The 57,007-nt window shown below is 74.3% G+C and carries 44 protein-coding genes, 1 tRNA gene and 1 riboswitch; of the genes, 27 read left to right on the top strand and 18 right to left on the bottom strand.

Annotated elements, in window-relative coordinates; genetic code table 11:
- Window positions 1–444: 444 nt before the first annotated feature.
- Window positions 445–732, bottom strand: coding sequence for a hypothetical protein (locus GTY84_RS24590; protein WP_161228575.1), 288 nt, complete (start codon window positions 730–732; stop codon window positions 445–447).
- Window positions 733–751: 19 nt separating this feature from the next.
- Window positions 752–2,431 carry a sodium:solute symporter family protein gene (locus tag GTY84_RS24585; RefSeq protein WP_161228574.1) on the bottom strand — a complete coding sequence of 560 codons (1,680 nt, stop codon included), beginning with the start codon at window positions 2,429–2,431 and terminating at the stop codon, window positions 752–754.
- A 197-nt stretch (window positions 2,432–2,628) separates the two neighbouring features.
- Here GTY84_RS24585 and galT point away from each other — a divergent pair, with 197 nt between their 5' ends.
- The 3 genes from galT to galK are packed head-to-tail and all read left to right on the top strand — an operon-like array spanning window position 2,629 to window position 5,890.
- Entirely contained in the window at window positions 2,629–3,687 is a 1,059-nt protein-coding gene (gene galT / locus GTY84_RS24580) for a galactose-1-phosphate uridylyltransferase (protein ID WP_161228573.1), read from the top strand.
- The gene (gene galE, locus GTY84_RS24575; protein ID WP_161228572.1) at window positions 3,684–4,742 is read left to right on the top strand and encodes a UDP-glucose 4-epimerase GalE; all 1,059 of its coding nucleotides are present in this window, start codon (window positions 3,684–3,686) and stop codon (window positions 4,740–4,742) included. Before galT ends, galE begins: the two co-directional genes overlap by 4 nt.
- Window positions 4,739–5,890, top strand: coding sequence for a galactokinase (galK, locus tag GTY84_RS24570; protein ID WP_161228571.1), 1,152 nt, complete (start codon window positions 4,739–4,741; stop codon window positions 5,888–5,890). Before galE ends, galK begins: the two co-directional genes overlap by 4 nt.
- Window positions 5,891–6,202: 312 nt before the next feature.
- Here the strand turns inward: galK and GTY84_RS24565 are convergent, their stop codons facing one another.
- On the bottom strand, window positions 6,203–6,658 hold the full coding sequence (locus GTY84_RS24565) for a GNAT family N-acetyltransferase (RefSeq protein WP_161228578.1): 456 nt from the start codon (window positions 6,656–6,658) through the stop codon (window positions 6,203–6,205).
- A 298-nt stretch (window positions 6,659–6,956) separates the two neighbouring features.
- On the opposite strand from GTY84_RS24565, the gene GTY84_RS24560 reads away from it, so the two are divergent.
- The gene (locus GTY84_RS24560) at window positions 6,957–7,730 is read left to right on the top strand and encodes a response regulator transcription factor (RefSeq protein ID WP_161228570.1); all 774 of its coding nucleotides are present in this window, start codon (window positions 6,957–6,959) and stop codon (window positions 7,728–7,730) included.
- A 371-nt stretch (window positions 7,731–8,101) separates the two neighbouring features.
- On the opposite strand, the gene tamR is transcribed toward GTY84_RS24560, so the two are convergent.
- The 3 genes from tamR to GTY84_RS24545 form a co-directional block, all read right to left on the bottom strand.
- Window positions 8,102–8,599 (bottom strand): MarR family transcriptional regulator TamR, encoded by a 498-nt coding sequence (gene tamR / locus GTY84_RS24555; protein WP_161228569.1) that lies wholly within the window; start codon window positions 8,597–8,599, stop codon window positions 8,102–8,104.
- A 335-nt stretch (window positions 8,600–8,934) separates the two neighbouring features.
- Window positions 8,935–9,609 (bottom strand): TetR/AcrR family transcriptional regulator, encoded by a 675-nt coding sequence (locus tag GTY84_RS24550; RefSeq protein ID WP_161228568.1) that lies wholly within the window; start codon window positions 9,607–9,609, stop codon window positions 8,935–8,937.
- A complete protein-coding gene (locus GTY84_RS24545; RefSeq protein WP_161228567.1) occupies window positions 9,606–10,613 on the bottom strand; it encodes a fatty acid desaturase in 1,008 nt (335 codons plus the stop codon). The genes GTY84_RS24550 and GTY84_RS24545 overlap by 4 nt, the downstream gene beginning before the upstream one ends.
- A gap of 290 nt (window positions 10,614–10,903) precedes the next feature.
- Here GTY84_RS24545 and ppc point away from each other — a divergent pair, with 290 nt between their 5' ends.
- Window positions 10,904–13,639, top strand: a complete 2,736-nt coding sequence (gene ppc / locus GTY84_RS24540) for a phosphoenolpyruvate carboxylase (RefSeq protein ID WP_161228566.1) — start codon at window positions 10,904–10,906, stop codon at window positions 13,637–13,639.
- 79 nt (window positions 13,640–13,718) lie between these two features.
- Here the strand turns inward: ppc and GTY84_RS24535 are convergent, their stop codons facing one another.
- The 6 genes from GTY84_RS24535 to GTY84_RS24510 form a co-directional block, all read right to left on the bottom strand.
- Window positions 13,719–14,282 (bottom strand): hypothetical protein, encoded by a 564-nt coding sequence (locus GTY84_RS24535; protein ID WP_202551693.1) that lies wholly within the window; start codon window positions 14,280–14,282, stop codon window positions 13,719–13,721.
- A 90-nt stretch (window positions 14,283–14,372) separates the two neighbouring features.
- On the bottom strand, window positions 14,373–14,975 hold the full coding sequence (gene pth, locus GTY84_RS24530) for an aminoacyl-tRNA hydrolase (RefSeq protein ID WP_161228565.1): 603 nt from the start codon (window positions 14,973–14,975) through the stop codon (window positions 14,373–14,375).
- A gap of 75 nt (window positions 14,976–15,050) precedes the next feature.
- On the bottom strand, window positions 15,051–15,632 hold the full coding sequence (locus GTY84_RS24525) for a 50S ribosomal protein L25/general stress protein Ctc (protein ID WP_161228564.1): 582 nt from the start codon (window positions 15,630–15,632) through the stop codon (window positions 15,051–15,053).
- Between the two features lie 196 nt (window positions 15,633–15,828).
- A complete protein-coding gene (locus tag GTY84_RS24520) occupies window positions 15,829–16,803 on the bottom strand; it encodes a ribose-phosphate diphosphokinase (RefSeq protein WP_161228563.1) in 975 nt (324 codons plus the stop codon).
- 80 nt (window positions 16,804–16,883) lie between these two features.
- Window positions 16,884–18,332 (bottom strand): bifunctional UDP-N-acetylglucosamine diphosphorylase/glucosamine-1-phosphate N-acetyltransferase GlmU, encoded by a 1,449-nt coding sequence (gene glmU, locus GTY84_RS24515; RefSeq protein WP_161228562.1) that lies wholly within the window; start codon window positions 18,330–18,332, stop codon window positions 16,884–16,886.
- A 133-nt stretch (window positions 18,333–18,465) separates the two neighbouring features.
- Window positions 18,466–18,541 (bottom strand) — tRNA-Gln (locus GTY84_RS24510).
- A gap of 195 nt (window positions 18,542–18,736) precedes the next feature.
- On the opposite strand from GTY84_RS24510, the gene GTY84_RS24505 reads away from it, so the two are divergent.
- Entirely contained in the window at window positions 18,737–20,056 is a 1,320-nt protein-coding gene (locus tag GTY84_RS24505) for a histidine kinase (RefSeq protein ID WP_161228561.1), read from the top strand.
- Window positions 20,057–20,453: 397 nt separating this feature from the next.
- Here the strand turns inward: GTY84_RS24505 and GTY84_RS24500 are convergent, their stop codons facing one another.
- Window positions 20,454–20,948 (bottom strand): SUKH-3 domain-containing protein, encoded by a 495-nt coding sequence (locus GTY84_RS24500; RefSeq protein WP_161228560.1) that lies wholly within the window; start codon window positions 20,946–20,948, stop codon window positions 20,454–20,456.
- 58 nt (window positions 20,949–21,006) lie between these two features.
- Window positions 21,007–21,537 (bottom strand): YwqJ-related putative deaminase, encoded by a 531-nt coding sequence (locus GTY84_RS24495; protein ID WP_161228559.1) that lies wholly within the window; start codon window positions 21,535–21,537, stop codon window positions 21,007–21,009.
- 271 nt (window positions 21,538–21,808) lie between these two features.
- Between GTY84_RS24495 and GTY84_RS24490 the strand changes: the two genes are divergently transcribed.
- From GTY84_RS24490 to mfd, 6 genes are all read left to right on the top strand, one after another.
- Entirely contained in the window at window positions 21,809–22,801 is a 993-nt protein-coding gene (locus GTY84_RS24490) for an SMI1/KNR4 family protein (RefSeq protein ID WP_161228558.1), read from the top strand.
- A gap of 7 nt (window positions 22,802–22,808) precedes the next feature.
- Window positions 22,809–25,433, top strand: coding sequence for an SUKH-4 family immunity protein (locus tag GTY84_RS24485; RefSeq protein ID WP_161228557.1), 2,625 nt, complete (start codon window positions 22,809–22,811; stop codon window positions 25,431–25,433).
- Between the two features lie 550 nt (window positions 25,434–25,983).
- On the top strand, window positions 25,984–26,886 hold the full coding sequence (locus GTY84_RS24480) for a cellulose-binding protein (protein WP_161228556.1): 903 nt from the start codon (window positions 25,984–25,986) through the stop codon (window positions 26,884–26,886).
- Window positions 26,887–27,454: 568 nt separating this feature from the next.
- Window positions 27,455–28,243: an ABC transporter ATP-binding protein gene (locus tag GTY84_RS24475; RefSeq protein WP_161228555.1), complete on the top strand. Its 789-nt coding sequence runs from the start codon at window positions 27,455–27,457 to the stop codon at window positions 28,241–28,243.
- A complete protein-coding gene (locus GTY84_RS24470; protein ID WP_161228554.1) occupies window positions 28,240–30,804 on the top strand; it encodes an FtsX-like permease family protein in 2,565 nt (854 codons plus the stop codon). Before GTY84_RS24475 ends, GTY84_RS24470 begins: the two co-directional genes overlap by 4 nt.
- Before the next feature lie 635 nt (window positions 30,805–31,439).
- Window positions 31,440–34,973, top strand: coding sequence for a transcription-repair coupling factor (gene mfd, locus GTY84_RS24465; RefSeq protein ID WP_161228553.1), 3,534 nt, complete (start codon window positions 31,440–31,442; stop codon window positions 34,971–34,973).
- A gap of 408 nt (window positions 34,974–35,381) precedes the next feature.
- On the opposite strand, the gene GTY84_RS24460 is transcribed toward mfd, so the two are convergent.
- Window positions 35,382–35,579 carry an antitoxin gene (locus tag GTY84_RS24460; protein ID WP_161228552.1) on the bottom strand — a complete coding sequence of 66 codons (198 nt, stop codon included), beginning with the start codon at window positions 35,577–35,579 and terminating at the stop codon, window positions 35,382–35,384.
- Between the two features lie 172 nt (window positions 35,580–35,751).
- On the opposite strand from GTY84_RS24460, the gene GTY84_RS24455 reads away from it, so the two are divergent.
- Entirely contained in the window at window positions 35,752–36,507 is a 756-nt protein-coding gene (locus GTY84_RS24455; RefSeq protein WP_161228551.1) for an HNH endonuclease family protein, read from the top strand.
- A 24-nt stretch (window positions 36,508–36,531) separates the two neighbouring features.
- On the opposite strand, the gene GTY84_RS24450 is transcribed toward GTY84_RS24455, so the two are convergent.
- On the bottom strand, window positions 36,532–37,236 hold the full coding sequence (locus GTY84_RS24450; protein ID WP_161228550.1) for a hypothetical protein: 705 nt from the start codon (window positions 37,234–37,236) through the stop codon (window positions 36,532–36,534).
- A gap of 210 nt (window positions 37,237–37,446) precedes the next feature.
- Here GTY84_RS24450 and GTY84_RS24445 point away from each other — a divergent pair, with 210 nt between their 5' ends.
- The 12 genes from GTY84_RS24445 (at window position 37,447) to GTY84_RS24390 (ending at window position 52,237) form a co-directional block, all read left to right on the top strand.
- Entirely contained in the window at window positions 37,447–39,567 is a 2,121-nt protein-coding gene (locus GTY84_RS24445) for an N-6 DNA methylase (RefSeq protein WP_161228549.1), read from the top strand.
- Between the two features lie 123 nt (window positions 39,568–39,690).
- A complete protein-coding gene (locus GTY84_RS24440) occupies window positions 39,691–40,443 on the top strand; it encodes a hypothetical protein (RefSeq protein ID WP_161228548.1) in 753 nt (250 codons plus the stop codon).
- Window positions 40,440–41,969 carry a serine/threonine-protein kinase gene (locus GTY84_RS24435; protein ID WP_161228547.1) on the top strand — a complete coding sequence of 510 codons (1,530 nt, stop codon included), beginning with the start codon at window positions 40,440–40,442 and terminating at the stop codon, window positions 41,967–41,969. Before GTY84_RS24440 ends, GTY84_RS24435 begins: the two co-directional genes overlap by 4 nt.
- Window positions 41,970–42,306: 337 nt before the next feature.
- Window positions 42,307–42,954, top strand: a complete 648-nt coding sequence (locus GTY84_RS24430; protein WP_161228546.1) for a SurA N-terminal domain-containing protein — start codon at window positions 42,307–42,309, stop codon at window positions 42,952–42,954.
- 256 nt (window positions 42,955–43,210) lie between these two features.
- A complete protein-coding gene (locus GTY84_RS24425) occupies window positions 43,211–44,185 on the top strand; it encodes a nucleoside triphosphate pyrophosphohydrolase (RefSeq protein ID WP_161228545.1) in 975 nt (324 codons plus the stop codon).
- 650 nt (window positions 44,186–44,835) lie between these two features.
- Window positions 44,836–46,104 carry a cytochrome P450 gene (locus GTY84_RS24420; RefSeq protein ID WP_202551691.1) on the top strand — a complete coding sequence of 423 codons (1,269 nt, stop codon included), beginning with the start codon at window positions 44,836–44,838 and terminating at the stop codon, window positions 46,102–46,104.
- A gap of 146 nt (window positions 46,105–46,250) precedes the next feature.
- Window positions 46,251–47,384, top strand: a complete 1,134-nt coding sequence (locus GTY84_RS24415; RefSeq protein WP_161228544.1) for a transglycosylase family protein — start codon at window positions 46,251–46,253, stop codon at window positions 47,382–47,384.
- 177 nt (window positions 47,385–47,561) lie between these two features.
- Window positions 47,562–47,729, top strand: a riboswitch (cyclic di-AMP (ydaO/yuaA leader).
- A 3-nt stretch (window positions 47,730–47,732) separates the two neighbouring features.
- A complete protein-coding gene (locus tag GTY84_RS24410) occupies window positions 47,733–48,521 on the top strand; it encodes a transglycosylase family protein (protein ID WP_161228543.1) in 789 nt (262 codons plus the stop codon).
- A 301-nt stretch (window positions 48,522–48,822) separates the two neighbouring features.
- Window positions 48,823–50,112: a phosphopyruvate hydratase gene (eno, locus tag GTY84_RS24405; RefSeq protein ID WP_161228542.1), complete on the top strand. Its 1,290-nt coding sequence runs from the start codon at window positions 48,823–48,825 to the stop codon at window positions 50,110–50,112.
- Window positions 50,113–50,236: 124 nt separating this feature from the next.
- On the top strand, window positions 50,237–50,716 hold the full coding sequence (locus tag GTY84_RS24400; RefSeq protein WP_161228541.1) for a septum formation initiator family protein: 480 nt from the start codon (window positions 50,237–50,239) through the stop codon (window positions 50,714–50,716).
- Between the two features lie 49 nt (window positions 50,717–50,765).
- Window positions 50,766–51,299: a DUF501 domain-containing protein gene (locus tag GTY84_RS24395; protein ID WP_161228540.1), complete on the top strand. Its 534-nt coding sequence runs from the start codon at window positions 50,766–50,768 to the stop codon at window positions 51,297–51,299.
- Window positions 51,296–52,237 (top strand): Ppx/GppA phosphatase family protein, encoded by a 942-nt coding sequence (locus GTY84_RS24390; RefSeq protein WP_161228539.1) that lies wholly within the window; start codon window positions 51,296–51,298, stop codon window positions 52,235–52,237. Before GTY84_RS24395 ends, GTY84_RS24390 begins: the two co-directional genes overlap by 4 nt.
- A 17-nt stretch (window positions 52,238–52,254) precedes the next feature.
- On the opposite strand, the gene GTY84_RS24385 is transcribed toward GTY84_RS24390, so the two are convergent.
- On the bottom strand, window positions 52,255–52,524 hold the full coding sequence (locus GTY84_RS24385; RefSeq protein WP_161228538.1) for a type II toxin-antitoxin system RelE/ParE family toxin: 270 nt from the start codon (window positions 52,522–52,524) through the stop codon (window positions 52,255–52,257).
- On the bottom strand, window positions 52,521–52,793 hold the full coding sequence (locus GTY84_RS24380) for a type II toxin-antitoxin system prevent-host-death family antitoxin (protein WP_161228537.1): 273 nt from the start codon (window positions 52,791–52,793) through the stop codon (window positions 52,521–52,523). Before GTY84_RS24380 ends, GTY84_RS24385 begins: the two co-directional genes overlap by 4 nt.
- Before the next feature lie 592 nt (window positions 52,794–53,385).
- Here GTY84_RS24380 and GTY84_RS24375 point away from each other — a divergent pair.
- Together GTY84_RS24375 and GTY84_RS24370 are read left to right on the top strand one after the other, a co-directional pair.
- Complete coding sequence (locus GTY84_RS24375; protein WP_161228536.1) at window positions 53,386–54,798, top strand: NAD(P)/FAD-dependent oxidoreductase; 1,413 nt, start codon at window positions 53,386–53,388, stop codon at window positions 54,796–54,798.
- A gap of 791 nt (window positions 54,799–55,589) precedes the next feature.
- The gene (locus GTY84_RS24370; RefSeq protein ID WP_161228535.1) at window positions 55,590–56,891 is read left to right on the top strand and encodes a cyclopropane-fatty-acyl-phospholipid synthase family protein; all 1,302 of its coding nucleotides are present in this window, start codon (window positions 55,590–55,592) and stop codon (window positions 56,889–56,891) included.
- The last annotated feature ends 116 nt before the right edge of the window (window positions 56,892–57,007 follow it).

Raw genomic sequence — 57,007 nt, 5'->3', positions numbered from 1 at the left:
TGGTTGTGCCTGCGGCGCATCTTTTGGTGGGTGGGGGTGTTTGTTGCGCCTTTGGTGTTTTGGGGTTGGGGCCGGGGCGGGGGTGGTCGTCCTCGGAACGGCGCGGAATGGGGNGATTAGGGGGCGCACTCTGTTGACGCGCCAACCTCTGCGGGCGGCCACCCCCGCCCCGTCCCCTTGCCGCCGTACGCGGGTGCGGGCACCTCGCCCGGCCTTCTCGGTCGGCTTCTCGCCGTGCGCGGGTGTGGGGTCCCACGCCCATCCTTCTCCGTCCCTTGCCGCCGTGGGCGGGTGCCGGCACCTCGCCCGGCCTTCTCGGTCGGCTTCTCGCCGTGGGTGGGTGTGGGGCCCCGCGCCCGTCCTTCTCCGTCGCTTGCCGCCGTGGGCGGGTGCGGGGTTGTTCCTCCTTCTCCTCCGGGTTCCGTCGTGTGCGGGGCTCGGGTGTTACTGGGCGGGGTCCGTCGGGGGTGGGGGNGGGGNGGGGCTCAGTTTCAGCCAGGTCAGGAAGAAGAGGCCGAGCAGGAGCATCGCCAGGCCCGTCCACAGGTTGATGTTGACGCCCTGCGCCTTGGCGATGTCCTCGTCGGACGCCAGGATGCCCGCGGTCGTCACGATGACGCCGTAGACCACGAAGAGCCCGCCGATGATGCGGCGGATGTCGAAGAGGCGCGCGGCCGTCGTGGATCTGCTCTCCAGTTCGGAGACCTCGCGCTGGATGTCGTGCTCGGACATGTCTCTCCTTCCGTGCCGGTCAGAGCGAGAACGGGAGGTAGCAGGCCGCGGCCAGGAGCACCGCGCCCCAGCCCAGCAGCGCCGGGCGGCGGTACCAGGCGTCGTCGCCCTCGGCCGGCGGTTCGGGCGTGCCGGGGGAGCGGGTGCCGTGGACCAGGCCCTGGAGTTCGGCGGCGGGCCGGGGCGCCGTGAAGAGGGAGACGGCGACCATGACGACCCCGCCCGCCACGAACCCGGCGATGGCGGAGACGAAGTTGGCGCCCTGGTCGGTGGGGATCGCGACGACGCCCTGCCGGTAGAGGACGAAGTAGTTGACCATCGCCGCCGTGGTGCCCGCGAGCAGGCCCCAGAAGCCGGACTTCACGGAGGCGCGCGGCCAGAACATGCCGATGACGAAGACCACGAACATCGGCACGTTGAAGAAGGAGAACAGGGCCTGGAGGTAGGCCATGATGTTCGAGAAGGACGACGCGAGGAACGCCGTGCCGATGGAGGCGAGGACGCCCGCCGCGGTGATCAGGCGGCCGAAGCGGACGTAGTAGGCGTCCTCGCGGCCCCGGACCGCGTACTTCGCCCAGATGTCCGTGGTGAGCACGGTGTTGAAGGACGAGATGTTCGCCGCCATGCCCGCCATGAACGCCGCGAGCAGTCCGGTCACGGCGATCCCCAGGACGCCGTTGGGCAGCAGCTCCCGCATCAGGTAGGGGATGGCGTCGTTGTACTGGAGGTCCGAGCCGGGGGTGCCGATCGCGGGGACCAGGGCGGCGGCGACCAGTCCCGGGATCATCACCAGGAAGACGATGAAGATCTTCGGGAACGCGGCGATCAGCGGGGTGCGCCGGGCGGCGGAGAGGTTCTTCGCGGACAGCGCCCGCTGCACCTCGGCGAAGTTCGTCGTCCAGTAGCCGAAGGACAGGACGAAGCCGAGGCCGAGCACGATGGTCAGCCAGTTGGCGCCGAGCGGGTTGGGGCTGCCGATGCCGGTGCCGCCCCAGGCTGTCATGAAGTCGGGGCCGTGGCCGCGGGTGAGGCTGTCGGAGAGGCCGTCCCAGCCGCCGGCCCTCCTGAGGCCGAGGAAGGCGATCGGGACCAGGGCCGCCAGGATCACGAAGAACTGGAGGACCTCGTTGTAGATGGCGGAGGAGAGCCCGCCCAGGGTGATGTAGGCGAGGACGAAGAAGCCCGCGACGACGATGGCGACCCATTCGGGCCAGCCGAGGAGCGCCTCGACGACGATGGCGAGGGCGTAGAGGTTGACGCCGGCGATCAGGACCGCCGCGAGGGCGAACAGGACCGAGCTGAGCAGGTGCGCCGCCCGGTCGAAGCGGAGCAGCAGGAACTCGGGGACCGAGCGGACCTTGGAGCCGTAGTAGAACGGCATCATCACCAGGCCGAGGAAGACCATCGCCGGGATCGCGCCGATCCAGTACCAGTGCGTGGTGTACACGCCGTACTGGGCGCTGTTGGCGGCCATGCCGAGGATCTCGGTGGCCCCCAGGTTGGCCGCGATGAAGGCGAGCCCGGTCACCCAGGCGGGCAGGGAGCGGCCGGAGAGGAAGAAGTCCAGGCTGGTGCGGACCGAGCGGCGGGCGGCCAGGCCGATGCCGAGGACGACGGCGAAGTAGATGCCCAGGATCGTGTAGTCGAGCCAGTTGGTGGGGAGGCGGAGTCCGGCGGCCAGCGGTGTGGGGGTGTGCATACGCCTCGCTTCGTTGCGTGGACCGGTCTGAGCGGAACCTACGCCGCGTGGGCGCCGCCGGAACGCACCCCGACGGAGTTCTTCGGTGAAGAACGGGAGTCCGGGCGTGGTGGGTTGTGCCGTGTAATGTTTGATTCTGTTGTGGCGTTGGGGGTGCGCGGTGACGGCGTGCCTCCCGGGGGCGGAGGAGCGCGTCGGTGAGGAAGACCTCGACCCGGCTGGCCGACGGCCGTGAGCTGGTCTACTACGACCTGGACGACGCCGTCGTGCGGGACGCCGTGGACCTGCGGCCGCTGGAGCCCACCGTCACCGCCTCGGAGATCCGCCGGGACCCGCTGCTCGGGGACGCGGTCGCCGTCGCCTCCCACCGCCAGGGCCGCACCTACCATCCGCCGGCCGACTCCTGCCCGCTGTGCCCCTCGCGGGACGGGCGGCCGAGCGAGATCCCGGACTCCTCGTACGACGTGGCCGTCTTCGAGAACCGCTTCCCCTCGCTGGCCGGCGACTCCGGCCGCTGCGAGGTGGTCTGCTTCACCCCGGACCACGACGCCTCGTTCGCCACGCTGACCCAGGAGCGGGCCCGGCTGGTGCTCGACGTCTGGACGGACCGCACCGCGGAGCTGTCCCGGCTGCCCCGCGTGGAGCAGGTGTTCTGCTTCGAGAACCGGGGCGCCGAGATCGGCGTCACCCTGGGCCATCCGCACGGCCAGATCTACGGCTACCCCTTCGTCACCCCGCGCACCGCCCGCATGCTGCGCTCGGTCGCCGCGCACCGCGGGGCCACCGGGGAGAACCTCTTCGACGCCGTCCTGGCCGGGGAACTGGCGGACGAACGGGTCGTCCTGGAGGGTGAGCACTGGGCGGCCTTCGTGCCCCGCGCCGCGCACTGGCCGTACGAGGTCCACCTGTACCCGAGGCGCCGGGTGCCCGACCTGACGGCGCTGGACGAGGCGGCGCGCGCCGAGTTCCCCCGCGTCTACCTGGACCTGCTGCGACGCTTCGACCGGATCTTCGGCCCGGACGAGCCCCCGACCCCGTACGTCTCCGCCTGGCACCAGGCGCCCCGGGGCCCGCTGGCGGAGGCGGGCGGGGTGACGCGCGAGGACTTCGCGCTGCACCTGGAGCTTTTCACCATCCGGCGGACATCCGGCAAGCTGAAGTTCCTCGCGGGTTCGGAGTCCGGCATGGACGTCTTCGTCAACGACGTGCCGCCCGAACGCGCGGCCGGGCGACTGCGGGAGGTAGCGGGTTCATGAGCGGCACATATCTGGTGACGGGCGGCGCGGGCTATGTCGGCGGGGTCGTCGCCCGGCACCTGCTGGAGGCCGGGCACGAGGTCGTCGTCCTCGACAACCTCTCCACGGGCTTCCGCGAGGGCGTGCCGGAGGGTGCCGCGTTCATCGAGGGCGACGTCCGCGACGCCGCCCGGTGGCTCGGCCCGTCCTTCGACGGTGTGCTGCACTTCGCCGCCTTTTCGCAGGTCGCGGAGTCGGTGGCGAAGCCGGAGAAGTACTGGGAGAACAACGTCGGCGGCACCATGGCGCTGCTGGCGGCGATGCGCGGGGCGGGCGTGCGGCGGCTCGTCTTCTCCTCCACGGCCGCCGTCTACGGCGAACCGGCGGTGGTCCCCGTCGCGGAGGACGCGCCGACCGCGCCCACCAACCCGTACGGCGCCTCCAAGCTCGCCGTCGACCACATGATCCGCGGTGAGGCGGCGGCCCACGGGCTCGGCGCGGTCTCCCTGCGGTACTTCAACGTCGCCGGGGCGTACGGCGCGCACGGGGAGCGGCACGACCCCGAGTCCCATCTGATCCCGCTGGTGCTCCAGGTGGCCCAGGGGCGGCGCGAGGCCCTCTCCGTCCACGGCGACGACTACCCGACGCCGGACGGCACCTGCGTCCGCGACTACATCCACGTCGCCGACCTGGCCGAGGCCCATCTGCTGGCCCTCGACGCCGTCGTCCCCGGCGAGCACCTCGTCTGCAATCTGGGCAACGGCAGCGGCTTCTCGGTCCGCGAGGTGGTGCGGACGGTGCGCCGGGTGACGGGCCGTCCGGTCCCCGAGGTGGCGGCGCCGCGCCGGGCCGGGGACCCGGCGGTCCTGGTGGCGTCCGCCCGCGCCGCCCGGGAGCGGCTCGGCTGGCGCCCCTCCCGCACCGGTCTGGAGGACATCGTCGCCGACGCGTGGGAGTTCGCGCGGCGCCGCGAGGCGGAGCGCGCGGCGGAGGGCGGGGAGGGCCGCGGGACGGAGCGCGCGGCGGGCGGGGACGGCGCGGGGGACGTGTCGGCCGGGCAGGGGGCCGCGCGGTGAGCGCGGGCGTCGCCGAGCGGTTCCGGGAGCTGTACGGGGCGGGGCCCCGGGGCGTGTGGGCGGCGCCCGGCCGGGTCAATCTCATCGGGGAGCACACCGACTACAACGACGGCTTCGTGATGCCCTTCGCCCTGCCGCAGAGCGTGCTCGCGGCCGTCTCGCCCCGTGACGACGGGGTGCTGCGGCTGCACTCGGCGGAGGCCGGCGGCGATCCCGTCGTGCTGCGGGTGGCCGCCCTGGCGCCGGGGGAGGACCGGGCCTGGACGGCGTACCCGGCGGGCGTGGTGTGGGCGCTGCGCGAGGCGGGTCACCGGATCACCGGCGCCGACGTCCATCTGGCGTCGGCGGTGCCGCCGGGCGCGGGGCTGTCCTCGTCGGCGGCGCTGGAGGTCGTGACCGCCCTCGCCCTGAACGACCTGTTCGGCCTGGGCCTGACCGGCACCGTGCTGGCCCGGCTGTGCCGCCGCGCGGAGAACGCCTACGTCGGCGCCCCCGTCGGGATCATGGACCAGACGGCCGCCGCCTGCTGCGAGGCCGGGCACGCCCTGTTCCTCGACACCCGCGACCTCTCCCGGCGGCAGATCCCGTTCGACCCGGCCGCCGGGGGGCTGCGCGTCCTCGTCGTCGACACCCGGGTCGCGCACGCGCACAGCGCCGGTGAGTACGGCAGGCGGCGGGCCGGGTGCGAGCGGGGCGCGGCCCTGCTCGGCGCGGCCGCGCTGCGGGACGTCCGGTACGGGGAGCTGGACGCCGCGCTGGAGCGGCTGGACGGCGAGCCGGAGGTGCGCCGCCTGGTCCGGCACGTGGTCACCGAGAACCGGAGGGTGGAGCGGGCGGCGGAGCTGCTGGAGTCGGGTGACCTCCGGGCGGTGGGGCCGGTGCTGACCGAGGGGCACGCGTCCCTCCGGGACGACTTCGGGGTGTCCTGCCCGGAGCTGGACCTCGTGGTGGACACGGCGCTGGCCGCCGGTGCCCTGGGCGCCCGGATGACCGGCGGCGGCTTCGGCGGCTCGGCGGTCGTGCTGGCCCCGGAGGACGCGGCGGAGGGCGTCGCCGGGGCGGTCCGGGAGGCGTTCGCCGGGGCCGGGTTCCGCGCGCCCCGCGTCTTCGGGGCGCTACCGTCGGCGGGGGCGCGTCGGGTGGCGTAACGGGCGGTCCGCGTGGGTCCGGGGGTTCCGGGTGGGTCCGGGTCGGTCCGGGGTTCCGGGCGGCTCCGGGTCGGTCCGGGGTTCCGGGCGGCTCCGGGTCGGTCCGGGGTTCCGGGCGGCTCCGGACGGGCGGGGCGCGCGACCGGGACGCGGGGGCGGAGTGCCCCGGGCGTCGGGTGAGAGGGGCACGGCCGGGTGCCGGGTGAGCGGGGCACGGGCGGGCGGGGTGCCCCGTGGCGCCGTGCGGCGGTGCGACGGCGGGGTGCCGGGCGGGGGTCGCGCCCGGTGGGTGCGCGGGTGGGCGACCGGGGGTCAGCCCAGGCGCTTGGTCAGGGTGTACTCCGTGATGCCCGGAGGGTAGTCGGGGATCACGCTCACCACGTCGTAGCCCCGCCCCCGGTAGAAGTCCGGCGCCTGGAAGTCCCAGGTCTCGACCCGGGCCGCGGCGCACCCCCGGTCCTCGCGGGCCGCCCGCTCCGCCTCCGCCAGCAGCGCGGTGCCCAGACCGGTGCCCCGGTGGCGGTCGTCCACCCACAGGTAGGTGACGTGCAGCCAGGACGCCCAGGTGTGGCCGACCAGCCCGCCCGCCAGAGCTCCGGTTTCCCCCAACGCCCAGATGTGCAGCGGGTGTTCGCGCTCCTGCGGGGTGCCGCGCAGGGCACGCAGCACCGGGGAGGCCGCGGTGTTGGCGTTCCGCAGCCGGACGCGCAGTTCGTCGCGCCGCGCCTTGTCCACTTCTGTCACCAGACGAAACATGCGGCTCACGATAAACGCCCGGGACTGTCAGTTCCGCAAACCGCCTTCCGCATCCGGCGGCCGTCCGTACTCTGATGAACAGCATCGGTGGGGGCCGGTGCCGATCAGGGGCGGGACGGCCGGGTACGGCGCCCGGGGCGGGACAGCGGCTACTGCACGGCGGCGACCGCGCCGGGCCGGCGACCGCCCCGCTCCCCAGGTGCCGGGGCGCGCGGATGAACGAGGGGTTCCGGGCGTCGTCACCCTGCCGGTGCCGTCTTCCGACGATGACTGTCCCCTGCTCCTCGGGAGCCTGGGGGAGGGGGGTTCCGTGGTGCGTGTCCGAGTCCTGGTCGTCGACGACCACCGCATCTTCGCCGAGTCGCTGGCCGCCGCGCTGGCCGCCGAACCCGACGTGGAGGTCTCCGCCGCGGGCAGCGGGCCCGCGGGGCTGCGCTGTCTGGACCGGGGGGCCGCCGAGGGGCGGCGCTTCGACGTGGCGCTCGTCGACGCCGACCTCGGCGGCCGGGCGCCCGGCGCCCGCCCCGCGGTGCCGGTGCGCGAGGGGCAGGAGGAGGGGCTGGTCGACGGGATATCGCTGGTCGCGGGCATCCGGGCGGCCCATCCCGCGGTGCGGATCGTGGTGCTCGCGGAGCGGGACGACCCGCGCCGGGCCGCTCTCGCGCTGGGGGCCGGCGCCTGCGGCTGGGTGGCCAAGGACTGCTCCCTGTCGCGGCTGCTGGGCGTCATCCGGGGGGTGCTGCGCGACGAGACGCACCTGCCGCCCGCCCTGCTCACCGGAGTGCTGCGGGAGCTGACCGCCGCCCGCAGGCACCGCACCGAGAGCGAGCGGCTGGTGGAGTCGCTCACGCCGAGGGAGCGGGAGGTGCTGCGCTGCATGGTCGCGGGGCTGGGCCGCAAGGCCGTCGCCGAGCGGCTGTTCCTGTCCCCGCACACCGTGCGCACCCATATGCAGAACGTCCTGGGCAAGCTGGGCGTCCACTCCACCCTGGCGGCGGTGGCCCTGGCCAGGCGCGCCGGGATCGGGCCCGCCGAGCTGGAGCCCGTCGTCTGGAGCCGGGCCCAGGGCGGCGGCAGCGCCTGACCGGAGCGGCGGCGTCCGTACCGGAGAGGGGCGCGGGGCCGTCCCGGAGGTGTCCGGGCGCCGGGCTCGGTCCGGTGGCCGCTCGGCGATGCCCGGCCTCCCCGGGCGTGCGCGCGGCGACGGCCGGGGCGTTCCACGGTGTCGCCGGATCTCCGGACCTCCGGACTTCCGGACCCCCGAACGACGGAATCCCGGAACCCCCGGATGCGGGCCGGACGCGCCCGGACCCGGGCGTACCGCCGCCCGGCGGCAGCCGCCGTCCCGCCGCGATCCGCCGCCGCCCGGCGGCATCCCGCGCGGCTCCGCCCCGCGGCGCCCCGCGTCCGGTGCCGCACCACCGGCCCCGGTCCACCGGGACCCCGGAGCGGCCCTCAGCCCGGGACGTTGTCGAAAGGTGCCGTCAACTGCCGTAGCAGCGCCGCCAGTTCGGCCCGCTGGGCGTGGGACAGCTCCCCGAGGATCGCCCGCTCCTGGACCAGCAGCCCGGCCAGGGACTGGTCGGCCCGGTCCCGGCCCTCGTCGGTGAGCCGGACCAGCACGCCCCGCCGGTCGCTCGGGTCGGGCAGCCGCTCCACCAGGCCCTTCTTGGTCAGGCGGTCGATGCGGTTGGTCATCGTGCCCGAGGTGACCAGGGTCTGGGTGAGGAGCTGGCCGGGGGAGAGCTGGTACGGGCTGCCCGCGCGTCGCAGCGCGGTCAGGACGTCGAACTCCCACGGTTCCAGGTGGTGTTCCGAGAAGGCCAGCCGGCGTGCGCGGTCGAGGTGCCGGGCGAGCCGGCTGACCCGGCTGAGCACCTCAAGCGGTTCCACGTCGAGGTCCGGGCGCTCCCGGCGCCACGCTGCGACCAGTCGATCGACCTCGTCCTCCATGACGATCAGTGTAGTGGTTGTGTCGATGTGAAGTCTCTTGAAGTCAATTATCTTGACATGGAGATAACGCGGGCGGGACCGAGGGGGAGGCGACCACCACCGACGCCGGAGGCGCCATGTCGGCCGATCCTCCCACGGCGGGCCGGAGGACCGGGCCGGGCCCGGGGAGGAACCCCGGCCGGCACGGACCCGGCCGGGAGGCACGCACCGGGCACGGGCGCCGGGAGCACCCACCCGTGAGCGGGCGCCGGAGGCACCGGGCCGGGTGCCCGCCCGAGCGGCCGGACGGGCGCCGCGCCGGTGCCGCGCCCGGCCCGGAACCGGCACGGCACCGGCTACGCCTTGCGGTGGCCGATCAGGCGGGGCCGGGGCTCCAGCCCGTCCAGGCCGTGCCAGGCCAGGTTCACCAGATGCGCCGCCACCTCCGCCTTCTTCGGGCGGCGCACGTCCAGCCACCACTGCCCGGTCAGCGCGACCATGCCGACCAGCGCCTGGGCGTACAGCGGGGCGAGCTTGGCGTCGAAGCCGCGGTTCTTGAACTCGCGACCGAGGATGTCCTCCACCTGGGTGGCGATGTCGGAGATCAGCGAGGCGAAGCTCCCCGTCGACTGGGGGATGGGCGAGTCCCGGACGAGGATGCGGAAGCCGTCCGTGTACTCCTCGATGTAGTCCAGCAGCGCGAACGCCGCCTGCTCGCACAGCTCCCGGGGGTGCCCCGCCGTCAGCGAGCCGGTCACCATGTCCAGCAGCCGGCGCATCTCGCGGTCCACCACCACCGCGTACAGCCCCTCCTTGCCGCCGAAGTGCTCGTACACCACCGGCTTGGAGACCCCGGCGCGGGCCGCGATCTCCTCCACCGAGGTGCCCTCGAAGCCCTTGGCGGCGAAGAGGGTCCGACCGATCTCCAGCAACTGCTGGCGACGCTCCGCACCGGTCATCCGGGTGCGGCGCGCACGCCGCGGCTTCTCATTGCTCGGGGTGCTGGAGTCGGTCGCCACAGCGCCCATCATGCCGCCTCGACGGTTTCCTTCCGGCGGCGGGCGCCGTCTTCCTCCGTCCTGCGGCGGGAATCGATACGCGAGCGTGACGGCCAGCGCACGTCGTACGCCCAGCCGAACGCCTCGAACCAGCGGATCAGCCGCGCCGAGGAGTCCACCTGCCCGCGCATCACCCCGTGCCGCGCCGAGGTCGGGTCGGCGTGGTGGAGGTTGTGCCAGGACTCGCCGCAGGAGAGCACCGCCAGCCACCACACGTTGCCCGAGCGGTCGCGCGACTTGAACGGGCGCTTGCCGACGGCGTGGCAGATCGAGTTGATCGACCAGGTCACGTGGTGCAGCAACGCCACCCGGACGAGTGAACCCCAGAAGAAGCCGGTGAAGGCACCCCACCAGGACATCGTGACCAGACCGCCGATCACGGCGGGCAGCGCCAGCGAGACCGCCGTCCAGAGGACGAACTGGCGGGAGATCCGGCGCAGCGCCGGGTCCTTGATCAGATCGGGCGCGTACTTCTCCTGCGGGGTCTGCTCCTCGTCGAACATCCAGGCGATGTGCGCCCACCACAGGCCCTTGATCAGGGCCGGCACCGTCTCGCCGTACCGCCAGGGGGAGTGCGGGTCGCCCTCGGCGTCGGAGAACTTGTGGTGCTTGCGGTGGTCGGCGACCCAGCGGACCAGCGGACCCTCGACGGCCATCGAGCCCGCGATGGCCAGCGCGATCCTCAGCGGGCGCTTCGCCTTGAAGGAGCCGTGGGTGAAGTAGCGGTGGTAGCCGATCGTGATGCCGTGGCAGCCCAGGTAGTAGAAGAACACGAGCAGGCCGAGGTCCAGCCAGCTCACGCCCCATCCCCAGGCCAGCGGCACCGCAGCCGCCAGTGCCAGGAACGGGACGATGATGAACAGCAGCAGCGTGATCTGTTCGATCGACCGCTTCCGCTCACCCCCCAGGGTCGCGGAGGGTGTGGAGGCGTCCGGTGCCTGTGGGGCGTCCGGAACCACGTCGGAACTGGAGGTCATGCGTGTCCCCTGGGGGGTCGAGGGTCTGGGGCGGTGCCGGGTCGCGGAGCCGCCCGCACTTTCCTACGGGTCCGTAACCTACGGCGACGTAAGTATGGCAGCGCGCCCCCCCGCGGCAAGAGCCCCAGAGCCTGCGCGTCCCGGCCGACACCTATCCTGGAGACCGGTCGGACAGCGCGGTCCGCTCTGAATACTTCCCGGACGTCCCGCCCCGTATGCGGTGCCCGCCGCGCGAGACGCCGTCCGGGTCCCCTCCCAGACGAGCTTCACCACTGCAAGGAGCCGCACCTGTGAGCAGTGCCGACGACCAGACCACCACGACGGCCAGCAGCGAACTGCGCGCCGACATCCGACGGCTGGGCGATCTCCTCGGAGAGACCCTGGTCCGTCAGGAGGGCCCCGAGCTGCTGGAACTCGTCGAGAAGGTGCGCCGCCTCACCCGCGAGGACGGCGAGGCAGCCGCCGAGCTGCTGCGCGGCACCGAGCTGGAGACCGCGGCCAAGCTGGTCCGCGCCTTCTCCACGTACTTCCACCTCGCCAACGTCACCGAGCAGGTGCACCGCGGCCGCGAACTGCGCGCCCGCCGCGCGGCCGAGGGCGGGCTGCTGGCCCGTACGGCCGACCGGCTCAAGGACGCCGATCCCGAGCACCTGCGCGAGACCGTCCGCAACCTGAACGTGCGGCCGGTCTTCACCGCGCACCCCACGGAGGCCGCCCGCCGCTCCGTCCTCAACAAGCTGCGCCGGATCGCCGCCCTGCTCGACACCCCGGTCATCGAGTCGGACCGGCGCCGCCAGGACATCCGCCTCGCGGAGAACATCGACCTCGTCTGGCAGACCGACGAGCTGCGCGTGGTGCGCCCCGAGCCCGCCGACGAGGCCCGCAACGCCATCTACTACCTGGACGAGCTGCACGCGGGCGCAGTCGGCGACGTCCTGGAGGACCTCACCGCCGAACTGGAGCGCGCCGGTGTCCGGCTCCCCGACGACACCCGGCCGCTGACCTTCGGCACCTGGATCGGCGGCGACCGCGACGGCAACCCCAACGTCACCCCCCAGGTCACCTGGGACGTCCTGATCCTCCAGCACGAGCACGGCATCAACGACGCCCTGGAGATGATCGACGAGCTGCGCGGCTTCCTCTCCAACTCCATCCGCTACGCCGGGGCCACCGGGGAACTCCTCGACTCCCTCGGCGCCGACCTGGAGAACCTCCCGGAGATCAGCCCCCGCTACAAGCGGCTCAACGCCGAGGAGCCCTACCGGCTCAAGGCCACCTGTGTGCGCCAGAAGCTGGAGAACACCAAGCAGCGCCTCGCCAAGGGCACCCCCCACGAGGACGGCCGGGACTACCTCGGCACCGGCGAGCTCCTCGCCGACCTGCGCATCGTGCAGACCTCGCTGCGCGAGCACCGCGGCGGGCTCTTCGCCGACGGCCGCCTGGCCCGCACCATCCGCACCCTGGCCGCCTTCGGCCTCCAGCTCGCCACCATGGACGTCCGCGAGCACGCCGACGCCCACCACCACGCCCTCGGCCAGCTCTTCGACCGGCTCGGCGAGGAGTCCTGGCGCTACGCCGACATGCCCCGCGAGTACCGGGCCAAGCTGCTCGCCAAGGAGCTGCGCTCCCGCCGGCCGCTGGCCCCCACCCCGGCCCCGGTGGACGCCGCCGCGGAGAAGACCCTCGGCGTCTTCCAGACCGTGCGCCGGGCCCTGGAGGTCTTCGGCCCCGAGGTCATCGAGTCCTACATCATCTCCATGTGCCAGGGCGCCGACGACGTGTTCGCCGCCGCCGTCCTCGCCCGCGAGGCCGGCCTGGTCGACCTGCACGCCGGCTGGGCGAAGATCGGCATCGTGCCGCTGCTGGAGACCACCGACGAGCTGAAGGCCGCCGACACCATCCTGGAGGACCTCCTCTCGGACCCGTCCTACCGGCGCCTGGTCGCGCTGCGCGGCGACGTCCAGGAGGTCATGCTCGGCTACTCCGACTCCTCCAAGTTCGGCGGCATCACCACCTCCCAGTGGGAGATCCACCGCGCCCAGCGCCGGCTGCGCGACGTGGCCCACCGCTACGGCGTGCGGCTGCGCCTCTTCCACGGCCGCGGCGGCACCGTCGGCCGCGGCGGCGGCCCCACCCACGACGCGATCCTCGCCCAGCCCTGGGGCACCCTGGAGGGCGAGATCAAGGTCACCGAGCAGGGCGAGGTCATCTCCGACAAGTACCTCATCCCGGCGCTGGCCCGGGAGAACCTGGAACTGACCGTCGCGGCCACCCTCCAGGCCTCCGCCCTGCACACCGCGCCCCGCCAGTCCGGTGAGGCGCTGGCCCGCTGGGACGCCGCCATGGACCTCGTCTCCGACGCGGCCCACTCCTCCTACCGCAAGCTGGTGGAGGACCCCGACCTGCCGGCGTACTTCTTCGCCTCCACCCCCGTCGACCAGCTCGGCAACCTGCACCTCGGCTCCCGCCCGTCCCGCCGCCCCGACTCCGACGCGGGCCTCGACGGACTGCGCGCCATCCCGTGGGTGTTCGGCTGGACCCAGTCCCGGCAGATCGTGCCCGGCTGGTACGGCGTCGGCTCCGGCCTGAAGGCACTGCGCGAGGCCGGTCTGGACACCGTCCTCGACGAGATGCACCAGCAGTGGCACTTCTTCCGCAACTTCATCTCCAACGTCGAGATGACGCTGGCCAAGACGGACCTGCGGATCGCCCAGCACTACGTCGACACCCTGGTGCCGGACGAGCTGAAGCACGTCTTCGACGCCATCAGGACCGAGCACGAGCTGACCGTCGCCGAGGTCCTGCGGGTCACCGGCGAGACGGAACTGCTGGACGCCGATCCCGTCCTGCGCCAGACCTTCACCATCCGCGACGCCTACCTCGACCCGATCTCCTACCTCCAGGTCGCCCTGCTCGGCCGCCAGCGGGAGGCCGCCGCGGCCGGCGAGGAGGCCGACCCGCTGCTCGCCCGGGCCCTGCTGCTCACCGTCAACGGCGTCGCCGCCGGTCTGCGCAACACCGGCTGACCGGCCCGCCCCGCACAGGCGGTGCCCCCGTGCTCCGGGTGGGCGCGGGGGCACCGCCGTGCCGCGTGCGGTGCGGGACTCAGAGCGCCAGGAAGGCCGCCGTCAGCAGGAGCGCCCCGGCTCCGGCCAGCACCTGGGCCGCGCGGGTGCGGCGCAGGCCGCCCGCCACCACCACCGACGCCAGCAGCAGCGCCCCGCCCAGCGGCGCCCAGGCGTGGAGCACCCCGGCCGGGCCCGAGCGGACCACCTGGTCGCTGCCCGGCTTGACGACGACCGAGTACGTCCGGTCCGGCGCCACCGCCACCGAGTCCTCGATGACCACGGCCGACCGCTCCCGCGAGCCCGCCGACGCGGGCGTGTAGCGGCCGCTGCACACGCCGTCGACGCACCGGGCCACCTCCACGGTGCCGTGCTCGCGGCCCTTGGTCAGCATCACGTGCTGCGCCGTCCCCCACGACGCCCACACCCCGGCGACCAGGATCAACGCCGTGACCACCGCCATCGACGCGACCCGGCCGAACCGCAGCGCGGCCCGCGAGACCCGGACCGCCCGGCGCGGCGCGGCCCGGCGGGTGCGGTGCGCCGCCCGGCGGGGACGGGGGACGGCGGCGGACGGGGAGGGCGGGGGCATGGCCGGGATCATTGGCCATGCCCCCACGCCCGGTCAACCCGCGCGGGGCGACCGGAACGCACCGTCAGGAGTCGTACGCGCGGGGCGACCGGAACGCGGCCGTCAGGAGTTGTAGGCGCTCTGCGCCCGCTCCAGTCCCTCGGTCACCAGGCACTCCACCGCGTCGGCCGCCCGGTCGACGAAGTAGTCCAGCTCCTTGCGCTCGGCCGCCGCGAAGTCCTTCAGGACGAAGTCGGCCACCTGCATCCGCCCCGGCGGGCGGCCGATGCCGAACCGGACCCGGTGGTACTCCGGGCCCATCGCCTTCGTCATCGACTTCAGCCCGTTGTGCCCGTTGTCGCCGCCGCCCAGCTTCAGCCGCAGCACCCCGTAGTCGATGTCCAGTTCGTCGTGGACCGCCACGATGCGCGCCACCGGGACCTTGTAGAAGTCCCGCAGCGCGTTCACCGGGCCGCCCGACAGGTTCATGTACGACATCGGCTTGGCCAGGACCACCCGGCGTCCGGCGGGTCCGGGCGGACCGATCCGCCCCTCCACCACCTGGGCCTGTGCCTTGCCGTGCCGCTTGAACCGGGCCCCGATCCGCTCGGCCAGCAGGTCCGCCACCATGAAGCCGACGTTGTGCCGGTTCATCGCGTAGTCCGGTCCCGGGTTGCCGAGTCCGGCCACCAGCCAGGGGCCGTCCGCGTCCGTCGTCACGTCCATGTCTCCTTCACACAGCAGGTCGGCCGCTGCCCTCGCGCGAGAACAGCGGCCGACCGAACGGTGAGCGCGGGCGGATCAGGCCTCGTCGCCCTCGGCGTCGGCGGAGGCCTCCTCGGCCTGCGCGGCCAGGACCTGGAGGACGACCTCGTCGCCGTCGACGGCCAGGGTCACACCGGCGGGCAGCTCGATGTCCTTGGCCTGGATCGCGGCACCGGCCTCCAGACCCGCCACCGACACCGTGAGGTAGTCGGGGATGCGGGTGGCCTCGGCCTCGACCGGCAGCGCGGAGAGCACGTGCTCCAGCAGGTTGCCGCCGGGGGCCAGCTCGCCCTCGGCCTGGACCGGGATCTCGACCTGGACCTTCTCGCCGCGCTTGACCATGAGCAGGTCGACGTGCTCCAGGAAGCCCTTCAGCGGGTCGCGCTGCACGGCCTTGGGGATGACGAGCTGGCTGCGCTCGCCGTCGATGACCAGCTCGATCAGGACGTTCGGGGTGCGCAGCGCCAGCGACAGCTCGTGGCCCGGCAGGGACACGTGCAGCGGCTCCAGGCCGAACTCGTAGACGACACCCGGGACCTTGTTCTCGCGGCGGATACGGCGGGCGGCGCCCTTGCCGAACTCGCTGCGGGTCTCGACGGCGATCTTCACCTCGGACATGTTCACTCCTCGTGGAAAGCGGAACGGACGTGGTCACCCGGCCACGAACGGCCTGCTACGAAGAGCGCGTCGATAACGGACCGCCGCACCGTCGGAATCCTCCGGAACGGGTACGGCCTCCCTCGCCGAGCAACTGGGGCAGTCTACTCGGAGAGGGAGGCCGTACCCAAAACGATCACGGGCCGCAGCAGAACCCTTACTGCTCGTCGAACAGGCTCGTCACCGAACCGTCCTCGAAGACCTCGCGCACGGCGCGGGCGATCGTCGGTGCGATCGACAGCACGGTGATCTTGTCCAGCTCCAGCTCGTTCGGCGTCGGCAGGGTGTCCGTGAACACGAACTCGCTCACCTTGGAGTTCTTCAGCCGGTCCGCCGCCGGACCCGACAGCACACCGTGCGTCGCGGTCACGATGACGTCCTCGGCGCCGTGCGCGAACAGGGCGTCCGCCGCCGCGCAGATGGTGCCGCCGGTGTCGATCATGTCGTCGACCAGTACGCAGATCCGGCCCTGGACGTGGCCGACGACCTCGTGCACCGTCACCTGGTTCGCCACGTCCTTGTCGCGCCGCTTGTGCACGATCGCCAGCGGCGCGCCCAGCCGGTCGCACCAGCGGTCCGCGACCCGCACCCGGCCGGCGTCCGGGGAGACCACGGTCAGCTTGGCGCGGTCCACCTTGGCGCCCACGTAGTCCGCCAGCAGCGGCAGCGCGAACAGGTGGTCCACCGGACCGTCGAAGAAGCCCTGGATCTGGTCCGTGTGCAGGTCCACGGTCAGGATGCGGTCCGCACCCGCCGTCTTCATCAGGTCCGCGATCAGACGCGCCGAGATCGGTTCGCGTCCGCGGTGCTTCTTGTCCTGGCGCGCGTACCCGTAGAACGGCACGATCACGGTGATGGAGCGGGCCGACGCGCGCTTGAGCGCGTCGATCATGATGAGCTGCTCCATGATCCACTTGTTGATCGGCGCCGTGTGGCTCTGGATCAGGAAACAGTCCGCGCCGCGCGCCGACTCCTGATACCGCACGTAGATCTCACCGTTGGCGAAATCGAAGGCCTTCGTCGGTACGACCCCGACACCAAGCTGGTGGGCGACCTCCTCGGCAAGCTCGGGGTGGGCGCGGCCGGAGAAGAACATCATTTTCTTCTGGCCGGTCGTCTTGATCCCGGTCACAGCACTTTCTCCTCAGAGGTGGGTGGGGGTGCGAGTGTGCACATATCACGGTACGCCCCGATCGGGACGGCCGTTTCCGGTCAGCTCTCGCCGGCCGGCTCCCGGGACGCCGCCTCGGCCGCCTTCGCCGCCGCGCTCCCGGGACGCTTGCGGGCCACCCAGCCGTCGATGTTGCGCTGCTGACCACGGGCCACGGCCAGGGAGCCGGGCGGAACGTCCTTCGTGATCACCGATCCGGCGGCGGTGTAGGCGCCGTCCCCGACCGTGACGGGCGCCACGAACATGTTGTCCGAGCCCGTCTTGCAGTGCGACCCGATGGTCGTGTGGTGCTTGCTCTCCCCGTCGTAGTTCACGAACACGCTCGCCGCGCCGATGTTGGTGTGGTCGCCGATCGTCGCGTCCCCCACGTAGGAGAGGTGCGGGACCTTCGTGCCCTCCCCGATCGAGGCGTTCTTCGTCTCGACGTACGTGCCGATCTTCGCCCCCGCGCCCAGCCGGGTGCCGGGCCGCAGATAGGCGAACGGCCCCACCGTCGCCCCCGGGCCGACCTCGGCGTCCAGCGCCACCGTGTTGTCCACCCGGGCGCCCGCGCCCACCGCGGTGCCGGTCAGCCGGGTGTTCGGCCCGACCTCGGCGCCCTCGGCCAGCCGCGTCGCCCCGAGGAGCTGGGTGCCCGGGTGGACCACCACGTCCTGCTCGAAGGCGACCGTCACGTCGACCCAGGTGGTCGCCGGGTCCACGACGGTCACGCCGGCCAGCATCGCCCGCTCCAGCAGCCGGTCGTTGAGGGCCCGGCGGGCCTCGGCGAGCTGCACCCGGTTGTTGATGCCGGCGATCTCCCGGTGGTCGGCGGCCACGCAGGCGCCCGCGCGGTGGCCCGCCTCGCGCAGGATGCCGAGCACGTCGGTGAGGTACTCCTCGCCCTGGCTGTTGTCGGTGCGCACCTTGCCCAGCGCCTCCGCGAGCAGCCGCCCGTCGAAGGCGAACACCCCCGAGTTGATCTCGCGGACGGCGCGCTGCGTCTCCGAGGCGTCCTTGTGCTCCACGATCGCGGTCACCGCGCCCGACGCCCCGTCGCGCACGATCCGGCCGTAGCCCGTCGCGTCCGGCACCTCGGCGGTCAGCACGGTCACCGCGTTGCCGTCGGCGGTGTGGACGTCCGCGAGGGCGCGCAGGGTCCCGCCGGTCAGCAGCGGGGTGTCGCCGCAGACCACGACCACGGTGCCGTCGACGGTGCCGCCGAGGGACTCCAGGGCGGTCCGCACGGCGTGCCCGGTGCCGTTCTGCGTCTCCTGCACGGCGGTGCGCGCGGCGGGGTGGGTCGCGGCGAGGTGCGCGGTGACCTGCTCGCGGGCGTGACCCACGACGACGACCAGGTGCTCCGGCTCCAGCTCGTCCGCGGCGGCGAGCACGTGTCCGACGAGGGACCGTCCGCACAGCTCGTGGAGGACCTTGGGTGTGGCCGATTTCATGCGGGTGCCCCCACCCGCTGCGAGAACGACGACGGCTGCCGGGCGATTGGCGCTCACGGGATGCCCTTCGGCTTCGGGGGGGAGGGGTCGGACATCCGCAGGATACCGGGGTGGTCCGGGCCGGGTACGCGTCCGGGCCCCGGGCGGCGCCGGGCGCCGCCCGGGGCCCGGACGGGAAAGGGGTGTGCGGTGGCTCCCCCGCAAGGATTCGAACCTTGTCCTGCTGGTACCAAAAACCAGTGTGCTGCCAGTTACACCACGGGGGACGGCGCCTCAGACCTTACCGGAGTCGCGCCCGCGTGTATGTCACGATTCCCGCCCCCGCGCACCCGCCTTCCGGGCCGTCCCCGGCGGTGCCCGCGGGGTCCCCGCGGCGGCCGTGACCGGTTCGCGGGCTATCGCGTCGTATCGCTTCGGGAAAGTCATCGGAAAGCGGTGGGGAGCGCCCGTAGGGTGGGTGTATGACCACGACGGGGGAACACCACGCACCGGCCCGTGGCGGGCCCTGCTGGTGGGGCCGGCGGCGCGCGGCGGCTCTGGATCTGTGCCTGGGGGCCGCGTCCGCCCTGGAGTGCGGGTGGCAGGGGGTCTCCTTCGCGGGGGAGGCCGGGATCCCGGTGGCGGCGGGGGTCGCCTTCGGCGCGCTGGCCGGGTCGGCGCTGGTGCTGCGGCGCAGATGGCCGATCGCGGTGGTGCTGGTGGCCATCGCCATCACCCCGGCCGAGATGGGCTTCCTGCTGGTCGTCGTGGGCCTCTACACCCTGGCGGCCTCGGAGCTGCCGCGCCGGATCATCGGCTCGCTGGCGGGGATGTCGCTGCTGGGCACGCTGATCGTGACGTTCGTGCGGGTGCGGCAGGACATGGCGCACGAGGGCCTGGACATCGGCGACTGGTTCGTCCCGTTCGCCTCGATCACCACCTCGCTGGGGCTGACCGCCCCGCCGCTGCTGCTCGGCATGTACGTGGGGGCGCGGCGGCGGCTGATGGAGAGCCTGCGGGAGCGCGCGGACAGCCTGGAGCGGGAGCTGCAGCTGCTCGCGGAGCGGGCCGAGGAGCGGGCGCAGTGGGCCCGCAACGAGGAGCGGACGCGGATCGCGCGCGAGATGCACGACGTGGTCGCCCACCGGGTGAGCCTGATGGTGGTGCACGCGGCGGCGCTCCAGGCGGTGGCCCGCAAGGACCCGGAGAAGGCGGTGCGCAACGCGGCCCTGGTGGGGGACATGGGGCGGCAGGCGCTGACGGAGCTGCGGGAGATGCTCGGGGTGCTGCGCAGCGGCGGGGACGGCGTGCGCGCCGAACGCCCGGCGGTGCCGCTGGCCGCGGTGGGCGCGGCGGCCGCCGCCGCGGCGTCCCGGGCGGCGGGCGTCGGCGTCCCGGCCGACGGGCCGTCGCTGGCGGAGCTGGAGGAGCTGATCGGGCAGTCGGCGGCCACGGGGATGGTGGTCGCCCTGTCGGTCGAGGGGGCACAGCGCCCCTACGCGCCGGAGGTCGAGCAGACCGCGTTCCGGGTGGTGCAGGAGGCACTGACCAATGTGCACAAGCACGCGGGGGGCGCGAAGACGTACGTACGGCTGGCGCACCGGGTGTCGGAGATCGCCATGCAGGTGGAGAACGAGCCCCCGCCGGACGGCGCGTCCCCCTCGGCCGGGCTGCCCTCGGGCGGCAACGGGCTGGTGGGCATGAAGGAGCGGGTGGCCGCGCTCGGCGGCGTCTTCGTGTCGGGCCCGACCGACGCGGGGGGCTTCCGGGTGTCGGCGGTGATTCCGGCGTCGACGCGGTAGCCCTGCGGGCGGCGTGGGACGGCGGTGCGGGGCCGACGGGGTTTCGATAGCCGTCGGGTTTCGGGAGCCGCGGGGGCGGGTCGGCACGGCTGGCGCGGTCCGCGCGGGCGGTGTGGCGCACGGTGGCGGCGCGTCGGCGGTCGCCCCCGTGCGGTCCGGGCCACGGCCCCGGGTGGCGGGGGTGGCCCGCGAGCGGCGGGCGGGCGGACGGGCGGAGCCGCGTGCGTGCCGCCGGGTCCGCCGGGTGTGCGTGCCGACGGCGCGTGGGCGGGCGGGCGCGTCGGGGTCCGGCTGCGAGGGGCCGGGCGCGGGTCCCGGGCCTCGTGCCCCCGCCGGGCCGTGGTGCCCCGCGCCGGGCCGTCGGGCCGCCCCGTCGGGCGGGTTGCTCCGCGCTGGGTCAGGCCGTGGTGAGGCGCGTGGGCTGGGCGCCGGCCACCAGGGCGGTCAGCGCGGTGTCGATGTCGGGGCCGAGGTACCAGTCGCCGGTGTGGTCGAGGGCGTAGACCCGGCCCTCCCCGTCGATGGCGAGGAGGGACCCGCTGCCGGGCTCGGCGCCCAGCGGGCACGTCTGCGTGCCGAGCGCGCGCCCGAGGTCCCCGAGGGTGCGTGCCATGTGCAGGCCGTGCAGGGGGTCCAGGTCGAGCACGGCGGGGGCGATCCGGCGGCCGGGCCCCGTGGGGGCCAGACGCAGCCCGCCGAACTCGGCCCACGCCTCCACCGCGGCGGGGAACACCGCGTGGCGGTGCCCGGCGGGCGAGGTGTGGTCGCGCAGGGTGTCGGCCCAGACCTCGGCCTGCTTGATGTCCCAGCGGCCGGGCTGCCATCCGGCGTCGCGCAGCGCGGCGTCGACGGGGACGGGGAAGCGGGTGGTGGAGGTGCGGTCGGCGTGCATCTGCCCTGGTTCGTCCGAGGTGGTGGGGGGAGGTGGCGGGGCCCGGGGGCCCGGTCGGTCAGCCGGCGCCGTCGGCCGGGTCGACGACGCGGACGCCGAAGTGCTCGCTGAGCGCGGTGCAGGCGCGGCAGGGTGAGGCGAAGGCGCCGTGCAGGGGATCGCCGTCCTCGCGGATGCGGCGGGTGGTGAGCTTGGCGTGCTTGAGCGCCTTGCGGGCCTCGCCGTTGGTCATCGGCTTGCGCGAGGCGCGCTTGCTGCGGGCCGCGTCGGCGGTGGCCAGGTGCCGGGAGATCAGCACGGTCTCGGCGCAGCGCCCGGTGGAGCGGTCGCGCTGCCCGCTGCCGAGGGCGTCCAGGAAGTCCTGCACCAGATGGTGCAGGGCGGGCGGCGCGTCGGCGCGGGAGGCGGTGCCGGTGAGGGTGGTGCCCCGCACCGAGAGGGCGGCGGCGACCGTGGGGAGGATGCCGTCGCGGCGGTGGCGCAGGACGGGCGCGGGCGGGACCTCGGAAGCGCTCCAGCCGATGCGGGGGTCACCGGATCGAGGGTCGTCGGCCCTGCCGGTGTGTGGTCCCGTCTGCGTCGCGCTCATGGTCGTCTTCCCCTCCTGGGCATCCCCCCGGACCGTCCAGGGTGCCAAATCGCGGGGCCCGTGGGGAAGCTGGGGCGGGGCGACACGCCACCAAGGGGGCGGTCCGTCACGACAGGGTGACGGCTGGTCACGGTGGCGGCGGGGCGGTCCCCGGCCGGGTCGGCCGGTGCCGGTGACCGGTTCCGCCGTACCGCTTAGGCTGTCGTCACCGCCCCTTGGTGCGGCGGTGACGACCAGTGCAGACAGACAGACGCCGCAGGGGGCAACCGCCATGACGACAGGTCGGCCCGGGGGACGAGCCGCGCCGCCGAACGCGGCCTACGCCGGACAGGTGGTCCATTTCCCGGACCCGGTGCGGGCGGCCCGCCACCCCAGAGGGGTGCGGGTGGACGAGGGCGGTCACCCCGGTTTCTCGTCGTACGCCCGCGCGGTCGCGGAGATCGCCGAGCCGCCGGAGGGCTTCGGCGTCGACGAACTGCGGCTGACGGACTACGTGTCGGCGAACGCCGCGCTGTCGGCCTCGGGCCACGAGCTGTGGGCGACGGTCCCGGCGGTGGCGACGCCGCACGGCTGGACGTGGCACCACGTGGCCGGGACCCGGCGGCTGGAGCTGGTCCCGGTCGAGGTCAAGGCGCTGCTGCGGCACCACGGCGGGATCGCGACGACGGCGGTGGACCACGGCAAGCGGGGCACCCGCCCGCTCCAGGACACCCGCCCCGCGCACTTCGGGCTGCCGAAGTCGGGGGTGGCGGTGACGGAGCAGCAGGTCCAGGGGGTCGAGGAGGATCTCGGCTACCGGCTGCCCGGCGCCTACCGGTCCTTCCTCAAGGCGGCCGGCGGCTGCGCCCCGGTGGGCACCGCGCTCGACGCCGAGCTGGGGCTCCTGGTGGACCAGCCGTTCTTCACGGTGCGCGAGGAGGCGGCGGTCAACGACCTGGTGTACGTCAACAAGTGCCTGCGGGACCACCTGACCAAGGACTACCTGGGCGTCGCGTTCGTCCAGGGCGGGCTGCTCGCCGTGAAGGTGAAGGGCGAGCGGACCGGTTCGGTGTGGTTCTGCGCCTACGACGACGCGCGGGACGTCGACCCCTCGTGGGCCCCGGCGGAGCGGGTGGAGCGGCTGCTGCTGCCGTGCGGTGACGACTTCGACGCCTTCCTGTCCCGGCTGGCGGGCTCCCCGCCCGAGCTGGAGACGGTGGCGAACCTGATGGTGGACGGCGGATTCGCGCGTGTGGTGCCCATGGCGTCGCCCGTGGGGGAGTGAGCTGACGATGGTGACGTTCGCGCAGGCGCAGGAGCGCGCCGAGGAATGGGTCAACGGCGACGTGCCCGCGTACCAGCACCGCGAGGTGCGGGTGCGGGAGTTCGGCCTGGGGTTCGTGGTGTGGGCCGAGGACCGGCCCGAGGGGCCGCGCTCCGACGGGGGCCTGCAGCGGCTGGTGATCGCGCGGGACAGCGGCGAGGCCACGCTGTGGCCCGCCCTGCCGGTGGGCGAGGTGATCCGCCGGTACGAGGAGGAGTACGGCCGCGCCGAGGAGGCCGGGGAACCGGCTCCGGCACCGGCGGCCCGGATGGACCTCAACCAGACGTCGTTCCTGCTGAGCCCCCCGGAGTGGCTCCAGGAGGCGGCGGACAGGCTGGGCATCCCGGACCGCAGGGGCGGGGACCGCGACGCCCGGGACGACGGCACCGGAGACCACAGCACCGGAGACCACGGCACCGGTGACCACGGCGCCGGGGAGCGCACCGGCGGGGCCCCGGGCGGCGACGCCCCCGTTGGCGGCGCGGACCCCGGTCTCGCCGAGACCCTGGCGGGCGTGCCCATGGACGGCACCCCGGCCCCCGGCACCCCGGCACCGGGCGCGCCGGAGGGCGGCTCGGCCTGGCCGTCCGCCGCACCGGCCGCCGACGGCGGCGCGGACACCGGGGGGGCGGGCGCCCCGGCGGTGCCCGCCGGGGCGACGCCCTGGACGGGAACGGACACCACCGCCGCCGACGCGGGTGAGGACCGCTCGGTGCCGCTGCCCGAGACGGTGTTCTCGCCGCCGCTGTCGGTGCTCGGCCCCGAGGACACCCCGCCGCCGGGGTCGGAGGCCAGGACGACGCTGATGTCGGGCGGCAGCGGGCTCCCGGCGACGGCCCTGGCGCCCGCGCTGGACGACCCCGCCGCGCCGGGAGCACCGGGCACGCCCGGAGCGCGGGACGCCGCCACCGGTGCCGTGGGCGGGGGCGCCGCGCCGTCCGTGCCCGCCGCGCCGGGCGCCCCGCCGCCGGGCCCCGTGCCCGGGTCCGCGACGCCCCCGCCGGGCGCCCCCGCGGTGCCCGGCACCCCGCCGCCCGGGGCCGGGCAGGACCCCGCCGCCCGTCACCCGGCGCCGAACGCGGGGGACATCGCCGACGCCGCGACCAGCAGGGCGGCGCCCCCGCCGCGCCGCCCCTCGGGCGTCCCGCATCCGCCGGGCGCCCCGGGCGTTCCGGGCGCGCGGCCGGACGGCACCCCGCCCCCGGCGCCCGGCGCGACGGCCGGAGGCTACGCGCCGACCCAGCTCGTCTCCTCCCTCGGCCCCGGCGGACCGGGCACGCCCCCGCAGGGCACCCCGCCCCCGGCCGCCCCCGGCACCCCGCCGCCCCCCGGGGCGACCCCGCCGGGCGGGGCGCACCACGCCGCCACGATGCTGGCCGACCCGGGCCGTCCCGGGGGCGTGCCCGCGCCGCCCGGCCGCCCGGCCGCGCCCGGTGCCTCGGCGGGCGGCGCGGGCGGTGCCGTGCACCACGCGGAGACGATGCTCGCCGCGCCCCCCGTCTCCGGGCCCGCCGTGCCGCCGCCGCCCCCGGCCCCCGGGGTCCCGGCGGGTGCCGTTCCGCCCGGGGCGCCGCAGCCCGCGCCGCCCGGCTACGGCTACCCGCAGCCGCCGCCCGGCCGGCCGATCGTCGGCCCCGGGTACCAGGCGGTGCTGCGCTACCGCGCCCAGGACGGGTCCGAGCAGCAGCTCATCCGGCGCTCGGCGCCGGGCACACCGCACCCGGAGTGGCAGATCTTCCACGAGCTGCGCGCCATGAACGTGCCGCCGGACCAGGTGCTGGAGCTGCACACCGAGCTGGAGTCCTGCGAACTGCCGGGCGCCTACTGCGCGCGGATGATCCGGGAGCAGTGGCCGCAGGCGCGGATCACGTCCATCGCCCCGTACGGCACCGACCACGCGAGCCGTCAGCAGGGCATGGCGCAGCTCCTGGCCCACCAGGGCGAGCTGCACCAGGTGGCCGACGGACCGGCCCGCCCGGCGCCGGTGCGCGCTCCGCTGCCCCCGGTGCAGCCGGCGCCGCCGGTCCCGCCGGAGGGCATCGGGCAGGAGCTGGCGGGTGCCTTCGGGCCGGGCGTCTTCCGGTTCGAGCAGGCCGCCGTCTCCCGCCAGGGGGTGCCGCCGGTGGTGGCGCACACGCTGGTCGCGGCGGGGCTGCCGATGGACATGGGCCCCTTCTTCTGGGCCCAGGCCCAGCCGGGCCGCCCGGTGCCGACGCTGGCGGAGCTGGCGGCCGAGCGCGGGGTGCGGCCCGCCCCGGACGCGGGCTCCTACCTCGTCGTCGGCAGCGACTTCGGCCGGGCGGTGTGCGTGCAGTACGGCACGGCGAACATCGTGGCGGTACCGGTGGAGGCGGGGCCGGGCGGAGCGCCCGTGCCGCCGCAGTTCGTGAACACCGGGCTGCCGGAGTTCGCGCGCTGCCTGGCGCTGCTGGGCCGGATGTGGCGGCTCCGCTTCGGGCTGAACCAGGAGCAGGCGGGCCGCTGGACGGTGGACTTCCAGGCGCAACTGGCCTCGCTGGACCCGGCGGCGCTGGGCTCGCCGGAGAGCTGGTGGTCGGTGCTGCTGGAGCAGATGTGGGACGGACTGCTCTGACCCGCCCCCGCTGACACCCCGACGGGGCCGGTCCCGGCCACTCCTCCGTGAGGAGACCCGGGCCCGGCCCCGTCCCTTTCCCCGGTTCTTCCGGCACCCCCGGCCCCTGTTCCTCTTCCCCGCGGGGTTCCGCCCCGCCCCCGCAGGGGTTGCCGTCGCAGGCCCGTGTGCCCACCGCCCTCGCGCGGCCACCCCTGACGGCTTCCGTAGGGGACACCCCCGCAGCTGTCCCCCGTACGGCTGGGCCCTTCCCCCCCCACCGGCGAGGCCCCCGGCGGTGCCGTCCCGCCTCGCCCGTTCGGGGCGTCCCCGATGTGTTCCGGCGTGTCCGGCGCCCCCTCCGGGAGGGGGCCGGGGCGGTGCCGGGGCGGTGCGCCGACCGCGTGCGGCTTCCGTGCGCCCCGTCGTGCTCCGCCTTCCGCGCTTCCTCGCGCCCCTCTCACCCGGAGTGTCGGATTATGCGCGCTTGATCCGCTCCGCCAAGATATCCGCTGATTGTCATGGAATCGGGTGAGGCAGTAGTCGCGACGGGCGGAACAGGGGTACCGGCATGAGCAGCGCATCGGCGTCGCCGCACGGATTCACGGCCGTACGGGGGCGCGGTTACCGGCCCGACCGGGTCGACGCCCGCTTCGGGGAGATGTCCCTGGCGCGGGACGCCGCCTGGGAGCGGGCCGCCCGGCTGACGGTGCTGGCCCGGGAGATGGGCGAGGAACTGGAAGGGCTGCGGGAGACGGTCGCCGGGCTCGCCCCGCAGACGTACGAGGGGCTGGGGGAGCGGGCGCGGCGCCTGCTCGCCCTGGCCGAGGAGGAGGCGGAGGCGCTGCGCGAGGGCGCCCGCGGTGCCGCGCGCGAGGCGCGGGAGGAGGCCGGGGCGTACGCCGACGCCGTGCTCGGGGCGGCGGAGGCGGACGCCGCCGCGGTGCGGACCCGGGCCGACGAGTGGGTCCGGCAGCGGCTGCTCGCGGCGCGGGCCGAGGCCGACGCGCTGCGGATCACCACCCGGCGCGAGGCGAAGGCCGGGCGCCGGGAGGCGCTGGCGCTGGTGCGCGAGGCCCGGCGGCGGGCCGGGGGCACCCTCTCCGGACAGGGCCGGGAGCACGCCGAGGCGCTGGCCGGGGCCGAGCGGGCGGACGCCAGGCGGATCGCGGGCCTGGACGCCCGCCGGGCGGAGCTGGCGGAGGCGGCCGAGCGGGAACTCGCGGCGGCCCGCCACGAGCTGGCCGAGGCCGAGGCGGAGGCCGGGCGCCGCGACGAGGAGGCCGGGGAGCGGGCGGCCGAGCTGATCGGGGCGGCCACGGCGCGGGCCCGGGAGAGCGCCCGGGAGACCGAGCGGGTGCTGCGCGAGCACGGGGAACTCTGGGACGCGGTACAGGCCGAGATGGAGACCGTGCGGGCCCGCCTCCAGGCGCTGTCCGGCCGGGCGGAGGAACTGGCCGAGCGTCACCCCTGACACCCGCGGGACCTCCGCCGCCCATCGCTCGGAACGGCGGACTCCCCTTCTCCTTAAGCGAGTTGACGTGACGTCGGGGTGGAGACCGGGTGCTACCGGCGGGGGAGGCGACCCCGAGACGAGGTGCACCGAGGGGCTGACTGCCCCTAGGGGATGCTCCGTACTGCGGCTGGGGGAGAGGTCGTACCGGCGGAGGACGTGGGGAGGGCGGTGGTCTCCCTAGTCTGGTGATGCGCGGCGGGGCGGTGAACCGGAGCCGCGGGGGTGGGGTTTTCCCCCGGTGAAGAGTGCGCCGAGCACCAGCGCGGTGGACCCCCTGCCCCCGGCAGACTCTTCCGTGCGGGGACGGGGCCCGGGACGCGACCGGGGCGGCGCCCACCGCACCGCGGGCCCGGACGGGACCGCCGCGCACGGCGGCGGCACCGGTCGGCGCCGCACCCTCCCGGCCGTACGGCCGGAAACGCACCGACCGGGCACCGGCACCGACCGGGCACCGGCCGCACCGCCCCGCGCGGAGCGGCCGGACGGCACCGGCGGCCCGTCGGACAACCGATATAGGAGACATGAGATGACATCGGCCGTGACCATTCCCAGGCAGGGGAGCACTGGAGGGCCTACGGCCGTCGCCGCGAGGGCCCGGCAGATAGTCAAGGCGTACGGCTCGGGGGAGACCCGGGTCGTCGCCCTCGACCACGTGGACGTGGACATCGACCGCGGCCGGTTCACCGCGATCATGGGGCCCTCGGGCTCCGGCAAGTCCACCCTGATGCACTGCCTGGCCGGTCTGGACACCGTGACGTCCGGCAGCATCCATCTCGACGACACCGAGATCACCGGCCTGAAGGACAAGAAGCTGACGCGGCTGCGCCGGGACCGCATCGGCTTCATCTTCCAGGCGTTCAACCTGCTGCCGACGCTGAACGCCATCGAGAACATCACCCTCCCCATGGACATCGCCGGCCGCAGGCCGGACCAGGCGTGGCTGGACCGGGTCGTGGAGACCGTGGGCCTGGCCGGCCGGCTCAAGCACCGCCCGAACCAGCTCTCCGGCGGCCAGCAGCAGCGGGTCGCGGTGGCCCGGGCGCTGGCCGCCCGGCCCGAGATCATCTTCGGGGACGAGCCGACCGGCAACCTCGACTCGCGGGCCGGGGCCGAGGTGCTGGGCTTCCTGCGCCGCTCCGTCGACGAGCTGGGCCAGACCATCGTGATGGTCACCCACGACCCGGTCGCCGCCAGCCACGCGGACCGGGTGCTGTACCTCGCCGACGGCCGCATCGTCGACGAGATGCACCGCCCCACCGCGGAGGCCGTCCTCGACCGCATGAAGGACTTCGACGCCCGGGGGCGCACGTCATGACCGTGGTGAGAACCTCCCTGCGCAACTTCTTCGCGCACAAGGGCCGCATGGCGCTGTCGGCGGTGGCGGTGCTGCTGTCGGTGGCGTTCGTCTGCGGCACCCTGGTGTTCACGGACACCGTCGGCACCACCTTCGACAAGCTGTTCGCCGCCACCGCCTCCGACGTCACGGTCCTGCCCAAGGACGCCGACGAGGGGGCGCAGGGCCGGGGGAAGCCGGAGTCGCTGCCCGCCTCGCTGCTGGAGCGGGTCCGCTCCGTCGAGGGTGTCGAGTCCGTCGAGGGCGCCGTGGTCTCGATGGACGTGACCGTCGTCAACGGCGACAACAAAGACGTCGGCCCGAGCAGCGGTGCCCCCACGATCGCGGGCAACTGGAGCAGGGGCGCGCTGCGGTCGATGGAGATCGAGTCCGGGCACGAGCCGCGCGGCCCGGGGGAGGTGTTGGTCGACGCCGACACCGCCGACAAGCACGGTCTGGAGATCGGCGACGAACTGCGCACCATCGCGCAGACCGGCGACTTCACCGCCCGGATCGTGGGCGTCGCCGCCTTCAAGGTCACCAACCCCGGCGCCGCGGTGGTCTACTTCGACACCGCCACCGCGCAGCACCGCCTGCTCGGCGCCACCGACCGGTACACCCAGGTCGACGTCACCGCCGCGGACGGCGTCGACGACGCGCGGCTCAAGCGGGACGTCACCGCGGCCCTGGGCGCGGGTGACTACGAGGTCCAGACGGCCGAGGAGAACGCCGACGCGAACCGCGCGGAGGTCGGCGAGTTCATGGACGTCATCAAGTACGCCATGCTCGGCTTCGCCGGGATCGCCTTCCTGGTCGGCATCTTCCTGATCGTCAACACCTTCTCCATGCTGGTCGCCCAGCGCACCCGGGAGATCGGCCTGATGCGGGCCATCGGCTCCTCCCGGCGGCAGGTCAACCGCTCGGTGCTGGTCGAGGCGCTGCTCCTCGGCCTGGTCGGCTCGCTGCTCGGCGTCGGGGCCGGGATCGGCATCGCCGTCGGCCTGATGAAGCTGATGGCGATGACGGGCATGGAGCTGTCCACGGACGACCTGACCGTCAAGGCGACGACCCCCGTGGCCGGCATGGTCCTCGGCGTGGTGGTCACCGTGCTGGCCGCCTACCTGCCCGCCCGGCGGGCCGGCAGGATCTCCCCGATGGCCGCCCTGCGCGAGGCGGGCACCCCCGCCGACGGCCGGTCCGGACTGGTCCGGGGCATCATCGGCCTGGTCCTCACCGGCGCCGGTGCCGCCGCCCTCTACGCCGCCGGAACGGCGGACTCGTCGAGCACCGGCGCGTCGATGCTCGGACTCGGCGTGGTGCTCACCCTGGTCGGCTTCGTCGCGATCGGCCCGCTGCTGGCGGGCGGGGTCGTCCGGGTGATCAGCGCGGTGCTGCTGCGGGCCTTCGGTCCGGTCGGCCGCATGGCCGAGCGCAACGCCCTGCGCAACCCGCGCCGCACCGGCGCCACCGGCGCCGCCCTGATGATCGGCCTGGCCCTGGTGGCCTGTCTGTCGGTGGTCGGCTCCTCGATGGTCGCCTCGGCCACCAGCGAGCTGGACCGCTCGGTCGGCGCGGACTTCATCGTCGAGGGCCGTCAGCCGATCGTGCCGCAGGCCGAGCGGGCGATGCGCGACACGCCCGGACTGGACCACGTCACCCGGTACAAGGCGATCGACGCCCGGCTGACCCTGGCCGACGGCCGCAGCGACGACGACGGCCTCACCGCCGCCGACCCGACGTACGCCGAGGACGTGCGCCGCGCCACCACGGCGGGCACCCTCGCGGACGCCTACGGCACCGACGCCATGTCGGTCGGCTCGGACTACGCCGAGAAGTACGGGGTGCGCGTCGGCGACACCGTCACCGTCGCCTTCAAGGGCGGCGACACGGCGAAGCTGAAGGTCGCCGCGATCACCGACGACGACGTCGCCATCGACCAGGGGGCCCGGTACATCAGCATCGACACGATGCGGAAGTACCTCCCGGCCGAGAAGGTCCCGCCGAACCTGATCATGTTCGCCAAGGCCGCGGACGGCCAGGAGACGCAGGCCTACGCCGCGCTGAAGAAGGCCCTCCACGACTACCCGCAGTACCAGGTGCGCGACCAGAGCGACTACAAGAAGGAGCTCCAGGACCAGGTCGGCCAGCTGCTGAACATGGTCTACGGCCTGCTCGCCCTGGCGATCATCGTGGCGGTCCTGGGCGTGGTGAACACCCTGGCCCTCTCGGTGGTCGAGCGGACCCGGGAGATCGGCCTGATGCGGGCCATCGGCCTCTCGCGCCGCCAGCTCCGCCGGATGATCCGCATGGAGTCCGTCGTGATCGCCCTCTTCGGCGCCCTGCTGGGCCTGGGACTGGGCCTGGGCTGGGGCACCACGGCGCAGAAGCTGCTCGCCCTGGAGGGCCTGAACGTCCTCGACATCCCGTGGCCGACGATCATCGGCGTCTTCGTGGGCTCGGCCTTCGTGGGCCTGTTCGCCGCGCTGGTCCCGGCCTTCCGGGCGGGCCGGATGAACGTCCTGAACGCCATCGCCACGGACTGACCGCGGGGGTGCGGAGAACGAGCCCGGCGCCGGGTCCCGCGGGACCCGGCGCCGGGCTCACGGCCGTCACGGGGCGGACGCGGCGGTCCGGTGGAGCGGCGGACCGGGGGCGGGGTCCACGGGAACGGCGGCGGGCGGGGGCGGCCCCGGCCGCCGCCGGGCTGCCGTCCCGGCCGGCCGGGACCGCCGGTCCCGGTACCGGGGGCGGGGCGCGTCCCGGCGGACCCCGCGCTTCCCGGCCGCGGGGCGCGTGTCACGGGGTCCCGTTCGCCGGGCGGGTGCGCGGGGCCCCTGCCCTGCGGGGCGTGCCTTCGGGCACGCCGTGCCATGGGGCCCGGGTGCGGGGGAGAGCACGGCGGCACGGCGGCCCCGGGTGAGCACCGCCGCACGGGCGTGGCGTGGTCCCAGGGAGCGCGTACCGGAGCGGTCCGGCCGCAGGGCGCGCGCCGGGGAGCCCGGCCGCGCGGCACGCGCCGGGGGCGGAGCCCGTTCGCCGGGCCCGGGCCCGGGGCGCGCGGCGGCGTTGTCCACAGGCCCCCGCGCCGGGACGGGCGGCGTCGTACGCTGGAGAGCCCCCGGCCCCTTCATCCCGCGTCGGGTTCTTCGTGTTGTCCACGGACGGAAAGCGCCCTTTCATGAGCCTGCACGGTCTGCTCGACGCCGTCGTCAAGGACACCGCCCTCGCGGAAGCGATCGCGGCGGCCTCCGACGGCAACCGCATGCACGTCGACCTGGTCGGTCCGCCCGCGGCCCGCCCCTTCACGGTCGCCGCGCTGGCCCGCGGGACGGGTCGCCCCGTGCTGGCCGTCACCGCGACCGGCCGCGAGGCGGAGGACCTGGCCGCCGCCCTGCGCTCGCTGCTGCCCCCCGAGGGCGTCGTGGAGTACCCCTCCTGGGAGACGCTGCCGCACGAGCGCCTCAGCCCCCGCAGCGACACGGTCGGCCGCCGGCTGGCCGTCCTGCGGCGGCTGGCCCACCCGCGCCCCGACGACCCCGGGACCGGCCCCGTCTCCGTCGTCGTCGCCCCCGTGCGCTCCGTGCTCCAGCCGCAGGTCAAGGGCCTGGGCGACCTGGAGCCGGTCTCCCTGCGGACGGGGCAGGGCGCCGATCTCGGCGAGGTGGTCACCGCCCTCGCGGCCGCCGCCTACGCCCGCGTGGAGCTGGTCGAGAAGCGCGGCGAGTTCGCCGTCCGGGGCGGCATCCTCGACGTCTTCCCGCCCACCGAGGAGCATCCGCTGCGCGTGGAGTTCTGGGGCGACGACGTGGAGGAGATCCGCTACTTCAAGGTCGCCGACCAGCGTTCCCTGGAGGTCGCCGAGCACGGGCTGTGGGCCCCGCCCTGCCGTGAGCTGCTGCTGACGGACGAGGTCAGGCGGCGCGCCGCCGTCCTCGCCGAGCGCCATCCCGAGCTGGGCGAGCTGCTCGGCAGGATCGCGGAGGGCATCGCCGTCGAGGGCATGGAGTCCCTGGCGCCCGTCCTCGTCGACGACATGGAGTTGCTGCTCGACGTCCTGCCCGAGGGCTCGATGAGCGTGGTCTGCGACCCCGAGCGGGTCCGCACCCGGGCCGCCGACCTCGTCGCCACCTCGCAGGAGTTCCTCCAGGCGTCGTGGGCGGCCACGGCGGGCGGCGGCGAGGCCCCGATCGACGTGGGCGCGGCCTCGTTGTGGTCCATCGCCGACGTCCGGGACCGGGCCCGCGAGCTGGGCATGATGTGGTGGTCGGTGTCGCCGTTCGCCGCCGACGACGCCCTGGAGGAGGCCGACACCCTCACCCTCGGCATGCGCGCCCCCGACACCTACCGGGGCGACACCGCGAGGGCGCTGGCCGACACCAAGGGCTGGCTCTCCGACGGCTGGCGCGTGGCCTACGTCACCGAGGCCCACGGCCCCGCGTCCCGCACCGTCGAGGTGCTCGGCGGCGAGGGCATCGCCGCCCGCCTCGACAAGGACCTGGACACCCTCGCCCCGTCCGTGGTGCACGTCTCCTGCGGCGCCATCGACCACGGCTTCGTCGACCCGGGGCTCGGGCTCGCGGTGCTCACCGAGACCGACCTGTCCGGACAGAAGGCGGCCGGCCGCGAGGGCGCCCGGATGCCCGCGCGGCGCCGCAAGACCATCGACCCGCTCACCCTGGAGGCGGGCGACTACATCGTCCACGAGCAGCACGGCGTCGGCCGCTACATCGAGATGGCGCAGCGCACCGTGCAGGGCGCCACCCGTGAGTACCTCGTGGTGGAGTACGCCCCGGCCAAGCGCGGGCAGCCCGGCGACCGGCTCTACATCCCCACGGACCAGCTGGAGCAGATCACCAAGTACGTCGGCGGCGAGGCGCCCACCCTGCACCGCCTGGGCGGCGCGGACTGGACGAAGACCAAGGCCCGCGCCAAGAAGGCGGTCAAGGAGATCGCCGCCGACCTGATCAGGCTCTACAGCGCCCGGATGGCGGCCCCCGGCCACGCCTTCGGCGGTGACACCCCCTGGCAGCGGGAGCTGGAGGACGCCTTCCCCTACGCGGAGACGCCGGACCAGCTCACCACCATCGCCGAGGTCAAGGAGGACATGGAGAAGACGGTCCCGATGGACCGCCTGATCTGCGGCGACGTGGGCTACGGCAAGACCGAGATCGCGGTCCGGGCCGCCTTCAAGGCCGTGCAGGACGGCAAGCAGGTGGCCGTGCTGGTGCCGACGACCCTGCTGGTGCAGCAGCACTTCGGCACCTTCGGCGAGCGGTACGCGCAGTTCCCGGTGACGGTGCGGGCGCTGTCCCGCTTCCAGACCGACGCCGAGGCGAAGGCCGTGCTGGAGGGCCTGCGGGAGGGCTCGGTCGACGTGGTGATCGGCACCCACCGGCTGTTCTCGTCGGAGACGAAGTTCAAGGACCTGGGCCTGGTCATCGTCGACGAGGAGCAGCGCTTCGGCGTCGAGCACAAGGAGCAGCTCAAGAAGCTGCGGGCCAACGTCGACGTGCTGACCATGTCGGCGACCCCGATCCCCCGCACCCTGGAGATGGCGGTCACCGGCATCCGCGAGATGTCGACGATCACCACGCCGCCGGAGGAGCGGCACCCGGTGCTGACCTTCGTCGGCCCCTACGACACCCGGCAGATCGGCGCCGCGATCCGCCGCGAGCTGCTGCGCGAGGGGCAGGTCTTCTACATCCACAACCGGGTGGAGTCCATCGACCGGGCCGCCGCCCGGCTGCGCGAGATCGTGCCCGAGGCGCGGATCGCCACGGCCCACGGCCAGATGTCGGAGCAGGCCCTCGAACAGGTCGTCGTCGACTTCTGGGAGAAGAGGTTCGACGTGCTGGTCTCCACCACCATCGTCGAGTCGGGCATCGACATCTCCAACGCCAACACCCTGATCGTCGAGCGCGGCGACAACTTCGGCCTCAGCCAGCTCCACCAGCTCCGCGGCCGGGTCGGGCGGGGCCGCGAGCGCGGTTACGCCTACTTCCTGTACCCGCCGGAGAAGCCGCTGACGGAGACCGCCCACGAGCGGCTGGCGACCATCGCCCAGCACACCGAGATGGGCGCGGGCATGTACGTGGCGATGAAGGACCTGGAGATCCGCGGCGCGGGCAACCTGCTCGGCGGCGAGCAGTCCGGCCACATCGCGGGCGTCGGCTTCGACCTGTACGTGCGGATGGTCGGCGAGGCCGTCGCGGACTACCGGGCCTCCCTGGAGGGCGGCGTGGAGGAGGAGCCGCCGCTGGAGGTGAAGATCGAGCTTCCGGTCGACGCCCATGTCCCGCACGACTACGCGCCCGGCGAGCGGCTGCGGCTGCAGGCGTACCGGGCCATCGCCTCGGCGGGCAGCGAGGAGGACATCGCCGCAGTCCGCGAGGAACTGGTCGACCGGTACGGGAAGTTGCCGGAGCCGGTGGAGAACCTGCTGCTGGTCGCCGGGCTGCGGATGCTCGCGCGGGCCTGCGGGGTCGGCGAGATCGTCCTCCAGGGCACCAACATCCGTTTCGCCCCGGTGGAGTTGAGGGAGTCCCAGGAGCTGCGGCTGAAGCGGCTCTACCCGGGTTCGGTCATCAAGCCCACCGCCCACCAGGTGCTGGTGCCCCGCCCGAAGACCGCGAAGGTCGGCGGCAGGCCGCTGGTCGGGCGGGAACTGCTGGGCTGGGTGGGGGAGTTCCTGACCTCGATCACCGGGTCCTAGGACCTCTCGTCCGGATCAGACGAAAGACCCCGGCCCGCCGGCCCCTCCCGGTCACGGGGTGTCGGCCGGTCTCCCGGCCACGGGCCCGTGACCGCCGAGGGGTGTCCGCAGCGGCCGGGGCTGTCCGCAGCGGCCGCCGGCGCCCGCGGCCGGCCCCGATGACCGCGCCCGGGCCCGGTACCGGTGTGACGGCCCGGGGCCGTACGGCGATGCGCACCGCCGTACGGCCCCGGGAAGCCGCACCGGTACCGGGCCCGAAGCCGTGCCGGGGTGAGGATCCCCGCACCCCGCCGTACGGGAAGGCTCCCGCGCCTGACGGGGAGCGGGTCCCGCCGTACCGGGGGTGCGGGTCCGGCCGTCCCCGGTGTGGTACTCGAACGCCCGGCCCGTCCCGCGGGCCGGGCGGTCTCAGTGGTCGCCGCGCCGGTCCCCGCCGCGGTCGCGGTCCATGCCGAGCCGCTGCTCCGCCTTCTGCTGCGCGGTGTCGACCTGGTGCTCGTACTTGCCGCCGGTTCTCTCGTTGATCTTCCGCTCGGCGGCGTCGGACGCCTGCCCGGCCTTGTCCCTGGCGGCCTTGTTGCTCTTGAACCTGTCGAGGATGCCCATGCGGGGCTCCTTCCGGACGTGACTGACTCCGACGATACGCCCGAGTCCCGGTGTATGCCCGTCAACGCCCTCTATGCCCCGGTCCACCGGGAGGCTACGGTATTGCCGACGTTGATCGATTAGGGGAGGGGCACGCGTGAGGCGGCACCACAGGGCGGGCAGGATACGGCTGATGGGCACGGGGGCGGCGCTCTGCGCGACCCTGGCGCTGGTCACCGGCTGCGAGGGGCTGGACGACGACCCCTCAGCGGCGACGAGCGGCGGCGCCGCGGCCGCGCCCGGGGCGCGGGACGGACGGGCCGTCAGCCCGCTGGTCAACCCCGACGGCACCAAGCCCGGCCTGGCCGTGCTCACCGCCGACGCCGACCGGTCCGGGGCGCTGACCCTGATAGAGAGCGTGGGCACCAAGGGCCGCGGCCCCAAGACCGGTTACGCCCGGGACAAGTTCGGCTACGCATGGATGGACACCGCCGACGGTGTCCCGCTGGCGCGCAACGGCTGCGACACCCGCAACGACCTGCTCCAGCGAGACGGCGAGAAGCTGCGCTTCCGCGAGGGCTCCAACTGCGTGGTCATCTCCATGACCCTGCGCGACCCGTACACCGGCACGACCATCGAGTGGCGCAAGGAGAAGGCGAGCGCGGTCCAGATAGACCACGTGGTGCCGCTCTCCTACAGTTGGCAGATGGGCTCGTCGCGGTGGGCGGAGGCGAAGCGCAAGCAGCTCGCCAACGACCCGCTCAACCTGCTGCCGGTCGAGGGCCGGGCCAACTCCTCGAAGGGCGACTCCGGTCCGGCCTCCTGGCTGCCCCCGGACAAGGACATCCGCTGCGCGTACGCGGCCCGGTTCGCGCAGGTCGCCGTCAAGTACGCGATGCCGGTGACCAAGGCCGACAAGGACGCCATGCGGGAGCAGTGCACCGCCTGACGCCGTGCCGGGCGGGGGTGGCGGTCAGCCGCTCTTCTTCCAGTCGCCGCAGCCGGCGGTCTTGAAGTAGGCGTCGGAGGCACTGACCGTCACCACCGCCGTACCGCTCACGTTGTCGTTCGCCAGGATCGAGTCGAGCCCGTGCTCGGCGTCCTTGGTCCGCTCCCAGTAGCAGCCGTCGTCGGTGTTCCCGGTGGACCGGTAGGTCCCGGGCGCGATGTCGCGGCCCACGGCGAACATGCCCCCGTCGCCCGCCATGGTGGTGGCGGGGGTGCCCTTGGCGGCCGGGTCGACGGCCTCCCAGTCGCGGCAGCCGCTGGACTTGAAGAGCTTGTCGCCGTCCTTGACGGTGACGTAGGTCGTGCCGGTCACGTTGTCGTTGGCCAGCAGCGAGTCCAGCTCGCCGGAGGCGTCCTTGGCGCGCTCCCAGTAGCAGCCGTCGTCGGTGTTGCCGGTGGAGCGGTAGGTGCCGGGCTTGATGTCCGTGCCCACCCGGAAGTCGCCGTCGCCCCCGAAGGCCGCCTTCTTCTCCTCTTCCTCCTTCTTCTCGCCGGAGCCCCCGGAGTCCTTTCCGGTGCCCTTCGCGTCCCCCGCGCCCTTGTCCGCCGCCGCGGCGGGGTTGCGGTCGCCCGGGCCGCCGTCGCCGTCGTCCCCGCCGGCCACCGACACGGCGCCGATGACGACGATCCCGATGACGGCGCCCAGAGCGATCTTGCCCTTCATGCCCATGACGGATTCCCCTCCCGATGCGGCGACGCCTTCTGGACGGCCATCGCTCGTTCGCGAGGTCAATAACAACAGAGAGTGTGAACCGAGTCAACACGGTTCACGTATGGGTGTTGGTACACGCGCGTGAATGGGTTGGGGCGATGTTCCTCGGTATGCTCGGCGCCACATGGGGGACGGGCGCCCCTCACAGGGACGAGGGGAGCCGGGCCGGTGCAGGACAACGCGACAGAGGTGACCGCCGCCGGGATCGCACGGCTCGCGGGCGTCGGCCGCGCCGCCGTGAGCAACTGGCGCCGCCGCCACACCGACTTCCCCCGGCCCGTCGGCGGAACCGAGGCCAGCCCCTCCTTCGCCCTCGCCGAGGTGGAGGACTGGCTGCGCGAGCACGGCAAGCTCGCCGAGGTCCCGCTGCGCGAGCAGGTCTGGCAGCAGATCGCCGGGCACCCCGACGGCCCCGTCACCGCCCTCGTCCACGCCGGCTGCCTGCTCCTCCTGCTCCACGACCGGCCCGCCCGCTGGCTGCGGATCAGCGACACCCCCGACGACCGGCTCGCCGGAGCGCTGGGCGAGGCGCTGGAGGACCTGCTCGCCGCCCGCCTCGGCGGCCCCCCGGCGGCCGGCACTCCGGACGGCGGCACCCCGGACGGCGGCATCCCGGAGGGCCACCACGGCCCGGCGGCCCCCGCCGTCCCCGCCGTCAGCGCCCCGGCCCCCGAAGCGCTCCGGGTCTCCCTGCCCCTGCTGCGCGGCACCGCAGAACTCGCCGCCGAGCAGGGAACCCGGCAGACCTTCGAGTTCCTGTTCGGCCGCCATCTCGACGCCAACCCCCGCCAGTACCACCTCACCCCCGCCGACCTGGCCGCCCTCATGGCCGACCTCGCCGGACCCGCCCGCACCCTCCTCGACCCCGCCTGCGGCACCGGCGCCCTGCCCCGCGCCGCCGACCGGCCCGGCCCCGGCGCCCCCGAGCGCACCCTGTACGTCCAGGACGCGGCCCCCGACCTCACCGCGCTCACCGCCCTCCGGCTCGCCCTGCACACCCGGGCCACCGTCCGCGCCGCCGCCGGGGACACCCTGCGCGCCGACGCCTTCCCCGGCCTGCGCGCCGACGCCGTCCTGTGCCACCCGCCGTTCAACGAACGCAACTGGGGGCACGACGAACTCGCCTACGACCCCCGCTGGGAGTACGGCTTCCCCGCCCGCACCGAGTCCGAGCTGGCCTGGGTGCAGCACGCGCTGGCCCGGCTGCGGGACGGCGGCACCGCCGTCCTGCTGATGCCGCCCGCCGCCGCCTCCCGCCGCTCCGGCCGCCGGGTCCGCGCCGACCTGCTGCGCCGGGGCGCCCTGCGGGCCGTCGTCGCGCTGCCCACCGGCGCGGCGCCGCCGTACAACCTCCCGCTCCACCTGTGGGTGCTGCGGCGGCCCGGACAGCCACCCGCGCAGCCCGAACTCCTCCTCGCCGACGCCGGGCGGTTCGCCGGGGAGGGGCGCGGCGGCCCCGACTGGCGGGCCCTGCGGGAGGCCGTCCTCGACGCCTGGCGCGGCTTCGACCGGACCGGCCACCTCGACGAACGGCCCGGTCTGGCCCGCTCGCTGCCCGTCATCGACCTCCTCGACGACGACGTCGACCTGGCCCCGGCCCGCCATCTGCCGCCCCCCGCCGCCGGCGGCGGCACCGCGCGCCTCGCCGAACTGCGCGACCGCCTCGGCGAGACCCTCCGGCTGACCACCGGCCTCACCCCCGCCCCGGCCGCGCCCGCCGGGCGCGCCCCCCGCCTGACCCTGACCACCGTCGGCGAACTCGCCCGCGGCGGCGCCCTGCTGATGCGCACCGGCACCAGCGGCGGCCGGGCCCGGGTGCCCGTCCTCACCGACCACGACGTCCTCGCCGGCACCGGCCCCTCCGGAACGCTCCCCGAGAGCGACGACGAACCCGTGCTGATCGAGGCCGGGGACGTCGTCGTCCCCGTCCTCGGCGGCGGCTCCGTCACCCGCGTCGCCGACCCGGCCACCGCCGGGGCCGCCCTGGGCCGCAACCTCGTCCTGCTCCGCCCCGACCCCGCCGCCCTCGACCCCTGGTTCCTCGCCGGGTTCCTGCGCGGCACCGCCAACAACCGCCGCGCCAGCAGCTACGCCTCCACCGCCACCCGGCTGGACGTACGGCGGCTGCGGCTGCCCCGCCTCCCGCTGGACGCCCAGCGGCGCTACGGCGAGCACTTCCGCGCCCTGGACGAGTTCGAGCGGACGCTCAGACTCGCGGGCCGCCTCGGCGAGCAGCTCGTCCGGGGCATGTACGACGGGCTCACCGACGGCACCGTGGTCCCCGACTGACGTCCGGGACACGGGACATGACCAGTGCCACAACGGTTCGGTACAACCCCGGGCCGCCTGTCCGGGTCGCCCTATACGCTCGACGCGACACGTACGTCCCCCTCCCATGTTCCAGGAGCAGCCATGCACGGCCCCGGCTACCCGCCGCCGACGAAGCGGCCGCCCGCGACGGGGTGGCTGGTCCTCCTGCGCGTGCTGTTCGTGGCCGTCGCGGTGTTCAGCATCGGCATGCTGGCCTGGGCGGCGATGCTGCGCCTGGCGATCGTCACCCGCCGGACCCTGGACTGGTCCCTGTTCGTCGGCGCGTTCCTCGCCGACGGCGTCGCGCTGGTGCTGATCGGCCGGGAGCCCGGCGACGAGATACACACGGCCGCCGGATGGTCCGGGATGGCCCTGCTGCTGGGCACGATGGTCGCCGTCATCGCCTACTACCTGGCCGCCGACGTCCGCCACTTCCACCGGCTCCGCCACGGCGGCCCCGCCCCGGCCGCCCCGGCCGCCCCGGCCTACGGCTACCCGCACCCCGCCGGGCCGTACACGGGCACCACCGTCCCGCAGACCGGCGGCCACCCCGCCGTCCCGGCGCCCGCCGCGCCCTACCCCCCGGCCCCGGCCCCCGTGTCCGCGCCCGCCGCGCCCCGCACGCCGCCCGCGCCGCACACCCCCGTGCCGTCCGCCCCGCCGCAGGACCCGTTCGCGCCGCCCCGGATGACGCCTCCGGCCCCCATGGCCCCGCTCGCGCCGATGCCGCAGCAGCCCCCGGCCGCCCCCGGGGCGCCCGCCCGCATCGACCAGGTCCGCGCCGAGCTGGACGAGCTCAGCGACTACCTCCGCCGGCACGACTCCGCCGACGGTCCGCGCGAGGGCGGCAGATGACCGGGGCGACCGGCCGTGTCGTCGCCGGCCGCTACGCCCTGTCCACCGTCATCGGCCAGGGCGGCATGGGCCAGGTCTGGACGGCGTACGACCAGCGGCTCGACCGGCGCGTCGCCGTGAAGCTGCTGCGCCCCGACAAGGTGGCCGGACAGGAGGCGGACGAGCTGCGCCGCCGGTTCGCCCGCGAGTGCCGGGTGACCGCGCAGGTCGACCACCCCGGCCTGGTCACCGTCCACGACGCGGGCAGCGAGGGCGAGGAGCTGTTCCTCGTCATGCAGTACGTCGACGGCGCGGACCTCTCCGACCACCTCGCGGAGCACCAGCCCTACCCGTGGCAGTGGGCGGTCGCCGTGGCCGCCCAGCTCTGCGCCGTGCTGAGCGCCGTGCACGCCGTGCCGATCATCCACCGCGACCTCAAGCCGCGGAACGTGATGGTGAAGCAGGACGGCACGCTCACCGTCCTGGACCTCGGCGTCGCCTCCGTCATGGACAACGACACCACCCGCCTCACCCACACCGGCTCGCCCATCGGCTCCCCCGCCTACATGGCCCCCGAGCAGGCCATGGGCGGCGCCGTCGGCCCCTACACCGACCTCTACGCGCTCGGCGTCCTGCTGCACGAACTGCTCAGCGGCGACGTGCCGTTCGCCGGGTCCACCGCCCTCGGCGTGCTCCACCGGCACCTGTACGAGCCGCCGCCCGCGGTGCGCCGCGTCCGGCCCGAGGTCCCCGAGGCGCTGGAGACCCTCGTCCTGCGCCTGCTCGCCAAGGACCCGCAGCACCGTCCCGCCTCCGCCCAGGAGGTCTACGAGCACCTCGCCCCCCTGCTGCCCCCGCGCTCCACCCCCACCGGGGCGCCCCTGGACCCCACCCGGCCCTTCCTGCGCCCGCACGCCCCCTGGCCCGACCGGGCCCGCGTCCCCGCGCCCCGCCCGGCCGCCGCGCCGCCCGCCGCCGGGGACGGGAAACCGGACGTCGCCCGCGCCGTCGACGACGTCAAGCGCCTCCTCGGGGAGGGCCTCATCACCCAGGCCGTCGACATCCTGGGCGCCATCCTGCCCGTCGCCGCCGAACAGCACGGCGAGCGCTCCCCGGTCGTGCGCACCCTGCGCAAGCAGTACGCCGCCACCCTCATGGACGACGGCCAGTACCGGCGCGCCCTGCCCGAGCTGCGCCGCCTCGCCGACGAACGGGCCGCCGAGGCCGGCCACGCCGACCCGCAGGCCCTGCGCCACCGCTACGACGCCGCCCAGTGCCTGGAGCAGCTCGGGGAGCCCGCCGCCGCCCTCGCGGAGTACCGCACGCTGCTCCCCTACTACGAGAACCGCTACGTGGCCGGGGACCCGGACCTCGCCCACGACGTGCGCCGCCGGATCGGCCATCTGCTGCTCGCCCTCGGCGACCGGGCCGCCGCCCACGAGACCCTGGCCCGGCTGCTGCACGACGTGGAGCTGCTGCACGGCCCCGGGCACCCGCTGGCGTCCGAGGTCCGCCGGACCCTCCAGTGGCTGGGCCAGGTGCGCTAGGGCCTCTCGTTTGGATCATGCCGGGCTCGCGGGGTCTGGCCTGATCCGGACGAAAGACCCCAGCCGCCCTCCAGCGGCCGGGCCGGGTGCGCCGGCCGCCCGGCGGGAGCGGGGGCCCGGAGGGCGGCCCGGGGACTGCGACGCGGTCCCGGCGCGGGGGATGGGGCGTTCGCTCCCGGTCGGCCCGGTATGCGCCGAAAGGGGCGGCCCGGACCCGGCGGTGCCCGAAGTCGGCGTGAATCGTTGGTCGAATGGGTTGGCCAGAGCTTGCCCACTGCCTACCATCGATCATCGCAAGACTTTGTGCACCGCCGCACAATCTCCTCGGGAGGTTTCCTTGCACCGCCGCCGTCGCACCGCGCTCCTTCTCACCGCCGCGATCGCCGTCGCGGCACCACTGCTCACCGCGTGCGGGAACGACGCGCATCCGGGTGCGGCGGCCGTCGTGGGCGGCCAGCGGATCACCGTGGCCCAATTGGAGAGCCGGGTCGACGAGGTGCGCGAGGCGCAGCGGGCCGCCGTGCCGGACGAGGAGCAGTACCGGCAGGTCCTCGCCCGCACCGGCAGCCTCACCCGCGACACCCTGCACGGCATGGTCCTGGACCGGGTGCTGGACGGCGCCGCCCAGGAGGCGGGCGTGACCGTCACCCGCAAGGAGATCCAGCAGATGCGGGCCGGCATGGAGCAGCAGGCGGGCGGCGCGAAGGAGCTGGAGACGGCCTGGCTCCAGCAGTACGGGATCGCCCCCGAACGGCTCGACGACAGCCTCCTGCTCCAGCTCAAGGCCCAGAAGCTCGCGCGCAGCCTCGGCACCGACACCGGCCGGCCGGAGTTCTGGAAGGCGCTCAGCGAGGCGTCCGAGCGGCTCGGCATCGACATGAACCCGCGCTACGGCACCTGGGACGCGGAGCGCAGCGGGCGCGTCGACGCGAAGACGCCGTGGCTGCGCGAGGTCACGGCGGCGGGGTCCGAGCAGCCGGTGTGACGGCGCCGCCCGGCGCCCCGGGGATTCCGGGGCGCGCCGGACGGTCCGGGCGCGTCGGACGACGGCCCGGGGCGGCCGACGCCTCGGTGTGACCGAAGTACCGGGCGACCGACGGGCGGGGTGACCGACGGGCGGGGTGACCGACGGGCGGGCGACCGGTGGCCGGTATGCCTGTCGGTCCGCGCCTGTGGACGGCCGGGACCGGGGCCTGTGGACAACCCGGGGGCCGGTCGGCGGGGTGGGTTACGTTCTGATGGTGAACGCGACCAGTCCCCAGACCACCCCCGCCGAGGGCCGCATCGTCCTCCTCACCACCAGCCACCGTGTCGCCCCCGGGCTGCTCTCCTGGCCCGCCTGGCAGGCGCTGCGCGCGGCCGACCGCGTGCTGTGCGCCGACGGGACGCATCCGCAGCTCCCGTACCTGCGGGAGGCCGGCATCGAGGTCGAGCAGGCGTCGCCGGACGCCGAGGAGCTGGTCGGCGCCTGCGCGGGCGGGCTCACGCTGGTGGTCGTGGCGACCGGCGCGGGCGAGCCCGCCCTCACCGACGGCCTGGCCCGCCTCGCGGGCTCCGGGCGGGTGCGGATGCCCGAGCTGGAGCTGCTCCCCGCCTCCTACGACCTGCCGGGTGCCCGGCTGCTGGATCTCGTCCAGGTGATGGACCGCATCCGGGTGGAGTGCCCCTGGTCCTCCCGGCGCACCCATGAGGATCTGGCCAAGCACGCCCTCGAAGAGGTCTACGAGCTGGTCGATGCGATCGAGGAGGGCGACCGCGAGGAGATGCGCGAGGAGCTGGGCGATGTCCTGCTCCAGGTCGTCTTCCACGCCCGGATCGCCGAGGAGCACCCCGAGGAGCCGTTCTCGGTGGACGACGTGGCGGGCACCCTCGTCGACAAGCTCGTCCACCGCCACCCCCATGTCTTCGGGGACGCGACGGCCACGACCCCCGAGGAGGTCCGGGAGCACTGGCTGCGCACCAAGGCGGTCGAGAAGCGGCGCACCTCGGTCACCGAGGGCGTGCCGATGGGCCAGCCCGCCCTGGCCCTCGCCGCCAAGCTGGCCTCCCGGGCGCGCACGGCGGGCCTGGACGTGCCGCTGCCCCGGGGCGAGGGCGTCGGCTACGAGCTGCTGTCCCTCGCCGCCCGTGCCGAGGCCGAGGGCGTCGACCCCGAGGCCGCGCTGCGCGCCGCCTCCCGCGCCTACCGCGACGCCATCCGGGGGGCCGAGGGATGACACCTCCCACGGACGGCCCGGCGGCCGACGGCCACGGGGCCGCGGCCGACGGCCACGGGGCGGGGGCGGGCGGCTCCGGCGCGGATGCCTCCGGCGCGGCGGCGGGCGGCCACGGCGCGGAGGCCGGGGCGGGGCCCGGGGACGAGGGGCGGGGTTCCGCGCCGGGGCCCGCGTTTGAGCCGGGGCCCGCGCAGGAGCCCGAGCCCCGGTCCCGGATCGAGCCCCGGCTGGACGCGGGGGCAGGGCCCGGTCCGGGGCCGGACGCGGTGCCGGGGCCTGTGCCCGGGCCGTACGCGCCGGTGGAGTCCGGTCCCGCGCCGGGGTCGGGCTGCCCGGTGACGGGCGGTGGCGCGGGCGCGCCGGGAGCCGATGGTCCCGGAGCCGGAGCCGGAGCCGGAGCCGGAGCCGGAGCCGGAGCCGGAGTAGGGGGACGGGCCGCCGGGGACACCGGCCCCGGAGCCGATGATCCTGGAGCTGGAGCTGGAGCTGGAGCTGGAGCTGGAGCTGGAGCTGGAGCCGGAGCCGGAGCCGGTCCCGGAATCGGCCCCGAAACCGGAACCGGGGCCGCCGGGGATCCTGCTCCCGACTCCGGGCCCGCCCCCCATCCCGGCACCGATGCCGGTGCCGGGGCCACCGGTCCCGTTCCCGCCCTGTTCAGCCGGGAGTTCGCCACCGATCCGTATCCGGCGTACGCCTGGCTGCGGAAGCACGCGCCCGTGCACCGGACCGAGCTGCCCAGCGGGGTGGAGGCATGGCTGGTCACCCGGTACGCGGACGCCCGGCAGGCCCTCGCCGACCCCCGGCTGTCCAAGAACCCGGCCCATCACGACGAGCCCGCGCACGCCCGGGGCAGGACCGGCATCCCCGGCGAGCGCAAGGCCGAGCTGATGACGCATCTGCTGAACATCGACCCGCCGGACCACACCCGGCTGCGGCGGCTGGTCAGCACGGCGTTCACCCCGCGCCGCGTCGCGGAGTTCGCGCCCCGGGTGCGGGAGCTGGCCGACGGACTCGTCGACCGGTTCGCCGGTGCCGGCTCCGCCGACCTCATCCACGAGTTCGCCTTCCCCCTGCCCATCTACGCCATCTGCGACCTGCTCGGCGTCCCCCGCGAGGATCAGGACGACTTCCGGGACTGGGCGGGGATGATGATCCGCCACGGCGGCGGACCGCGCGGCGGTGTGGCCCGGTCGGTGAAGAAGATGCGCGGCTACCTCGCCGACCTGATCCACCGCAAGCGCGCCGCCCTGCCGGCCGGGCCGGTGCCGGGGGAGGACCTGATCTCCGGTCTGATCCGCGCCTCCGACCACGGTGAGCACCTCACCGAGAACGAGGCGGCGGCGATGGCCTTCATCCTGCTCTTCGCGGGCTTCGAGACCACCGTCAACCTGATCGGGAACGGCACCTACGCCCTGCTCACCCACCCCGGCCAGCGCGGTCTCCTCCAGTCGTCGCTGGCCGCCGGGGACCACGCCCCGCTGGAGACGGGGGTGGAGGAGCTGCTGCGCTACGACGGCCCGGTGGAGCTGGCCACCTGGCGGTTCGCCACCCGCCCGCTGAGTCTCGGCGGACAGGACATCGCCGCCGGTGATCCGGTGCTGGTCGTTCTGGCCGCCGCCGACCGGGACCCGGAGCGGTTCGCGGACCCGGACACCCTCGACCTGACCCGCCGTGACAACCAGCACCTCGGATACGGACACGGCATCCACTACTGCCTCGGCGCCCCGCTCGCCCGGCTGGAGGGACGGACGGCGCTGGACACCCTGTTCACCCGGCTCCCGGACCTGGAGCTGGCCGCGGACCCGGAAGAACTGCGGTGGCGCGGCGGCCTCATCATGCGCGGGCTGCGCACCCTGCCCGTGTCGTTCACCCCCGTCGCGCGCACCGGGGACAACACCCCTCCCACGCGGGAAAGATGACAACTGTTCAGCTTCGTGATCCCCGTGTGATCTGTGCGGCATGAACTTGTGACAAGTGATGGGCTGCCTATACGTTCACGGATCAATGTGCGGCGGCAGAGCCGTTGTTCCGCCGCTTCCCTCGCTGTCTCGCGAAAGGTAGTCGCATGCTTTCCGGGAACGGTCGTCACCGTCGCCCCCGCCAGGCCCCGGCGCTCGTCGTCGCGGCCGGAGTGACCGGCTCCGCCATCGCCCTTCCGCTGCTCGGTGCCACCGGCGCCCACGCGGCCGACGGCGCGAACTGGGACCGGGTCGCGGAGTGCGAGACCGGCGGCGCATGGAGCCAGAACGGCGGCAACGGGTACTACGGCGGCCTCCAGCTCTCCCAGGAGGACTGGGAGGGCTACGGCGGTACGCAGTACGCGCCCAGCCCCGACCAGGCCAGCCGCGCCCAGCAGATCAGAGTGGCCGAGAAGCTGCTCGCGGACCGGGGCGTCGCCGCCTGGCCGACCTGCGGCCCGCAGGCGGGCCTCGGCGGGGGCGGTTCCCCGGACGAGGGGGCGGACAAGGGCGGGAAGTCCCGGGGCGGGTCCGGGGACGAGGGCGGGTCCCAGGATTCGGACGCCTCCGGGGCGGACCGCGCGGAGGGCGCCGACTCCGACGCCTCCGCCGACACCGGCTCCTCCGCCTCTTCCGGCGCCTCCGGCACGTCCGGGCCGTCCGGCGGGAAGGATCCGGCGCCGTCCGGGCGGGAGAGCGGGTCGCCCTCCCCGTCGGCCACCTCTGACGGGACGTCGGCCGGCGACCAGGACGAAACCCCCGATTCCGGCACGTCATCCGATTCCGCAGCGGCACGGGACTCCGCGTCCGGCGCCGCCGGTTCCGCGGACCCCGGTTCCTCCGGGGAGGCGGCCGGCCGAGGGGCGAATGCGGCGGAGTCCGGTGAATCGGACAAGTCCGGCTCCGGTGGGGATGCTTCGGGCTCCGTCGGCGAGGAAGGGGCCGGTGGTGGGCGGCACCGCGGCGGCAGCGCCGACGAGGGCGCGGTGGACGACCGTGCCGACGGTTCCTCGGGCCGTCACGCCTCGCGTGGCGGGAGCGCCGCCCGGGACGCCGTGGACGCCTCCTACACCGTCCGCCCGGGCGACAGTTTGTGGGGCATAGCGGACTCCCTCGGGGTCGACGGCGGATGGTCCTCCCTCTATGAGGAGAACAAGGACGTCGTGGGTGCCGATCCGGACTACATCCTGCCCGGTCAGGAGCTTGCCGTCGGTGGCGAATCGGAGCCCGGACAAGGCTAGTTCACGTCACGGTTCGCGGCTGTATGTCCTATTTGGATCTCGTGAGATATAGGTCTCATAAGCCGTGATCGTCTTTGAAAATCCGCGGAGCGCGTGGCTACGGTCAGGACCGCTCGCCATCGCGGGCCCCGGTTGCCGCAACGCCGAATCCTGCCAGCGGCCCTCCGGGAACAGTCGTCGCGTCAAGCGCCGCAGGCAGGAGCGGGGGACCCAAGGTAAGTCGCCGCACCGGGCAGTTGAGCCGGAGCGGCTAGGGGTGGAGCCGAGTTCCGTGAGGAACCCGGCCGGGCAACTCAACCGGCCCGAACCCGACAGCTCACCTCGCAGGCGTCGGTGAGGGGATCAACCATGCTGTTTTCCGGCAAGGGCAAGCACCGTCGCCCGTCCAAGGCCACCCGCGTCATCGCCGTCGCCGGCGTCACCGGCGCCGCTGTCGCCGCCCCGCTGATGGCGGCCGGCAACGCCTCCGCCGCCACCGCCGCCGAGTGGGACGCCGTCGCCCGCTGCGAGTCCGGTGGCAACTGGTCCATCAACACCGGCAACGGCTACTACGGCGGTCTGCAGTTCTCCGCCTCCACCTGGGCCGCCTACGGCGGTACGCAGTACGCCGCCACCGCCAACCAGGCGAGCAAGGCGCAGCAGATCGCGATCGCCGAGAAGGTGCTCGCGGGCCAGGGCAAGGGCGCCTGGCCGGTCTGCGGCGTCGGCCTGTCCCGTGCCGCGTACACCGGTGGCGGCTCCACCGCCCCGCAGAACCAGGGCGGCTCCTCGCAGAGCACGCAGCAGCAGGGCACCGGCTCCTCGCAGAACACCCAGAAGCAGAGCACCCAGAAGCAGAGCACCGGCACCTCCCAGAGCGCCCCGCAGCGCTCCCAGGGCACCTCGGAGCGCTCCGCCGAGCAGCGGTCCTCCCGCTCCGCCGAGCGTCCGGCCGCCAAGAAGACCGTCACCACGCCGACCGGCAAGAAGGTCAAGAAGGGCAACGGCGAGTACCGGGTCGTCGCGGGCGACACCCTCAGCTCCATCGCCGCCGACCACGGCGTCAAGGGCGGCTGGGCGAAGCTCTTCAAGCTCAACGGCGACATCGTCGAGGACGCCGACCTGATCTACCCGGGCCAGCAGCTCCACCTCAAGTAGGCCGCGGCTCCCCCAGTCCCCGCCCCGGTGCGTGTTCCCCCGTACGCACCGGGGCGGGTTTTTTCGCGCCCGCGCGCCGGGCCGGGACCCCGCCCCGCGCCCCCGTCGGCCCGCGCCCCGGTTTCCCCGAACCGTTTTGTTCCGTTCGGAAACAATTTACCGCCGGTTCTGTCCACGGGGTGGGCCGAAGGCCGACCGATCGCCCGGAGCCGGTTAGGCTCATCCCGCAGAGCAACACGGAACGGACCGCCAAGCCATCGCGGCCCGGCCGCCCGCGTCACACCCCAAGAAGGAGATGCTCGTGCCGTCCATCGACGTCGTCGTAGCCCGGGAAATCCTGGACTCCCGAGGCAACCCCACGGTCGAGGTCGAGGTCGGCCTCGACGACGGCAGCACGGGTCGTGCCGCCGTGCCGTCCGGCGCCTCCACCGGCGCCTTCGAGGCCATCGAGCTGCGCGACGGGGACCCCGGCCGCTACCTGGGCAAGGGCGTCGAGAAGGCCGTGCTCGCGGTCATCGAGCAGATCGGCCCGGAGCTGGTCGGCTACGACGCCACCGAGCAGCGCCTGATCGACCAGGCCATGTTCGACCTGGACGCCACCGACAACAAGGGCTCGCTCGGCGCCAACGCCATCCTCGGCGTCTCCCTCGCCGTCGCCCACGCCGCCTCCGAGGCCAGCGACCTGCCCCTGTTCCGCTACCTGGGCGGTCCCAACGCGCACCTGCTGCCGGTGCCGATGATGAACATCCTGAACGGCGGCTCGCACGCCGACTCCAACGTGGACATCCAGGAGTTCATGATCGCGCCGATCGGCGCGGAGTCCTTCTCCGAGGCGCTGCGCTGGGGCACCGAGGTCTACCACACCCTCAAGAAGGTCCTGAAGAAGAAGGGCCTGGCCACCGGCCTCGGCGACGAGGGCGGCTTCGCCCCGAACCTGGGCTCCAACCGCGAGGCCCTCGACCTCATCCTGGAGGCCGTCAAGGAGGCCGGCTACATCCCGGGCGAGCAGATCGCGCTCGCGCTGGACGTCGCCGCGTCCGAGTTCTACAAGGACGGCTCCTACACCTTCGAGGGCAAGGAGCGCACCGCCGCCGAGATGACCGAGTACTACGCGGAGCTGGTCGACGCGTACCCGCTCGTGTCCATCGAGGACCCGCTGTTCGAGGACGACTGGGAGGGCTGGAAGACCATCACCGAGAAGCTCGGTGACAAGGTCCAGCTCGTCGGTGACGACCTGTTCGTCACCAACCCCGAGCGCCTGGCGCGCGGTATCGACGAGGGCATCGCCAACGCCCTGCTGGTGAAGGTCAACCAGATCGGTTCGCTGACCGAGACCCTGGACGCCGTGGAGCTGGCCCAGCGCAACGGCTTCAAGTGCATGATGTCCCACCGCTCCGGCGAGACCGAGGACGTCACCATCGCCGACCTGGCCGTCGCCACCAACTGCGGCCAGATCAAGACCGGCGCCCCGGCCCGCTCCGAGCGCGTCGCCAAGTACAACCAGCTCCTGCGCATCGAGGAGATCCTCGACGACGCCGCCGTCTACGCGGGCCGCAGCGCCTTCCCGAGGTTCCGCACCGCCAACGACTGAGCGCCGCGGGAACCGAAGCCCGCGCGCCCACCGGAAGCGTCGTACGTACGTCCCCGTACTCGGTCCCGTACCGTGTGCGGGGACGTACGCACGTATGAGGACGCACGAACGCGGAGGCGGGCACATGGCGGTGAAGGACCGGGACCGTTTCTCCACCGCGACCAGGATCCGGCTGATCGGCGAGCAGACGGCGGCCCGGGTCTACCGTTCGCAGACCCGGCGCCAGGACCGCCGCTCCCGGCTGACCGGCCGCGCGGCACTGCTGGCGATGGTGCTCTGCTCGCTCGTCGTGGCGCTCGCCTACCCGGTACGGCAGTACGTCGCCCAGCGCGCCGAGGTCGCGGACCTGCGCACCCAGCAGCGCGAGACCCGGCAACGGGTCGAGGACCTGCGCGACCTCAAGGCGCGCTGGCAGGACGACGCCTACGCCGAGCAGCAGATCCGGCTGCGGCTGCACTACGTGATGCCGGGGGAGACGGGCTTCGTCGTCGTCGACCCGGGCGCGGCCCGGCCGTCCCGCGGCGGCCTCGGAGCGGGCGCCCGGCCCTGGTACCGCAACATCTGGGACGGCGTCGACAAGGCCGACGCCGCCGGGCGGCCGTGAACCGGCCGTGCCGACGGTGACTCAACAGGAAGACCAGCGGAAGACAGTCATGCAGAATCCCCCGCCGACCACCGAGCGCACCGCGCCCACCGACGAGGACGTCGAGGCGTTCCGGCAGCAGCTCGGACGCCCCCCGCGCGGACTGCGCGCCATCGCGCACCGCTGCCCCTGCGGCCGGCCGGACGTCGTGGAGACGGCGCCGCGGCTGCCCGACGGCACGCCCTTCCCCACGCTGTACTACCTGACGTGCCCGAGGGCGGCCTCCGCGATCGGCACGCTGGAGGCGAACGGCGTCATGAAGGAGATGACCGAACGGCTCGCCGCAGACCCGGAACTGGCCGCCGCCTACCGGGCCGCGCACGAGGACTACGTCCGCCGCCGGGACGAGATCGAGGAGCTGACCGGCTTCCCGAGCGCGGGCGGCATGCCCGACCGGGTCAAGTGCCTGCACGTGCTGGTCGCCCACTCGCTGGCCGCCGGCCCCGGCGTCAACCCGCTGGGCGACGAGGCCCTCGCGATGCTGCCCGAGTGGTGGCGCAAGGGCCCGTGCGTGACCGTCCCCGGACAGGAGGACGCCCAGTGACCCGGGTCGCCGCCGTCGACTGCGGAACGAACTCCATCCGGCTGCTCGTCGCGGACGCCGACCCCGCCACCGGGGAGCTGACCGACCTGGACCGGCGCATGACCATCGTGCGGCTCGGCCAGGGCGTCGACCGCACCGGGCGGCTGGCGCCGGAGGCCCTGGAGCGGACCTTCGCGGCCTGCCGCGAGTACGCCGGGGTGATCCGGGAGCACGGCGCGGAGCGGCTGCGCTTCGTGGCCACCTCCGCCTCCCGGGACGCCGAGAACCGGGACGACTTCGTCCGGGGCGTGGTGGACATCCTCGGAGTGGAGCCCGAGGTGATCACCGGCGACCAGGAGGCCGCGTTCTCCTTCACCGGCGCCACCGGCGAGCTGGTCGGGCGCACCGACCTGGAGCGGCCGTACCTGGTCGTGGACATCGGCGGCGGCTCGACCGAGTTCGTGGTGGGCGACGACCGGGTGCGCGCCGCCCGCTCGGTGGACATCGGCTGCGTCCGGATGACCGAACGGCATCTGGTCCGCGACGGGGTGGTGGCCGATCCGCCCTCCCCGGAGCGGGTCGCGGCGATGCGGGCCGACATCGAGGCCGCCCTGGACGAGGCCGAGCGCACCGTGCCGCTGCGCGAGGCGCGCACCCTGGTGGGGCTGGCCGGTTCGGTGACCACGGTCTCCGCCATCGCGCAGGAGCTGCCCGCCTACGACCCGGCCGCCATCCACCACTCCCGGGTCTCCCGCGGGGAGGTCCGCGCGATCACCGAGCACCTGCTGCGTTCCACCCACGCCGAGCGCGCCGCGATCCCTTCCCTGCACCCGGGCCGGGTGGACGTGATCGCCGCGGGCGCGCTGGTGCTCCTCGCGATCATGGAGCGCATGGACGCCCACGAGGTCGTCGTCAGCGAGCACGACATCCTGGACGGGATCGCCTGGTCGATCGCGTAGGCGGAGGGGGCGGGGCGCTACAGGTCGCGGTGGACGTCCCGCCGGTCGCCCGCCTTGACCACGAGGACGAGGAGTTCTCCATCGTCGATCCCGTGGGCGACCCGGTGGCTCCCCACCCGAAGGCGATAGAGGCCCGACGGGCCGGTGGGCTTCTTGACGACCGCGTCCTCACGGCAGGGATCACCGCCGGGCGCGGTCAGCGCTGCCAGGACGCGCATGGCGTCGGGCCGACTGGTGGCCCGGAGCTGTCGCTGTGCCGCCGTGGTGAAGCGGAAGGCGTACTTCACACCGCTGCGTCGTCGTGCTCGGCGAACAGGTCGGCCAGGAGTTCCGCCATGGTCACGGTGGGGCCCCCTTCGGCGAGGACCGCTTCCGCCGCACGCGCCAGCATGACGCCGGCGGCCTCCTCCAGCGCCTCGAAGTCCGCGATCGGGACCATCGCCGCCACGGGAGTGCCGTCGCGTGTGATGACCGTGGGAATGCCTTGCTCGGCCCGATTGATGTGATCCGCGATATGGGCGCGGGCCTCCCGTACGGTCACGCTGTTCTCGGTCATGGGTGCAGTGTGCATCCCGGGATGCACGCAGGGGACGGAACGAGGTCTTCCCCCAGGGGTGTCCCCGGGGCTGCTGCCCGGTCGATCGCGCGGACGGGGAAGGCCCCCCCCGGAAGTCGGTCCGGATGGTCGGGCGCGGGTGGTCCGGGGCGTCTGTGGCCGTTGTTGTTACCGATGGGTAGCCTTCTGCTGAGCAGGGCGGATGGCGTTTGAGCGGGGTCCGGAAGGGCCTTTCGGCCCCTCCCGGTGACGTCCCGTCGGGAAAGTTCGTGAAGTTCTTCACAAGGAAATGCGCTCCGGCGGGCGAGGAAAGTGAGCCGGCTGACCCTTTTGGGGGTTCAACTGCCCTTTGAACGTGTTCAGTACGGCGCCGGAAAAGGGTCTCGCGGCGGGCGGCGCCGGGGCTGGTCCAGCCCGTCCCGCGGGACGGAGCAGCAGCTCACGCGGCATTGACAACGGGGCAAGAGGGGCTCCGGTTCCCTTCCGTTCCATGATCCATGTCACGTGGGTCGCGGATGGTAGCACAGTGGGTGGTCGACCTTGTGAAGGGGCGCACGAACCACCCCCCTGGGGCAGGGGGATACTCGATGGCATGAGCACCACGGAGCGTCCCAGGATCCTCGTAGTAGGCGGTGGGTACGTAGGCCTGTACGCAGCTCGACGCATCCAGAAGAAGATGCGTTACGGCGAGGCGACCGTCACGGTCGTCGACCCGCGGTCGTACATGACCTACCAGCCCTTCCTCCCCGAAGCCGCCGCCGGCAACATCTCCCCGCGGCACGTCGTCGTCCCCCTGCGGCGCGTGCTTCCCAAGGCGGAGGTCCTCACCGGCCGGGTCACCACCATCGACCAGGACCGGAAGGTCGCCACGATCACGCCGCTGGTCGGCGAGACGTACGAGCTGCCCTTCGACTACCTCGTCATCGCGATGGGCGCGGTCTCCCGCACCTTCCCGATCCCCGGCCTCGCCGAGCAGGGCATCGGCATGAAGGGCATCGAGGAGTCCATCGGCCTGCGCAACCACGTGCTGGAGCAGCTCGACAAGGCCGACTCCACCACTGACGAGGAGATCCGCCGCAAGGCCCTCACCTTCGTCTTCATCGGCGGCGGCTTCGCCGGCGCGGAGACCGTCGGCGAGATCGAGGACATGGCCCGCGACGCGGCCAAGTACTACAAGAACGTCTCCCGCGAGGACATGCGCTTCGTCCTCGTCGACGCCGCCGACAAGATCCTTCCCGAGGTCGGGCCGAAGCTCGGCCAGTACGGCAAGGAGCACCTCGAGAGCCGCGGCATCGAGATCTACCTGTCCACCTCCATGGACTCCTGCGTCGACGGCCACGTGGTGCTCAAGAACGGGCTGGAGGTCGACTCCAACACCCTGGTGTGGACCGCCGGCGTCAAGCCGAACCCGGCGCTGTCCCGCTTCGGGCTGCCGCTGGGCCCCCGCGGCCACGTCGACGTCGCCCCCACCCTCCAGGTCACCGGCACCGACTACATCTGGGCCGCGGGCGACAACGCCCAGGTCCCGGACCTCGTCGGCCGCCGGGCGGGCAACGAGAACGCCTGGTGCCCGCCGAACGCCCAGCACGCGCTGCGCCAGGCCAAGGTCCTCGGCGACAACGTGGTCTCCGGCATGCGGGGCTTCCCGCAGAAGGAGTACAGCCACGCCAACAAGGGCGCGGTGGCGGGCCTCGGCCTGCACAAGGGCGTCGCCATGATCGTCATGGGCAAGATGAAGATCAAGGTCAAGGGCCGTCTCGCCTGGTACATGCACCGGGGCTACCACGGCCTGGCCATGCCGACCTGGAACCGCAAGATCCGCGTCTTCGCGGACTGGACCCTCGCCATGTTCCTCAAGCGCGAGGTCGTCTCCCTCGGTGCGATCGAGACCCCGCGCGAGGAGTTCTACGAGGCCGCCAAGCCGGCCCCGGCCGCGCCGAAGGCCGTGGACACGAGCGGCCCGAGCGCCGCGGAGAAGACCGGCGAGAAGGCCAAGGCCTCCTGACCGGACCTCCCGTCCGACGACCCCGAAGGGGCCGCCCGCCATCCGTGGTGCGGGCGGCCCCTTCGCCGTGCCCGGCACGGTGACGCCGCGTCACCCCGGCCCGGGGCGGGAACGGCACGGTGACGCCGCGTCGTCCCGGCCGAGGCGGGCGGGGCGCGGGAGCCGGGACCTGTTCTCCCGGTCCCGGCGTCTCTGGCGGCCCGGGTGGTCCCGGCGGTCCCGGCGTCTCTGGCGGTCCCGGCCGAACCGGCGTGCGCTGACGTCCTCTTGGCCTTCACCGTCCGGACGGGACGCCTCGTGCGATGCCCCCCCCCGGGGGGGGGCTGGAACCCCCGGACGCCGGACCTCCCGTGTCCCGGGCCCTGTACCTCCGGGCCCTGCACCCGGGCCTCACACCCCGGGCCGCGCACCCCCTCCCCTTCGGCGCGCCGGACCTCCGTACCCCGACCCTCCGTCCCCTCTGTGCCCCGCCCCGCACGCGGGACCGCCCCGGGCCGGACCTACCGGGCCGGGCTCCCCGCCGGGCGGCCCCCGGAACCTCTGCCCCGGGCCCCTGACCGGGCCTCGGCCGGGCCTCGGCCGGGGCCCCGCTCCCGGTCCCGCTGCCGGCGCCGGGCGCGGGATCCCGCAGGTGGCCTGGCAGGTGCGGCCGGATGGCCGACACGCCGCGAACGCGGGGGGCGTGCGGGCATTTTGCCCAGTCGTGACGCGTGCCGGGGACTGTGCGGGGCCCCTCCTGATGTTTACGTGGTATCGGACTTTTCCGGGATCACTTGTCACGGAGGTACGCCATGCCCGACGCCGCGCAGCGGCTGCAGAGCCTCTTCGAGCAGTTGCTCGGAACGCCCCTCCCGGTGCGGATCCGCGCCTGGGACGGGTCGCAGGCGGGACCACCGGGCGCGCCCGCCCTCGTCGTCCGCAACCGCCGGGCCCTGCGCCGTCTGATGTTCAAGCCGGGCGAACTCGGCCTGGCCCGCGCCTGGGTGGCCGGTGACCTCGATGTCGAGGGCGACCTCTACACCGCGCTCGACCTGATGGCCGGCTTCGTCTGGGAGCGCGACGAGGACGCCCCCGGGCTCCTCGCGTCCCTGCGCGACCCCGCCGTCCGGTCCGCCGCGCTCGGCCTGGCCCGGCTCGGCGGGCCGCCGCTGCCGCCCGCGCCGCCGCCCGAGGAGATCCGCCGTGCCGGGAGCCGTCTGCACACCCGGCGCAGCGACCGGCGGGCCATCAGCCACCACTACGACGTCGGAAACGACTTCTACCAACTCGTCCTCGGCCCCTCCATGGTGTACTCCTGCGCCTACTGGAGCGCCCCCGAGGAGGAGGGCGGCACCCTGGAGGACGCCCAGCGCGACAAGCTCGAACTGGTCAGCCGCAAGCTGGCCCTGAGACCCGGTCAGCGCCTGCTGGACGTCGGCTGCGGCTGGGGCTCCATGGCCGTCCACGCCGCCCGCGAGCACGGGGTGAGCGTCGTCGGCGTGACCCTGTCGCAGGAACAGGCCGCCCACGCCCGCAAGCGCGTCGCCGACGAGGGGCTCACCGACCGCGTCGAGATCCGCGTCCAGGACTACCGCGACGTGACCGACGGCCCCTACGACGCGATCTCCTCCATCGGGATGGCCGAGCACGTCGGCTCCGAGCGCTATCTGGAGTACGCCGTCGACCTGCACGGGCTGCTGAAGCCCGGCGGGCGGCTGCTCAACCACCAGATCGGCCGCCGCCCGCGGCGCGACGAGGACGCCTACGACCTCGACGCGTTCATCGACGCCTATGTCTTCCCGGACGGCGAACTCGCCCCCGTCGGCACCACCGTGACCCAGTTGGAGCGCGCCGGGTTCGAGGTGCGGGACGTGGAGTCGCTGCGCGAGCACTACGCGCTGACCCTGCGCCGCTGGGTCACCAACCTGGAGGCCGACTGGAAGCGCGCGGCGGGCCTCGCCGGCGTGGGCCGGGCCCGGGTCTGGCGGCTCTACATGGCCGCCTCCGCGGTCGCCTTCGAGCGCAACCGGATCGGCGTCAACCAGGTCCTCGCGGTGCGCACCCCCGACTCCGGGGCGGCCGGGCTGCCGCTGCGCGCCCGCACCTGGAAGTAGGGTCTTTCGTTTGGATCGGGCCGGATCAGGGAGCGGGGTCCGGCGCCGTGCGTCGCAAGGCGGAGGAGGGAGTCAGGGCGGAGCCCTGGCGACCGACGACAACGCGGCGAGGTGCG

Source organism: Streptomyces sp. SID8352 (genome assembly GCF_009862265.1).
GTDB lineage: Bacteria > Actinomycetota > Actinomycetes > Streptomycetales > Streptomycetaceae > Streptomyces.
The sequence above is the reverse complement of the archived record's forward strand: the minus strand, read 5'-3'. Positions and strand labels throughout refer to the sequence as shown.

Coding starts and splice junctions, on each gene's coding strand:
- GTY84_RS24585 (WP_161228574.1), bottom strand. CDS start 2,431: ATGCACACCCCCACACCGCTGGCCGCCGGACTCCGCCTCCCCACCAAC.
- galE (WP_161228572.1), top strand. CDS start 3,684: ATGAGCGGCACATATCTGGTGACGGGCGGCGCGGGCTATGTCGGCGGG.
- tamR (WP_161228569.1), bottom strand. CDS start 8,599: ATGGAGGACGAGGTCGATCGACTGGTCGCAGCGTGGCGCCGGGAGCGC.
- GTY84_RS24550 (WP_161228568.1), bottom strand. CDS start 9,609: ATGATGGGCGCTGTGGCGACCGACTCCAGCACCCCGAGCAATGAGAAG.
- GTY84_RS24545 (WP_161228567.1), bottom strand. CDS start 10,613: ATGACCTCCAGTTCCGACGTGGTTCCGGACGCCCCACAGGCACCGGAC.
- GTY84_RS24535 (WP_202551693.1), bottom strand. CDS start 14,282: ATGATCCCGGCCATGCCCCCGCCCTCCCCGTCCGCCGCCGTCCCCCGT.
- pth (WP_161228565.1), bottom strand. CDS start 14,975: ATGGACGTGACGACGGACGCGGACGGCCCCTGGCTGGTGGCCGGACTC.
- GTY84_RS24525 (WP_161228564.1), bottom strand. CDS start 15,632: ATGTCCGAGGTGAAGATCGCCGTCGAGACCCGCAGCGAGTTCGGCAAG.
- GTY84_RS24505 (WP_161228561.1), top strand. CDS start 18,737: ATGACCACGACGGGGGAACACCACGCACCGGCCCGTGGCGGGCCCTGC.
- GTY84_RS24500 (WP_161228560.1), bottom strand. CDS start 20,948: ATGCACGCCGACCGCACCTCCACCACCCGCTTCCCCGTCCCCGTCGAC.
- GTY84_RS24495 (WP_161228559.1), bottom strand. CDS start 21,537: ATGAGCGCGACGCAGACGGGACCACACACCGGCAGGGCCGACGACCCT.
- GTY84_RS24490 (WP_161228558.1), top strand. CDS start 21,809: ATGACGACAGGTCGGCCCGGGGGACGAGCCGCGCCGCCGAACGCGGCC.
- GTY84_RS24485 (WP_161228557.1), top strand. CDS start 22,809: ATGGTGACGTTCGCGCAGGCGCAGGAGCGCGCCGAGGAATGGGTCAAC.
- GTY84_RS24480 (WP_161228556.1), top strand. CDS start 25,984: ATGAGCAGCGCATCGGCGTCGCCGCACGGATTCACGGCCGTACGGGGG.
- GTY84_RS24475 (WP_161228555.1), top strand. CDS start 27,455: ATGACATCGGCCGTGACCATTCCCAGGCAGGGGAGCACTGGAGGGCCT.
- GTY84_RS24470 (WP_161228554.1), top strand. CDS start 28,240: ATGACCGTGGTGAGAACCTCCCTGCGCAACTTCTTCGCGCACAAGGGC.
- mfd (WP_161228553.1), top strand. CDS start 31,440: ATGAGCCTGCACGGTCTGCTCGACGCCGTCGTCAAGGACACCGCCCTC.
- GTY84_RS24460 (WP_161228552.1), bottom strand. CDS start 35,579: ATGGGCATCCTCGACAGGTTCAAGAGCAACAAGGCCGCCAGGGACAAG.
- GTY84_RS24455 (WP_161228551.1), top strand. CDS start 35,752: ATGGGCACGGGGGCGGCGCTCTGCGCGACCCTGGCGCTGGTCACCGGC.
- GTY84_RS24450 (WP_161228550.1), bottom strand. CDS start 37,236: ATGGGCATGAAGGGCAAGATCGCTCTGGGCGCCGTCATCGGGATCGTC.
- GTY84_RS24440 (WP_161228548.1), top strand. CDS start 39,691: ATGCACGGCCCCGGCTACCCGCCGCCGACGAAGCGGCCGCCCGCGACG.
- GTY84_RS24435 (WP_161228547.1), top strand. CDS start 40,440: ATGACCGGGGCGACCGGCCGTGTCGTCGCCGGCCGCTACGCCCTGTCC.
- GTY84_RS24415 (WP_161228544.1), top strand. CDS start 46,251: ATGCTTTCCGGGAACGGTCGTCACCGTCGCCCCCGCCAGGCCCCGGCG.
- GTY84_RS24410 (WP_161228543.1), top strand. CDS start 47,733: ATGCTGTTTTCCGGCAAGGGCAAGCACCGTCGCCCGTCCAAGGCCACC.
- GTY84_RS24400 (WP_161228541.1), top strand. CDS start 50,237: ATGGCGGTGAAGGACCGGGACCGTTTCTCCACCGCGACCAGGATCCGG.
- GTY84_RS24395 (WP_161228540.1), top strand. CDS start 50,766: ATGCAGAATCCCCCGCCGACCACCGAGCGCACCGCGCCCACCGACGAG.
- GTY84_RS24380 (WP_161228537.1), bottom strand. CDS start 52,793: ATGACCGAGAACAGCGTGACCGTACGGGAGGCCCGCGCCCATATCGCG.
- GTY84_RS24375 (WP_161228536.1), top strand. CDS start 53,386: ATGAGCACCACGGAGCGTCCCAGGATCCTCGTAGTAGGCGGTGGGTAC.
- GTY84_RS24370 (WP_161228535.1), top strand. CDS start 55,590: ATGCCCGACGCCGCGCAGCGGCTGCAGAGCCTCTTCGAGCAGTTGCTC.